This window comes from Stenotrophomonas sp. GD03654 (assembly GCF_029845105.1).
In the GTDB taxonomy this organism is placed as follows: Bacteria; Pseudomonadota; Gammaproteobacteria; order Xanthomonadales; family Xanthomonadaceae; genus Stenotrophomonas; species Stenotrophomonas africana.
This window is the reverse complement of sequence record NZ_JAOCLC010000034.1, coordinates 1-53,921: the sequence shown is the minus strand read 5'-3', so window position 1 is coordinate 53,921 and position 53,921 is coordinate 1. Positions and strand designations below refer to the sequence as shown.

Sequence of the window (53,921 nt, the reverse complement as noted above, 5' to 3'; positions counted from 1 at the left end):
CAGCTGTTTTCACCCAGCGGTTTCACCGCCTGCTTCTGCAGCGACAACAACCCCAGCAGCAACGCCAGTGCCACGTAGGCACCGGCGAACTGCCAGCTGATGATGCGTGCCAGCCCGTCCAGATCCCACGGCAGGTAGATGCCGCCGCGCGGGTCCACCGAGTGGATCAGGCCGAACAGGGTCAGCACCGCCGCCACCAGCAGGAAACCGCAGGCACGCCGCAGGCGGCCGTCGACCATCGCCGCCACCGCCGAAATCCACAGCATCGAGGTGATGATGAAGCCGTTGCCGAGGGTGAAAATCACCGCCAGTTCCGGCAGGCCATGGCCATCGAGCTTGGTCAGCAACTGCGGCAGCTGGTCCGGTGCGATCCAGCCGGGCGCCTTGATCGCCAGCAGGTACGCGACCGACGGCAGGAAGCCGAACACCATTGCACCGGTGTGGTGTCGTGGCGTGGCCTGGAAGGCCTGGGTGGTGATGTCGATGGCCACGTACACGATGATTGGTGCCAGCACCGCCAGCGGCAGCCATTGCACCAGCCCGGAGATGATGCCCAGCATGCCGCCGATGCCGACGAACAGGCCGGTCAGCAGCGTGTAGCCGCTGCGCGCACCCATGTGCTTGTAGGCCGGCTGGCCGATGTACGGCGTGGTCTGTGCAACGCCACCACAGACACCGGCCACCAGCGTGGCTACCGCCTCCACCAGCAGGATGTCGCGGGTGCGGTAGTCATCGCCAGCCGCGCGTGCGCTTTCAGAGACGTTGATGCCGCCGACCACCATCAGCAGGCCGAACGGCAGCAGCAACGGCAGGTAGGTCATCGCCGTAGGCAGGCCCTCGAGGAAGCCCAGCGTCGGCAGCGGCAGCACCACCTGCGGCGGCACCCACTCCGGCACGTGGAAGCCCGGCGCGCCCAACCCGGCCAGGCCGAGGCCGTAATAAAGAACGGTGCCGAACACGAAGGCCAGCAGCACCCCGGGGCCACGCACCGGCAACTTGCCCTTGGCGATCAGCACATACAGCAGCAGGCCCAGCGTGGTGAAGCCGACCAGCGGCGAGCGCAGCGTTTCCAGCAGCGGCAGCAGGCCCATCAGCACCAGCGCGATGCCCGCGATGGAGCCGAGAAGCGCGGCGCGGGGCAGCGCTCGGGTGACCGATTCGCCGAAGAACGACAGCACGAACTTGAGCACGCCCATGATGACCAGCGCGGCCATGCCCAGCTGCCAGGTGGCGATGCCCGCCACATGCGGGTCCATGCCCTGCTGCTTGAAGGCGATGAAGGCCGGGCCGAGCACCAGCAGGGCCATGCCGATGCTGGTCGGTGCATCCAGGCCCAGCGGCATGGCGGTGACATCGTCGCGGCCGGTGCGCGCGGCCAGCCGGCGCGCCATCAGGGTGTACAGCAGGTTGCCGACCAGCACGCCGAAGGCGGTGCCGGGGAACATGCGGCCGAACACTACGTCGGCGGGAAACTGGAAGATCCCCACCAGGGCCATGGCAATGAAGCCGAGGATGGAGAGGTTGTCGACGACCAGGCCGAAGAAGCCGTTGAAGTCGCCGGCGACGAACCAGCGACGCGGTGCGGCGGAAGCGGGAGCGGACATGGAAGGGGCGGTGGGGGTGGGGACCGCCGATGGTAGGCCCAGCGGGGCCGGCGCGCCAATTCCGTCGTGGAATGATGGGTTCCAGCCAACGGCGGAGCCCCTCGTGGCTGGTCGCGGGTAGAGTCGACTGTTAGTCGACTGGCATTGCGAGTTGGGCCGGGCGGGTAGATGGCGTGGGGGTGTCCGCGGCATGGATGCCGCGGCCAAGCCCCCAGGGATGGGTTTACGGCGTCCCCCGCGCCATCTACCCGACCGGCCTCTGACAATTCCCTGCGCGTGCCAGCCACGGAAGAGAATCAAAGATCAAAAGCAAAGGCAGGCTCTCTTTGTAGAGCCGAGCCCATGCTCGGCTGCCGTACGCGAAGCCTCTCAGCCGAGCATGGCTCGGCTCTACAGAAGATCATTCCGATCATTCTTTCGTTCATCCACGCATGCCGTGGATCTACCGTGTCGACCAAGGTCGACACCTACCGAGAGCAGCGGAAAACTGTCGAAGGCGGGGTGAGTCCGGTTGCGGGGGCGTGAGCGCCATGGGCCCGAGGCATGCCTCGGGCGGGTTGGGCAGGACGCCCAACCCCGGTCTTGCCGTGTGCGCAGGACAGCGCACACGAGCAAGGCGCGACCGAGCCTACAGGGACGTATTTACGGCGTCCCCCGCAACCGGACCCACCCCGCCTACCCACGGCAAACCTGCTTTTGACCTTGCTTCGGTGGTTGCCGTGGTTTCGGCGGGTGCAGGGCGCAGCCCTGCATCGACCAACCCCTCACTTCTTCAGGAAATTGTCCACCAGCAGATGCTTCACGTCGTCGAATCGGCCGTTCAACACCGCCTTGGCCGCATACAGCGCCGTTCCGGCCACCTGCTTGGCCTCGATCTGCGGCGGCATCACCAGCTCGGCGCGGCTGGTATGCACGTCCAGCAGCGCCGGGCCACGCTGTGACAGGAAATCCTGCACCGCTTCCTCCAGATCCTCGCTACGCGTCACCGTGCGGCCGTGGAAGCCGATCACTTCGGCAAGGCGGCCGAAATCCGGGTTCTTCAGGTCGGTGTAGTTGTCCAGCAGACCTTCCACCTTCTGCTCCAGCTCGACGAAATTCAGCGAGCCGTTGTTGAACACCACCACCTTGATCGGCAGGTTTTCCTGCACCGCTGTCAGCAGGTCACCCAACAGCATCGCCAGGCCTCCGTCGCCGGAAAGCGAGATCACCTGCCGGCCGGGGAACGCCTTCTGCAGGCCCAGCGCCTGTGGCATCGCGTTGGCCATGGTCCCGTGCAGCAGGCTGGTCAGCGTGCGGCGGCGTCCGTTGACGCGGATGTGCCGCAGCACCCATACCATCGGCGAGCCGCCGTCGGCGGTGAACAGCGCATCGTCGCTGGCGTGCTTCGACAGCAGCGCGGTCAGGTGCTGCGGATGGATCAGCTCGCCCTCGCCCGGCTGTTCCTCCTGCTCGCGCTTCTTCAGCGCCTTGTCGCGACGTTCGATGCACTCGTCCAGGAAACTGCTGTCCTCGCGCGGCGGCAGCAGCGGCAGCAAGGCGTCCAGCGTCGGTGCAATATCACCGACCACGCCCAGGTTCACCGGGTGGCGGCGGCCGAGATGACTGCCATCGCGGTCGACCTGGATGATCGTGGCCTTGTCCGGATAGAACTGGCCCCAGGCGAAATCGGCGCCGAGCAGCAGCAGCGTGTCGCACTCCATCAGCGTGTGGAAGCCGGACTCGATGCCGAAGATGCCGGTCATGCCCATGTTGTACGGGTTGTCCGGCTCGACGAAGTCCTTCGCGCGCGAAGTATGCGCAACCGGTGCCTGCAGGCGTCGGGCCAGCTCCAGCAGTTGCGTGTGCGCGCCCTGGCAACCGGCGCCGGCATAGATGCCGATGCGCTTGCCCTGCCCCAGCAGCTCGGCGATGCGCTGCAGTTCCGCATCGGAAGGGCGCAGCACTGGCTGGGTGTAGTGCACCGAGAACGGCACATCGTGCTTCACTTCGGCCTGGCTGATATCGGCCGGCAGGATCACCACCGCCACGCCGCGGCGGCTGATCGCCGCCTGGCAGGCCAGTGTGACCACGCGACGGGCCTGTTCGGCGCTGTGCACCTGCTCGCAGAACACCGAGCAACTGGCGTACACCGCCTTGAAGTCCACTTCCTGCGGGAATTCCATGCCCAGCTCGCTGGTCACCACCTGGCTGGCGATCAGCACCATCGGCGCGCGGTTACGGTTGCTCTCGAACACGCCGTTGATGAAATGCAGGCTGCCGGGGCCGCAGGAGCCAGCGCAAGCGGTCAGTTCGCCACTCACCAGCGAATCCGCGCCAGCAGCAAAGGCTGCCACTTCTTCATGGCGCACGTGCACCCAGGCGATCTCGCTGCCATGCATCGCATCGGTCACATGGTTGAGCGTATCGCCCACGATGCCGTAGCAACGGCGGACACCGGCCTGCTGCAGGGCGTCCACCACGATTTCGGCCACGCGCTTGCTCATCGGATACATCCTCGAACGGGGGAACGTCCGAGGCTAGACCCGATGAAGTGATGCCTCCGTGGGCAAATTACCCATCGCCTCGATGTGCAAACTGCGGGTAGACGTCTCGTCAATCGTTGACGTTGATCCAGCCCACCACCGCGCCCTGCTTCGGGTTGCGATAGCGCAGCTTCACCCAGCCGTCCTGTTCATCCAGCAGTTCCACGCGATCCCCCTGCACCAGGTAACGCTTGGTGCTGGACGCACCAGGCCGGTCGAACAGGAACAGGCGCGCGGGTAGCACGGTGGCCTGCTGGCCGCGCAGCGGCCCGTCGGGCGGTGCGCCAAGGCCATCGGCAATGGCACTTTCCAGCACACGGCCGGCGGGATCATAGGTGCGCCAGACGCGCCAGCGGACCCTGTTCGTCCGTCTGTTCCCACTGCAGCGCAGTGTTCAACGTATCGCCCAGCATCAGCACGCTCTCGGCGCGGTACAGATAGAGTTTCGCGCCTGCAAACCGGTACTGGTCGGTGTACCACATCGGGCCGCTGCGGCAGCTGCTGGTCAGGGTGCGGCTCGGACGATCGACCGTCAGCCCCATCAGGTCACCGCAACTGTCCTTGCCGTGGGTGTCGGCCTGCAGCGCGCGGAAACCTGTACTGGCCGGATCGAAGCGGTACACCGTCACCGCTTCATTCACCATGCCCACCGAGGCGCGCGCAATCAGTTCCGGGTAGCCATCGAAATCGATGTCCTCCAGACCCCATCTCGAATTGCCGTCGGCATCGGCCGCGCCGGCCAACGTCTGGCGCTTGCCCGACGGTGACAACTGCACCGCGATGCTGCCGTCCTGCTGGGGATCGGCATGTGCCTGCACATGCGCGGCCACCTGGAAGCGCAGCGTTTCGCCGTCGTCCCCACCCGCCTGCGCCGGCGGTGCCAGCACGCCCACCAATACCAGGCCCAGCAGGCATTCCCTGTAATTCATCATCGCTTCCTGCGGCACCTCGGCGGCACCTTCAACTCAGAACGATACCTCGACCGGCTGCCGCGACCACAGCACCGATTGATGCTTGGTCTGCTGCTTCCACGCCAGGCGGATGGCTTCGATATCGGCGCGGCGCTGCGGGGTGTCCTCGTGAAGCACCACCAGCACCTTGGTGCGCAGGCGGTTGGGCGAGGCATCACCGCGGAACAGCCACTGGCCGTAGGCATCGAACACGGTCAGTCCGTCCGGGAAGCGCGGGGTCACTTCCTTGTCCAGGAAAGTGCGCCACTGCGCCTCGCTGATGGTGTCGGCCTGCGGGCGGTTGCCGGCGCCTTGCTCTTCGCCTACGCCGAAGTACAGCTCGCTGCGCACCCAGCCGTGGCCGGCGGACGGGCGTGCGGCATCGCCCTTCAGTTCGGCGGTGGTGGCTGTGGCATAGGCGCTGGGCGCCTGCGAAGAGAGGCTGGCGCAGCCACTGGTGGCCAGCAGCACGGCGAAGACGAGGCCAAGGTGTTTCATCGGTACAGCTCCGGGGAAGGGGGGACAAGGCGAGCCGGCAGCGTACAGCGCCACTGGCCCGGCGTGCTGATGCCAACCGAGCATCAGCTCATGCCGGACTGGCAGGGACTTGCATCGGCACCGGCCATCACGCGAAGATAATATATCGCTTCATCCGGATGGATGTAAGTGAAACTATCTCCCCCTTCCCCGTCGTCGTTGTTGCTGGAGCCCCCATGTCCGTCCGCCTGCCCGCGTCGCCGCTCGGCCTCGCCATCGCCCTCGCGCTTTCCTCCGCCGCCGTCCCGGCCCTGGCCCAGGACGCCACCAACCTGGACACGGTGATCGTCACCGGCACCCGTGCCGCCGACCGCACCGTGCTCGAATCCACCTCGCCGGTAGACGTGCTCACCGCCGAGGACATCCGCAAGGCCGGCGTGGTCAACGGTGAACTGGGCAGCGCGCTGCAGGCGCTGCTGCCGTCGTTCAACTTCCCGCGCCAGTCCAACTCCGGTGGCGCCGACCACGTGCGCGCAGCACAGCTGCGTGGCCTGTCGCCGGACCAGGTACTCGTGCTGGTCAATGGCAAGCGCCGCCACCACACCGCGCTGGTCAACACCGACAGCAAGATCGGCAAGGGCACCACCCCGGTTGATTTCAATTCGATCCCGGTCAGCGCGATCAAGCGCATCGAAGTACTGCGTGATGGCGCTGGTGCGCTGTATGGCTCGGATGCGGTGGCCGGTGTGATCAACGTGATCCTCGACAACGGCGGCGACGGTGGCGAGATCGAGGCCAGCTACGGCGCCAACCACACCGACCTGAAGCCGATCGGGCGTACCCTCACCGACGGCCAGACCGGCAACATCAGCGCCAAGGTCGGCACCTCGCTGGGCGAGGACGGCGGCTTCCTGCGCGTCGGCCTGGAATACAAGCACCGCAACGGCACCAACCGTGCCGGCTTCGACCAGATTCCGCCGTGGGACCAGACCCCGGGCAACCTGGCGCTGCAGGGCAAGCGCAACTATGTGCTGGGCGATGGCAAGAGCAAGGACATCAACCTGTGGCTGAACACCGAGATTCCGGTGGGCCAGACCTCGACGTTCTACGCGTTCGGCACCTTCAACCAGCGCGATACCGAAGGCGCAAACTACTTCCGCTACCCCGATGGCGATGCCAACTGGAAGGAGGTCTATCCGAATGGGTACCGGCCGATCTCCGAGGGCGAGAACCGCGACGTGCAGGCCGTGGCCGGCGTGCGCGGGCAGTGGGGCGAATGGAGCTACGACGGCAGCCTGGATTACGGCCAGAACGACTTCACCTACCGCCTGCGTGATTCGCTCAACGCGTCGCTTGGCCCGACCAGCCCGACCCGCTTCAAGACCGCCGACTACGAGTACGCGCAGACCGTGGGCAACCTCGACCTGAGCCGCGTGTACACCCAGAGCGACAGCATCAGCCACACCCTGGGCCTGGGCGTGGAAGCGCGCCATGAGCGCTACCAGACCCGTCCCGGCGACCCGGCCAGCTATGCCGCCGGCCCGTACACCGACCGACCGACCGGTTCGCAGGCCGGTGGCGGCCTGACCCCGCAGGACGCAGCCACGCTGTCGCGCGATGTGGCCAGCGCCTACGCCAGCCTGTCCAGCCAGTTCGGTGAGAAGTTCTCCACCGATCTGGCCGCGCGCTACGAGCACAACGACGATTTCGGTGGCGAACTGACCGGCAAGCTCGGCCTGCGCTACGAATTCACCCCGGCGTTCGCGTTGCGTGGCGCCATCTCCAACAACTTCCGCGCGCCGTCGCTGGCGCAGATCGGCTACGAGTCCACCTCCACCGGCTACAACGCTGGCGGCCAGCTGGTGCAGGGCCGCCTGCTGTCGGTCAACAATCCAATCGCGCGTGGCTTGGGTGCGCAGAATCTGAAGCCGGAGAAATCGCTGAACACCTCGCTGGGCTTCACCAGCCGCATCGGCGAGCATTTCGACCTGTCACTGGACTTCTTCCAGATCGACATCGACGATCGCATCGCGCTGTCGGAGAGCATCACTGGCGATGCACTGACCGATTACGTGGCGGCCAACTACGGCGTCAGCGGCCTGCAGAGCGCCAGCTTCTTCGTCAATGCCGCCGACACCCGTACCCGAGGCGCCGAGCTGGTAAGCAACTGGCGCCAGTCGCTGGGCGATGGCCAGCTGCTGTTGACCGGCACCTATGCGTATACCAAGACCACGCTGAAGAACGTGCTGGCCACGCCGGCACAGCTGCGTGCGCTGAATCCGGACTACGTGCTGTTTGGCATCGAAGAGACCAACACGCTCACCGATGCCACACCGCGTACGCGCGGCAGTTTCTCGGCGGCATGGAGCAACGACCACTGGTCGCTGAGCACCCGCGTGAACCGCTACGGCAGCGCCACCCGCGTGTTCAACTTCGGTGACGGCTATATCCCGCGCCAGACCTACCAGGCCGAATGGCAGCTGGATGCCGAAGTGGAGTACCGCATCACGCCGCAGTGGAGCGTGGCCATCGGCGGCCAGAACCTGACCGACAACTATCCGGATCGATCCAACAGCGATATCCACTACTTCGGCAACCTGCCGTACGACGTGCTGTCGCCGATCGGCAGCAACGGCGCCTACTACTACGGCCGCGTCCGCTATACGTTCTGATCGCTCTTGTTGGGTGCGGACCGTTGGTCCGCACTACCTGAGCTCGATGCAGGCTGACCTGCCATGCCGACCAACGGTCGGCACCCACCGAAGCAGGGTCGTAGTCTGCCCTCGACCCCACGTACACGCGCACGCTGGCAAGCTGCGCGTCATGGCTGAACCGCTCCCCCTGCGCCCGCCACCGCCATTGCTGGACGACGCGTGCGCGTTGTTCCTCGATGTCGATGGCACCCTGATCGAATTCGCTGCACGCCCGGACGCCGTGCAGCTGCTGCCGGATGTGCGTGAAGCCATAGGCCGCATCAGCGACCGCCTGGAAGGTGCCGTGGCACTGGTCAGTGGTCGCCCGCTTGAACAGCTGGATCAACTGTTCGCGCCTTTGAAGCTGCCCGCCGCCGGCCTGCATGGCCACGAACTGCGTGGCGAGGACGGTCGTGTGCTGCGCGACGAACACGACGACGATACCGCCGAGTGGCTGCACGCGCTGCACCAGCAGGCGATGCGCTTTGCCCACGGGTATCCCGGCGTGCTGGTGGAAGACAAGGGCGTCGGCCTGGCCCTGCACTGGCGCGGCGCGCCGCACGCCGCCAGCGATGTCCGCGCCTTCGCCGACCGCCACGTGCGCGGCCGTGCCAGCTACCGCCTGCAACCTGGCGACCATGTGGTCGAGTTCGTGCCCGTCGGCACCGACAAGGGCCGTGCCGTGCGCCGGATGATGCAGTACCTGCCCTTCCGTGGCCGCCTGCCGGTGTTCCTCGGTGACGACCTCACCGACGAATTCGGCTTCGACGCCGCCAACGGCCAGCATGGCTGGAGCGTGCTGGTGGGCGAACGTGAACCCAGCAAGGCGGTGTTCGCGCTGCCCGACATACGCAGCGTGCACGCCTGGCTGCGTGAGAATGCCTATTGACCCGGCCACCCCACGGCCGCAACCGAGATGTACCGCGTGATGACCCAACCCGATCTTGATCTGGGCGTGGTCGGCAACGGCAGCTTCGGCGCCCTGGTCGACAAACGTGCCCGCGTTGTCTGGAGCTGCCTGCCCACCTTCGACGGCGACCCCACCTTCTGTGCCCTGCTCGGCCCCAACCAACAGACCGGTGGCGACTTCGCCATCGAGCTGGAGGACTTCGCGAGCAGCGAGCAGGAATACCTGACCAACACCGCGATCCTTCGCACCGTCCTGCGCGACGCGCATGGTGGTGAACTGGAAATCCTCGATTTCGCCCCCCGCTGGCGCCAGAACGACCGTTTCTACCGCCCGGTCAGCCTGATCCGCCAGGTGCGTCCGCTGGCCGGCAGCCCCCGCATCACCGTACGCGCACGCCCGCTGGCGGACTGGGGCGCACGCGTGCCCGAGTCCACCTGGGGCAGCAACCACGTGCGCTGGATCCTGCCGGAGCATGTGCTGCGGCTGACCACCGACGTGCCAGTGCGCTTCGTACGCGACGACCTGCCGTTCGTACTCAACCATCCCGTCCACCTGATCCTGGGCGTGGATGAATCCCTCAACCGCTCGATCAGCGGCTATGTGCAGGAAGCCTTCCAGCGTACCCGCGACTACTGGCGCGAATGGGTGCGCTACCTGTCCATTCCGCTGGAATGGCAGGACGCGGTGATCCGCAGTGCGATCACCCTGAAGCTGTGCCAGTACGAGGACAGCGGCGCGATCATCGCGGCGATGACCACCTCCATTCCGGAAGCCCCCGGCAGCGTGCGCAACTGGGACTACCGTTACTGCTGGCTGCGTGATGCCGCGTTCGTGGTGCGCGCACTGAACCGCCTCGGCGCGACGCGCACGATGGAACAGTTCCTCGGCTACATCTTCAACCTGGCCACCACCGACGGCACGTTGCAGCCGCTTTATGGCATCGGCTTCGAGGCCAAGCTGGACGAGGATGAGGTTCCCAGCCTGTCCGGCTACCGTGGCATGGGCCCGGTGCGCCGCGGCAACCTGGCCTGGGTGCAGCGCCAGCACGATGTCTATGGCAGCGTGGTGCTGGCTTCCACCCAGCTGTTCTTCGACCGGCGGCTGCAGGACCCGGGCGATGCGCACACCTTCGCCCGTCTGGAGCCGCTGGGCGAACAGGCATTTGCCCTGCACGACGTACCCGATGCCGGCCTTTGGGAGTTCCGCGGCCGCACTGAAGTGCACACTTACACCAGCGCGATGTGCTGGGCGGCGTGCGACCGCCTGTGCAAGATCGCCGTGCGGCTGAAGCGTGATGACCGCGCACGCTACTGGCGCGAGCGCGCCGACACCATCCACGCCCGCATCATGGCCGAATCCTGGAGCGAGGAGCTGGGCCACTTCACCGATACCTTCGGTGGCCATCGGCTGGATGCCTCGTTGCTGCTGCTGGCCGACATCGGTTTCATCGACGCGATGGATGCGCGCTTCATTGCCACCGTCGATGCCATAGGGCGCGACCTCAAGCATGGCAATTCGCTGTACCGCTATGTCGCACCGGATGACTTCGGCGAGCCTGAAACCAGCTTCACCATCTGCACCTTCTGGTACATCGATGCGCTGGCGGCAATCGGGCGCATGGACGAAGCGCGCGAGATGTTCGAGCTGCTGCTGAAGCAGCGCAACCACCTGGGCCTGCTGTCGGAGGATCTGGCCTTCGACAGTGGCGAAGCCTGGGGCAACTTCCCGCAGACCTATTCGCACGTCGGCCTGATCACAGCCGCGATGCGCCTGTCGCGGTCCTGGCAGGAGGCATCGTGAGTCGTCTGGTGGTGGTTTCAAACCGCGTGGCCGTGCCGGGCGAGAACCGCGCCGGCGGCCTGGCGGTGGGCCTGCTGGCCGCGCTGAAGGAACGCGGTGGCATGTGGTTCGGCTGGAGTGGCAAGAGCGTGCGCGACGGCAGCGGCACGCTGCACACACAGAAAGACGGTGACATTGAATTCGTCACCCTCGACCTGAGCAAGCGCGAGGTGGACGGCTACTACAACGGCTTCGCCAACCGCACCTTGTGGCCGCTGCTGCACTTCCGCCTGGATCTGGTCGACTACGACCGTGGCACGCGCGAGACCTACCACAAGGTCAACGCGCTGTTCGCTGACAAACTGGCGCCGCTGCTGCGCGAGGACGACATCGTCTGGATCCACGATTACCACCTCATCCCGCTCGGCGCACTGCTGCGCGAGCGTGGCATCGGCTGCCGCATCGGCTTCTTCCTGCATATCCCGATGCCCTCGGCCGACCTGCTGCAGGCGATGCCCGACCACCTGCGGCTGTTCTCCGCGCTGTACGCCTATGACCTGGTCGGCTTCCAGACCCAGCGCGATGCAGATCGCTTCCAGACCTACCTGCGCCTGTTCGGTGGTGGTCGCGTGCTCGACAACGGCGAGCTGGAAGCACCGGGCGGGCGCCGCTTCCGTGCCGCTGCCTTCCCGATCGGCATCGACACCGAATTGATCGCACGCCAGGCCGGCACCGCCGCCACCAAGACCGCGGTAAAGAACCTGCGCGCCAGTCTGCGCGATCGCCAGCTGGCGATCGGCGTGGATCGCCTGGACTACTCCAAGGGCCTGCCCGAGCGTTTCCTCGGCTTCGAGCGCTACCTGGAGCGCCACCCCGACCAGCGCGGCTCGCTGACCTACCTGCAGATCGCCCCGGTCTCGCGCGGCGATGTCACCGAGTACCGGCAGCTGCGCAGCCAGCTGGAACAGATCGCCGGGCACATCAACGGTGGCCACGCCGAACCTGACTGGACACCGCTGCGCTACGTCAACCAGAACTTCACCCATGCCACCCTCACCGGCTTCTACCGGGCGGCGGCGGTCGGCCTGGTCACGCCGTTGCGCGATGGCATGAACCTGGTGGCCAAGGAATACGTCGCCTCGCAGGACCCGGAAGATCCCGGCGTGCTGGTGCTGTCGCTGCTGGCCGGCGCCGCCGACGAACTGAAGCAGGCACTGCTGGTGAACCCGCATGATCTGGACGGCGTGGCCGATGCCATCGCCACCGCAGCAACGATGTCGCTGCGCAAGCGCAAGGAACGCTGGCACGCGATGATGGATCACCTGCGGACCTATGACATCAACCACTGGCGCCGCAGCTACCTGGACGCGCTGGAGGGCTGAAGCACGCGTTCCTGTAGAGCCGAGCCATGCTCGACTGCTATTAGCAGGAGAAAAAGCAAGTCGAGCATGGCTCGACTCTACAGAAGACAGGCAATCAATCCAGGAACCGCGCGGCCTGCTCCGGTGCGGGCAGGTAACAGGTGTCGTGCCGCCCGAACCAGCGATAACGGTTGCGCGCCAGCGCGCGATACGCGGCATCTCTCCAGCCGCGCGGCACTGACCGAAGCACGCCGGTCAGGCGCCAGGCGCCGCCTAATCCCGCCAGCACACGCAGGATCGCATCGGTATCGGTCCAGGCGCCCTGCGCATCCAGCAACAGGAATGACATCGGGTCCTGCGGATCCAGCCCGTGCGTGCGCAGCATCGCACTGCCCTGCGCCCCCTGCATCGCCGCAAAGCGGTAGCGCCCCCTGCGGTCGAAACGCAGCAGGAAACGCACCCAGCGGCTGCATAGCGCGCATACGCCATCGAACACGATCACCGCGCTGCCCGCCTCGGCGGCAGCCTCACTGCGGTTCGAGCCAGCCTTCATAGCGGATCAGGGCTCCCACCCAGGGCAGCGTCACATCGACCAGGAAAGTGTAACGCTCACCCTGCCAGGCTTCACGGCAACGCACGCCACCAAACCAGCGCCTCGGCAGCGGCAGCAGCCCGAAGGCCCAGACCCGGCGCACCGACCAGTCGATGCCGCCCGCGTGCGCCTGCAGATCAAATTCGAAGCGCACCGCGCCCAACTGCTCGCGCAGGTATCCCTCGTGGGCCCACAGCCGCGACACCATCGGCCAGCGGCCAAAACGCCGCGCCCATTGCTCGCCCTGCCCGCGTGTATTGAACGCCACCTCGGTCGGCAGCGCATCGCCGTCCTTCGGCAGCCGCGCCAACGCGGCCAGCACGGGTACCAGCCAGTGCGGCCCACGCTTGATCCGTGCCTGCCCTGCGTAGCGGCACGGCAGTGGTGCGGCATGCAGCGCCTGCACCGGCGCCGCCAGGCTGGCGAAGGCCGGCCCCAGCACGCGCGCGAACAGCGGCAGGGTCAGGGCGCGATCCAGGCCAGCGTCGCCATGCGCCCGGTGCGACGGTCGCGCCGGTGCGAATACAGGTCCGGATCGGCCATGGTCGACACCGTACCGCCATGCACCTGGGCCGGGTCCATGCCCGCCGCCTGCAGGCGCTGCCGTGCCAGGGCGAACAGGTCCACCTTCCAGTGGCCCGGCCGGGTCGCCACGAAGGCCGCCTCGGCAGCCGGATCGTGCCCGACGAAGGCGTGGTAGACCTCCTCGCCGATCTCGTAGTCAGCCGGCCCGGCCGCCGGGCCCAGCCAGGCCCGCAGCTGCGCCGGTGGGGTCTGCATGGCGGCCACGGTGGCCTCCAGCATGCCGTCGGCCAGCCCGCGCCAACCGGCATGGGCGGCGCCCACCTCGCTGCCATTGGCAGCGGCGAACACCACCGGCAGGCAGTCCGCGGTCAGGATCGCCAGCACCACACCCGGCACCGAGGTCACCGCGGCATCGGCCACCGGCTCGCTCGCTCCTTCCACAGGTGGTGCGTTGAAGCGCAGCACCGTACTGCTGTGCACCTGACGCAGCCAGTGCGGTGCTGACGGCAGCGCCAGCCCCTGCTGCAGCAGCTGGCGGTTGTGCTCGACGTTGGCCGGGGTATCACCATCGGCCGCGTGCCGGTTGCCCAGGTTGAACTGCGCGAACGGTGCCGGCGAAATGCCTGCGCCGTACCGACGCGTTGTCAGCGCCTGGATGCCCGGAGGCGCCGGCCAGTCCGCCTGCAGCACCGGCAGCGCGGCCGCCATCACCAGCGATCCCGCTCGCGCGCAGCGAAGGCTTCGCTGTCTTCGCGCAGCACCTTCATCAGGTGCAGCATGTCGTCCGGCACCGGCGCAGTGTTGCGCACCGGCTCACCGGTGATCGGATGGGTGAACTCCAGGGTCTCGGCGTGCAGGGCCTGGCGCTTGAAGCCACGCAGCGCGGCCACCAGTTCGTCGCTGGCGCCCTTGGGCAGCTTCAATGCGCCGCCGTACAGCGGGTCGCCGATGATTGGATGGCGCACGTGCGCCATATGCACGCGGATCTGGTGGGTACGGCCGGTTTCCAGGCGGCACTCCAGCGCGGTGTGCGCACGGAAGCGCTCGCGCAGGCGGTAGTGGGTGATCGCTTCCTTGCCGTCTTCGCGCACCGCCATCTTCAGGCGGTCACGCGGGTGGCGGTCGATCGGGGCATCGGCGGTACCGCCGGCCACCAGCGCGCCCATCACAATGGCCAGGTACTGGCGATGCACGTCGCGTGCGGCCAGCTGCTCGACCAGCGCGGTCTGCGCTTCCAGGGTCTTGGCCACCACCATTACGCCGCTGGTGTCCTTGTCCAGGCGGTGCACGATGCCGGCGCGCGGCAGCACCGCCACCGACGGGTCGCGGAACAGCAGGGCGTTGACCAGGGTGCCGCTATGGTTGCCGGCCCCCGGGTGCACCACCAGGCCCACCGGCTTGTTGATCACCAGCAGGTGCTCGTCCTCGAACAGCACGTCCAGCGGGATGTCCTCCGGCTGGGCGTCGGTCTGGGTTTCGAGCACCACGTTGAGGGTCACGACCTCGCCGCCGCGCAGCGGATCGCGCGGGCGCACCTGGGCACCATCCAGCAGGACGTCGCCCGTCTTGATCCACTCGGTCAGGCGCGAACGCGAGTATTCGGGGAACAATTCGGCCACCACGGCGTCGAAACGACGGCCGGCGGCGGTGTCGGGGACGATGGCCTGGCGGGCCGATTCAGAGGGTTGTTCAGACATGGCAGGGGGGATTCTTTGAAATTTTGGGGTCCCGGCGGCCGGTTTCAGTCGCTGGACAGGACACTAGGCTATCATCGACCCCTCGTATTCCAGCCGCGTCCCGCCTCGACCTCATGATCCGACGCTCCGCCATGCTCTCCGCGCCCGTCCGCCTCACCGCCCTGCTGCTGGTGCTGGTCATCGCCGCCACTGGCTGCCACCGTGGTGCCAAGAAGGGCGATCGCCCCGATGAAGGGACGCCGGTCGAACAGTTGTACGAGAAGAGCCACAAGCTGATGCAGGGTGGCAACTGGAGCGGGGCTGAATCCAGCTTCCGCCGCCTGGTGGCCCAGTATCCGTACGGCCCGTACACCGAACAGGCGATGATCGAAACCGCCTACGCACAGTACAAGGCCGGCAAGCACGATGACGCGGTGTCCAGCATCGACCGCTTCATCCGTACCTACCCGACCCACCGCAACATCGCGTACATGTACTACCTGCGCGGCCTGGCCAACTCCAACCGCAGTACGGTTTTCCTGCGCCGCGTATGGTCGCTGGATGCAAGCCGCCGCGACCTGTCCACGCCGCACCAGGCGTATTCGGACTTCAACATCGTGGTCGACCGCTACCCGAACAGCCGCTATGCCGCCGATGCGCGCCAGCGCATGCTGGAGCTGCGTGACGTGTTCGCCCAGCACGAGCTGGACAACGCCCTGTACTACATGCGCCGCGGCGCCTGGGTCTCGGCCGTAGGTCGCGCCAACTACCTGCTGGAAACCTACCCGCAGAGCGCCTTCCAGTACGACGCCGTAGCTGTGCTGGCCGATTCCTACACCCACCTGGGCAACAAGACCCTGGCCGACGACGCCCGCCGCGTCCTGCAGCTGAACCAGCCGGACCACCCGTGGCTGGAAGGCAAGTGGCCGAAGTACCCGTGGATGATCCGCAAGCTGAACCCGTTCGCCGGCGAGAAGTCCGCCAGCACCGGCCAGCGCAACGCGCGACTGGAAAAGAAGTAAGAAAAGGGCCCCGCAAGGGGCCCTTCCCTTTTGTAGAGTCGAGCCATGCTCGACTGCTCTTCGCAAGACGCACCAAGCACGACGCTCCTTCATCGGCGGCATCCCGCATCCCGCCTAGGAATTCTACGAATCCCCGGCGGATGCGACGCCGGTCGCAGCCTGCTCTGGCGAGGCCCTCCACACTGCGGCGCAACGGCCATCCCGGCCGTGAAGGAGCGCCCCATGACCCCACCGCCCCGCCGTATCCGCCCCCTGACCTGCCTCCTCGCCGCCACCCTGCTGGCGCTGTCCTCCGGCCCCTTGGCTGCCGCACCAGTTGCACCGGGCGATCTGTTGTCTGCGGCCCCCTATCGCGCGTCATGGGTACCGTCCAAGGCCGCGCAGGCCTACAAGCTGCACTACCGCACCCCGGACCATCGCGGCCAGCTGGCCGAAGGCACCGGCCTGCTGTACCTGCCCGCCGGCGCGGCTCCTGCAGGTGGCTGGCCGGTGGTGTCGTGGGCACATGGCACCCAGGGCATCGCGGACCGTTGTGCGCCTTCAGTGTCCGGCCCCTACCAACCCGAACGCGACGGACGCTTCCTCGATCAGTTCCTGGCACAGGGCTATGCGGTGGTGGCCGCAGACTACCAGGGCCTCGGCAATCCAGGTGACCATGCCTATCTGCATGTGCGCACTGCCGCGCGCAACGCCATCGACCTGATCAAAGCCAGCCGCCAGTACCTGGGCACCGCAACGCTGTCGCCGCGGTGGGTCTCGGTCGGCCATTCGCAGGGCGGCGCCGCCGCGCTCACGGCAGGCCACATCGCCCCCACCTATGGCGGGCCGGCGTTGCACTACCGCGGCAGCTTCACCACTGGTACGCCCACCGCGGTCGAGCTGACCGCGCTGGTGATGAATCCGGACAACCGCACCGCCAATCCTGGCGCGCTCAATGCGTATCACGCGTATCTGCTCGATGGCCTGCTGCAGGTCGCGCCGCAGATCGACCGCGTCCTCAGCGACACCGGCCGCGCCCGCGTGGCAGTGGCACGCGAGCAGTGCCTGGGCGAACTGGCCGCCACGCTGGACGGTGCGGATACCGGCAGCATGTTCACTGCACCGCTGAGCAGCGTGCCGGGCATCTGGGCGGTGTTGTACGACTATCTCGGCGTACCGCGCCGCGGTTTCAGCCAACCACTGATGCTGGGCCATGGCAGCGCGGACCGCGATGTGCCCTATCTGACCACGCTGCTGTACGCCGCAGGCCTGGCCCTGCGAGGCGAGCCGGTCGCGTTCCGTCGCTATCCGGTCGACCACCGCGGCACGCTGGACGCGGCCGCTGCGGATGGCCTGGCGTTCGTGCGCGCACGGCTGGGGGATGCGCACTTCAATGAAGCGGCCGAGACCGCCCATCTGGAACAGGTACTGGACGAGTCCCCGTAAATCCACGCCATGCGTGGACAGCCCGAAATGTAGAGTCGAGCCACGCTCGACTGTCTCTGAGCCGAGCATGGCTCGGCTCTACAACAGATCCACGCCCACGCGTGGAGGGCCCGGTAGCGGCGGGCCAAGGCCCACCGCCCGCTGCCTCAGCCCTTGTAGCCGTTGCTGATCGGGTAACGACGCTCGCGGCCAAACGCCCGGCGCGACACCTTCGGCCCCGGCGCGGCCTGATGCCGCTTCCACTCGCTGATGCGCACCAGGCGCAGCACGCGGTCGACTACGGCCGCGTCGTAACCGGCGGCCACGATCTCCGTGCGCGACTGCTCCTGGTCGATGTAGCGGTACAGGATGCCGTCCAGCACGTCATAGGCCGGCAGCGAATCCTGGTCCAGCTGGTTCTCGCGCAGCTCGGCCGACGGCGGACGGCTGATCACCGCCGGCGGGATCACCGGCGCGCCGCCCACGGTGTTGCGCCACTTGGACAGCCCGAACACCTCGGTCTTGTAGAGGTCCTTCAGCGGCGCGTAGCCACCACACATGTCGCCGTAGATGGTGGCGTAGCCGACCGCGTACTCGCTCTTGTTGCCGGTGGTCAGCAGCAGGCCGCCGAACTTGTTGGCCAGCGCCATCAGGATCACGCCACGACTGCGCGACTGCAGGTTTTCCTCGGTCACGTCCGGGGTCGTGCCTTCAAACATCGGCGCCAGTGATTCCATCAGGCCCTTGAACGCCGGTTCGATCGACACCGCCTCCAGCTTCACGCCCAGTGCCTGGCACTGTTCTGCAGCCAGGTCATTGGACAGGCCGGCGGTGTAGCGCGACGGCAGACGCACGGCAGTCACGTTCTCCGCGCCCATCGCGTCCACGGCCATGGCCAGCACGATCGCCGAGTCGATGCCGCCGGACAGGCCCAGCCACACCTTCTTGAAGCCGTTCTTGAGGCAGTAGTCCTGGATGCCACGGGTCACCGCGCGCCAGGCCAGCGCGTCCATGCTCTCGTCGCCGTCGTCCATCCACACGTGCGGCATGAACCGGCGGGTTTCACCGTCGTACTCCACCACCAGCCATTGGTCGACGAAGGCGGCGGCGGCCGGGTGCACGGTACCGTCGCCATCGGCCACCACCGAGGCGCCGTCGAACACCAGCGCGTCCTGGCCACCGACCACGTTGAGGTAGGCAATCGCTGCCCCGCTCTCACGGGTGCGCGCCGCCAACACGGCGTCGCGCTGGGCGTGCTTGCCACGCTCGTACGGCGAAGCATTGGGCACCACCACCAGCTGCGCACCGGCGCGCATGGTGTCGGCCAGCGGTTCGGCGAACCACAGGTCCTCGCAGATCAGCAGGCCCACCGGAATGCCGTTGACCTCGAACACGCAGCTGCCGCCATCCGGATCGACATCGAAGTAGCGGCGCTCATCGAACACCGCGTAGTTGGGCAGCTCGCGCTTGCGGTAGGTCTGTTCGACCAGGCCGTCACGCAGCACGCTGGCGGCGTTGTAGACCACCGCGCCAGCCGCCTGCGGCCAGCCGACCACGGCGGTGATGCCACGGCAGGCAGCAGCGATACGGCCCATCGCCTGCTCGCATTCGTACAGGAAGCCGGGACGCAGCAGCAGGTCCTCCGGCGGATAACCGCTCACCGCCAGCTCGGGGAACATCACCAGCTCGGCGCCATACTCGTCGCGCGCCTGGCCGATCATCTCGATGATGCGCTCGGTGTTGCCGGCGACATCGCCGACCGGGAAATCGAACTGCGCCATCGCGATGCGGATCGAAGCCATGGGAATCCAGCCTGTGGTTGCAATTGCACCATTCTAGGCCTTTGGACACGGACCGGTCAGGCCCGATGCATGCGATCGGTCCGCCCCGAGTCGCGCAGACCTGGACCACGTTTCCCTGCCGGCCAGGCACTGCCATCGCCTCCTCGAATGTCCGTCCTGGGGCTATTGATTTTCGCCTTCATCAGTAGCACTCTCCCATTCACGAAAAATTCATGGTGATCACCTTCGACGGCTCAGATCACCGCGCAAGCTGGTTCAAAAAGGAATTTGGACGTTGTGTCCAGATTGGCCGGCCAATTCGGTCCGGCTATTGATCGCTGTATCCAATTGGAATGGAGAATCAGGATGAGTTCTATGGCATTGGATGTCGCAGGCTTTGAAGCTGGGATGCTGCAGAGGGCCGAAGACGCAACGTCGATTGGCACCGCATTTGAAGTGGTGAGGAATGGTGCGGTAGCACTGTTCTGCTCGGACTGTTGCGGCAGCAACGGCAATGACTGCGTGCCGGAAATCGACCCGGGCATCAACTGACGCAGATCGAGGGCGAAGGCGGTTGCCTTCGCCCTCTTCATTATCGAGAGCACATTCCATGGATGGATTCAACGCACCGGAGGAGTTCGAGCGGAGCCTCCATGCCTATGCAGGCAGTGACCACGCTGGCACCAACGCTCTTGCGCTGGTCCTGCCATCCACGCGTGCAGTCTTGACCAGAAGCAGACAGCTCGCAGATGCAGGGCGCCTACGCGTTGTGTGTAACGAGAACAGCCCTGGGTTGAGCGCAAGCGGCATGGTTCGGCTGGCGCAGTCCGGCCAGCGACCAGCACTCGTCATTTTCTCGGACCAGCTTGTCTCAGCACACGAAGCAACCCTGCTGATTCGGACCTCGCGCGAGGACATCTACGTCTCGCCGCTCGAAATGATCCTCAATCAGCGCTACGGCTATGCACTGTCGTTCTGGGGCATACAGGGCTATTCCACGATCGAGGCCCATTCGGCCGACAGCAGCGCGATCCTGCACGGGATCATCGACCATCTTCACCAGTGCAGCAGCCTGGGGGATCAATGGTTGCTGCGCGAACAACAGTCACTGCGCAGGCCGGCGATCAGGACATACAACGCGCGCAGAAAGATCAGGATGTTCCGATCCGCACTGCTGGCACAGTACCAACCCGACAGTATCGATGCCGAACTCGACGCCTTGATGGAAGCGATCGATACGCTTGAAGGCGATGTCGTTGATCGACAGGGAAGGCTTGCATGCTGATTCCGCAATTGTTGACTCAACTTGCCCGTCCCTTGCGCCGCCTTGATCGGCGGATTGCCTGGATCGAGTCGATCATCAAGACCCCTCTGACCGACGACGACGAGCACTACCTGCGTGTTGCCTGCGCCGAATCGGGAAACACGAGATTTGGCGAGTACTACTACTGGTACCTGCAGAAGCTGTTCGTTGCCAACGTTCTGCGGCGCGGGAACCGGACCGAGTTCCTGTCCCTGCTCAGTCGCGCCGACCGAACGGACTACAGCGCATTCGATGAACTGGCACGTACGCCACGCGGGCTTCTGATCGCAGTGCCGCACCATGCCCACTACATTCTGTCGATCATCATGCTGGCGGAGCGTTTACGGCACGAGCGGAAAACCTTCCTGTTCTATGGAAACCCGGAAACCCATCCAGGCAACGAAATCTTCGACAGGCTCAACGGCTGGTTCTGGAACGAGGACAACGGTGTTGGTTTCGTCCATGACACCCGCAAAGGCCTGGCAACAGCCATCCGTGAACTGAGGGCAGGCGCAGCCGTCTTCATCCTGCCGGACGTTTTCAAGGACGAGAACGCCACGTACCCCATCAGCTTCTGCAAGCGCTCGATGAGCATCATGCTGGGCACCGCCGCATTGTCCCGCAGGACCGATGCGCTGATCGTCCCGATGATCTCCACCCCCGTCGCGTCGGGCCTGGGTTTCAGGAGCGTTTTCGCACCGCCGTGCGCTGAGCCGGCACCTGCAGCACAGGGCCAGTCCGAACGCAGGCTGCTTGCAGACGACTACCGCGTCATGCGCGGGCTCTTCGCCTTCTATGAACACCACATGCAGCACCAGCTGATCTACTGGCAGAACGTACGGCAACACATCGCCCAGAACGGCCCTCATCTTGAGGTGCCGAGGTCCGATGTGGCGCGCGTGGCCGGGCTGCTGGCCCGCGACCCCGACATGCTCGCCCCTACCGCAGTAATTGACCTGAGAAGAGACGCAACGGCACCCACATGCTGAAACAGAAATCACGTCTTGTGCTCCTCATTGCATTGGCGCTTTTCGCGGCGGGCATCAACTGTGCCGCCGCAGCAGATGCCACCGAGCCCCCATTGCGCACCCTTGATACCGTCGTGGTGTCTGGGGTTGCACCGGGTCCCGGACTCTGGAGAGTCTCGCGTGGCGAGCACACACTCTGGATCCTAGGCACGCTCAAGCCGGTGCCATCCTCGATCACATGGGATTCGGCAGCGGTGCGAGAGGTGATTGCCGAGGCTCAGGCCGTGCTGTGGGAGCCATCCTTCACCGTAGACGTCGACACCGGCTGGCTCGGCAAGCTGTCGCTTGGCTACAGCTACATGAAGGCACAGAACAATCCTGGCAATGCGCAACTCAAAGACATCCTGGCACCGGATGTATACGCGCGCTGGCAGAATCTGCGCGACACGTACCTCGCTGGCCGCAGCAACCTCGAAGGCAAGCGCCCGCTTGCCGCGGCGGACGAGCTGATGTCGACAGTGATGGCCCAGCGTGGCCTGAGCAGCAAGGGGGTGGTCGCTCCCGTCATCGTCGCCGAAGTGAAGGCGCGCGGCATCGGACTGCACACACCTCGATATACGCTCAAGCTCTCGCGCCAGAACGCCGCGCAGATGCTCAAGGCAGTCAGGTCAACGTCGATCGACGACAGCGCCTGCCTGGTGGCAACCATGGATCTTGTCGAATCCGGCATGGATCGCCTGGTAACCAACGCAAATGCATGGTCTACGGGCGAGACCGCCCGGATCGACGTATCCCTGACCTCGAAACGGGATGAACTATGCACGGACTCGCTCAGCAACGCGCCCGCAGCCCGTGCTTTTGGCATGCCCGACATCCGCACGGTCGTAAGGGAGAAATGGCTTGCGGCCGCAGACAAGGCACTGCAGACCAACACGACGACGCTCGCGGTGCTTCCCATCGCCGACCTGTCCGGCAACGACGGATACATCGATGCGCTGCGCCAGCGCGGATACGAGGTCGAGTCACCTTGAACGCCCTCCCGCAGTGACCGACCGATGTCGCCTCGAGTGGATCGACTATCGGCGCTTTTCCTGGCATCGGCAGCACAACTGACCTTGCTGATCCTGCTGTGCCAGGTCGCCGGCAAGTCACCTGTAAACGTCGGGGATGATGAAACGAGGGTATCGCTCGTGTTCATCGAGCGCCCTCTCGCGCGGGCACCCGTTCCCGCTGCCATGCCCCGGGCATTGGGAGGGCCCGGCAGGACTGCTGGCCCGGCGCTGCCAGTTGCATCTGCGGCGCCCCGCAGGCCCACGCTGGACGTGGTCGATGAAGCACCTGGACCTGCGATGGCTGTTGCCCCCGCACCGCTCGACCTTGCCATTCGTCCAGATGATATCTCGTTCAAGCGCCCCTCCCTGACAAGACCGACCCAGGCCGCCTTTCCGGCGCGCGAGCCCACATTGCAGGTGAGCGTCGAAGACAACTCATGGATGGGAAGGTATGCACGCATGGGGCGGAGGATGGCGTGCGCAGAACTGCGGCAGGCGCTTGCATCAAACCCCGGCAGTGCCGAGGCCATCATCAGGACGATGGAGCAGCGCAAGTGCATGAACTAGCCATCGCCATGGTGCTTGCTCCAGCAACTGGAACTGACAGGAGCGCCGGGTGTGAATAGAGCCCTCGAGAAGGCCATGCCGGTGGCACGTACCCTCCGGCTGCTGGCGAGTCTTTCGCGCAACCGCCTGCCACTCCTGGCGGGTGCACTGACCAGCATCGTGGTTGCAACCACGTTCGCCCTTGCCGTTCCCATCGCCGCAAGGGGCAACCGCGGCCTGGACCTGAACAGCCTGGAGAAGATCGACAACATCTTCCTGACACTTGCCTTGATCTCAGTGGCGATTGGCGTGGCCACGGCAATGCGGGTCTACTTCATCAATCGCCTCGCTGACGAAGTAACCAATGACCTGCGGGGGCAGCTGTTCTCACGATTGCTCGTCCAGCCGCTGGAATTCCATCAGCAGCAGCCATCAACGGAACTGCTTTCACGATTGACCTCGGATATCGAGCACCTGCGGATAGCCATCGGGGTCAGCTTCTCTGTGGCAATACGCAGCGGAATCATGCTGGCCGGTGCGGTCACCATGTTGTTCATTACCGACCCTGGCCTGGCGCTGCTGACGATCGCCGCCATCCCGTTTGCATCGGTTCCCATCGCCGTGGGCTCCAAGCACCTGCGGACCAGCGCGCGCGACTACAATGATCTGCTTGCGCAATCGCGCGTCGTTGCGGCGGAAGCGCTGGGCCATATCAGGGCGGTCAAGGATTTCGCCCGCGAACCCTTCGAGACAGAGCGCCATGCGGCGACGCTCAATGCCAGCGTCAGCGGAGCTCGTCGGCGCACGACCTGGCAGTCTGTGCTGACGGCATTGTCATTGATCGTCATGCTGCTGGGCATCACCGCTGTGTTATGGACAGGCACCCACAAGGTCATGGACCGGACGCTCTCGGCGGGCCAGCTGGGACAGTTCGCCATGTATGCCGTGATGTGCGGCATGGCCGCCGCCGCGCTTCTGGACACATGGGGCGCGCTGCAGCGCTCCGCCGGAGCGACTGATCGCATCACCGCATTTGGTGACCTGCCACACCATGAGGCGCAGGAAACCAGGCTGGTGCAGGCTCTGCAGGGATGCATCCGATTCGAGAATGTCGATTTCTGGTATGCCGCTGCGCCCGACAGGCCCGTCCTGCGACGCTTGAACCTGGACATTGCGAAGGGGGAAAAGGTCGCCATCGTGGGCGCATCCGGCGCGGGCAAGAGTACGCTGCTGTCGCTGCTTCTGCGCCTGCATCCCGTGCGGGCGGGCGCCATCTTCATCGACGGCCACGATATCTCCACGTTCCAGCCTGCAAGCATCCGCAACGCTATCGGCACGATCTCGCAGGCGCCGGCGATTTTCGGCCGATCCGTGCTTGAGAACATCCGATACGGCAAGCTCGACGCTACCGACGAGGATGTCAGGAACGCAGCAGTGTCTTCAGGCGCAGATGCCTTCATCAGTGAATTGCCCGCTGGCTACGATGAGCCCTTGGGCGAACGCGGGGCCCGATTGTCAGGCGGCCAGCAGCAACGGGTAGCCATTGCGCGCGCACTGTTGAAGCGGGCCGATATCCTGCTGCTCGACGAGCCGACATCAGCGCTCGATTCACACGCCGAACAGGCGGTACATGACCATGTTTTCGGAACGGGCACGGGGCCGACCACGCTCATCGTCGCACACCGGTTGCAGACCATTCTTGCCGCCGATCGAATCGTACTCATCGATGAAGGTGCGGTCGCCGCCACCGGGTCGCACGAAGAACTGCTGATCCGCAGCGCTCGATACCGCGACCTGATCAGGCCGCAGATGCAGGCCATGGTCGAGTAATGGCCACCATAGCGTGCCACCCGCAGAACAGGAAAGGCCGCCCGGAGGCGGCCCTTCTGTTTCAAGCAGCCGGCCAGCGGCCGGCTCTACAGAATCGTCTGCCGGAGGCAGTCGATCTTATTTCACCAGCTTGGCGATGGCAGCGCCCAGATCGCCCGGCGAGCGGACGGTGACAACACCGGCCGCTTCCATGGCAGCGAACTTGCCTTCGGCAGTGCCCTTGCCGCCCGAGGCGATCGCACCGGCGTGGCCCATGCGCTTGCCGGCCGGAGCCGAAGCACCCGCGATGAAACCGACGACCGGCTTCTTCACGTGGTTCTTGATGTACTCGGCACCGGCTTCTTCAGCGTCGCCGCCGATTTCGCCGACCATGATGATGCCTTCGGTCTGCGGGTCTTCGTTGAACAGCTTCAGGCAGTCGACGAAGTTCAGGCCGTTGATCGGGTCACCACCGATGCCGATGCAGGTGGACTGGCCCAGACCGACTTCGGTGGTCTGCTTGACCGCTTCATAGGTCAGGGTGCCCGAACGCGACACGATGCCGATCTTGCCCGGCTGGTGGATGTGGCCCGGCATGATGCCGATCTTGCACTCACCCGGGGTGATGACGCCCGGGCAGTTCGGCCCGATCAGCACGGTGTCCGGATGCGAACGGGTCAGCACGTTCTTGACGCGCAGCATGTCCAGCACCGGGATGCCTTCGGTGATGCAGACGATGACCTTGATGCCGGCAGCAGCGGCTTCCAGGATTGCGTCAGCCGCGTACGGCGGCGGCACGTAGATGACCGAAGCGTTGGCGCCGGTGCTCTGCACGGCGTCGGCAACGGTGTTGAAGACCGGCAGGTCGATATGGGTGGTGCCACCCTTGCCCGGGGTCACGCCGCCAACAACCTGGGTGCCGTACTCGATCATCTGAGTGGCGTGGAAGGTGCCCTGCTGGCCGGTGAAGCCCTGCACGATCACCTTGGTGTTCTTGTTAATCAAAACAGACATGGGAATTCCTTGGTGTCGGATCAGGCAGCGTTCTTGACAGCTTCAACGATCTTCTTGGCGCCATCGTTGATGTTGTCAGCCGGGATGATGGCCATGCCGCTGTCACGCAGCAGCTGCTTGCCTTCTTCCACGTTGGTGCCTTCCAGGCGCACCACGACCGGAACCTTGACGCCTACTTCCTTCACGGCGGCGATGATGCCTTCGGCAATCATGTCGCAGCGGACGATGCCGCCGAAGATGTTGACGAAGATGCCTTCAACCTTGTCCGAGGACAGGATCAGCTTGAACGCTTCGATGACGCGCTGCTTGTTGGCACCGCCGCCCACGTCCAGGAAGTTCGCCGGCTCGCCGCCGTTGAGCTTGATGACGTCCATGGTGGCCATGGCCAGGCCGGCGCCGTTGACCATGCAGCCGATGTTGCCGTCCATGGTGACGTAGTTGATGTCCAGCTCCGAAGCGATCACTTCGGTCGGATCTTCCTGGGTCTTGTCGCGCATGGCGACCAGGGCCTTCTGGCGGAACGCGGCGTTGTCATCGCTGTCGAACTTGCCGTCCAGCGCGTACAGGTTGCCGTCGTCCAGGATGGCCAGCGGGTTGATTTCAACCAGGGCCAGGTCCTTTTCGTTGAACAGGCGGTACAGGTTCACCATGATGCTGGCGAACTGGCCGGCCTGCTTGGCGGTCAGGCCCAGCTTGAAGCCGAAATCACGGCCGTGGTAACCCTGCACGCCTTCGACGAAGTCGACGTTCAGCGAGTGGATCAGCTCCGGGGTTTCAGCGGCGACCTGCTCGATCTCCACGCCGCCTTCCGAAGAGGCGATGTAGGTGATGGTCTTGGTGCCACGGTCAACCAGCACCGACAGGTACAGTTCCTTGACGATCTCGCCGGCGGTGGTCACCAGCACCAGGTTGACCGGCAGTTCAACGCCAGCGGTCTGGTAGGTGGCCATCTTGGTGCCGAGCATCTTGGCCGCAGCGGCCTTCACGTCGTCGGTGGTCTTGCAGAACTTGACGCCGCCAGCCTTGCCGCGGCCGCCAGCGTGGATCTGCGCCTTGACCATCCAGGGGCCCTGGCCCAGGGAGTTGGCAGCGGCAACCGCTTCGTCCGGGGTCGCAGCGACCTTGCCGGCCGGGACCGGGATGCCGTACTCGGCAAGCAGTTGTTTTGACTGGTATTCGTGGAAATTCATGCGTCACCGTGGGAATAGGAACGACCGCACGCAATTCCTCAGGGCCCCGGCGGGGCGCCGGCATGGACCGCGGCGGGCCCACTATTGTGGCCGAGCCAGCGCCGGGGCGCAAAGAAGTCTGTACAAAACGCCACAGCCGGGCAGATTTCCGCCGTCATTCAGGCAGTTGCGCCCGGGCCGCGGTTGGCCACCGGTATCCACAGCGGGCCAAATGCGCGATCCAGAGGGCTCCGGCGGCACCTGTCCGTGGGCCCTATACTGGTCAGCCAGGGTGTGTAGAGTCGAGGTTGCTCGACCGCTTCCACCGCAGGCCACATCGAAGCGACGAACCCGCCCGGCTTCAGGGGATGCCAGGCAGGCCCGCCGCAGATTCCAGACCCAGGCAGCCAGAAGGGGAGTTCCGGCGTGTCACCCAGTGCTTCATTGATCGACCGCATCGAATCGATCCCGCGGCGTGAGCTGTACTTCTTTGCGCTGTACCGGGTGCTGATCGCCGCGGTCATCGCCGGCCTGCTCTACAGCCCCTTGTCGGGCATGGTCGGCGAGGCCCATCACCCGCGCCTGGCCGATACCGTCGCGGCCATCTATCTGGTGCTTTCGCTGTTGGCCCTGGTGATTGGCCGCAACGAACGCTGGCTGCGCCCGATCGTGGTCAGCAGCGTGCTGGTGGACATCATCGCCGCCACCCTGCTGGCACACGCCCTGCCCGGCGCCAGCGCCGGCATCTCGATGTCGCTGCTGTTCAACATCGCCGCTGCCGCCACCCTGCTGCCGTTGACCTGGGGCCTGGGCCTGGCGGTCGCTGCCAGCCTGGCCACCGGCACCGAATACCTCTGGAAGGTGCTCGAAGGCGGCGACCCCACCCGCACCCTGGCCGAGCTGGCCATGTTCGCCACCAGCTACCTGGCACTGGCCTTCATCAGCTACCAGGTGGGCAGTCGCGCCCGTCGCAACCAGCAGCTGGCCAACCAGCGCGGCGACGAAGTGGCCAACCTGTTCCAGATCAACGAACTGATCATCCGCCGCATGCGCACCGGCGTGCTGGTGGTGGACGCCGACAACCGCATCACCCTGGCCAATGAAGCGGCCTCGATGCTGCTCGGCGACAACGACGGCATTGGCGAGACAGGACGCCTGGACCTGGCCAGCGCCGCGCCGGAACTGGCGCGCCGCCTGCAGCGCTGGCGCAACGGCTGGGCGCAGGACGAACTGCCGCTGCAGCTCAACCCCGACCAACCCGAAGTACAGCCGCGCTTTGCGCGCCTGCTGGCCGGCAGCGAGCTGGCCCTGGTGTTCCTGGACGACTCCAGCGTGGTCTCGCGCCGCGCCGAATCGCTCACCCTGTCAGCGATGGGCCGCTTCTCGGCCAGCCTCGCCCATGAGATCCGCAACCCGCTGGCGGCAATCAACTACGCCGTGCAGCTGCTCGAGGAAGGCACCGGTTTCAACGAGAGTGACCGCCGCCTGCTGCAGATCATCCGCCAGCAGTGCCAACGCACCAACGGCATCGTCGAGAGCGTCCTTGGCCTCGCCCGCCGTGAACGCGCCACGCCCGAGAACGTGGACCTGGTCGCCTTCGTGCGACGCTTCGTGCTGGAGTACAAGCAGGGCCAGACGCTAGAGACCGACAGCATCGAGCCGATCATCAGTGACACGGCGGTGATGGCGCAGGTCGACACGAAGCACCTCTACCAGGTGCTGACCGTGCTGGTGCACAACGCACTGAAATACGGCCGCATCGGCCAGCAGCCGGCGCGCGTGCGCCTGCGCGTGGCGCAGCACGAGCGCAGCGCGGTGATCGACGTGATGGACCGCGGCCCCGGTATTCCCGAGACCGTGGCGGCGCAGTTGTTCCGCCCGTTCTTCACTACCTCCGAGCATGGCACCGGCCTGGGCCTGTATATCGCCCGCGAGTTGTGCCGCGCCAACCAGGCACGGCTCGACTACATCCCGGTGCCGGCTGGCGGCTCCTGCTTCCGTCTGGTGCTGCCCGGCCCGCACACGCTGTTGCCCACCTGATTCCAGATCTGTGCGTCAAACATTTGTCGCTTCCAGCCCCCTCGTTTATCTTTCACGCCCATGAACGAAACCCGCAGCGCCCTCGTCGTCGACGATGAACGCGACATCCGCGAACTGCTGGTACTGACCCTCGGCCGCATGGGGCTGCGCATCAGTACTGCCGCCAACCTGGCCGAAGCACGCGAGTTGCTCGCCAGCAATCCGTACGATCTGTGCATCACCGACATGCGGCTGCCGGACGGCAACGGCATCGAGCTGGTCAGCGAGATCGCCCAGCACTACCCACGCACGCCGGTGGCGATGATCACCGCGTTCGGCAGCATGGACCTGGCGGTGGAAGCACTGAAGGCCGGCGCCTTCGACTTCGTCAGCAAGCCGGTGGACATCTCGGTGCTGCGCGGCCTGGTCAAGCATGCGCTGGAACTCAACAACACCGAACGTCCCGTGCCCGGCCCTGCAGCCGAACAAGGCGCACGCCTGCTGGGTGCTTCGCCGGCCATGGACGTGCTGCGCACCACCATCGGCAAGGTTGCGCGCAGCCAGGCGCCGGTCTACATCCTCGGTGAATCGGGCGTGGGCAAGGAACTGGTCGCGCGCACCATCCATGCCCAGGGCGCACGTGCGGCCGGACCGTTCATACCGGTCAACTGCGGCGCCATTCCCGGCGAACTGATGGAGAGCGAGTTCTTCGGCCATCGCAAGGGCAGCTTCAGCGGCGCCCATGCCGACAAGCCCGGCCTGTTCCAAGCTGCGCACGGCGGCACCCTGTTCCTGGACGAAGTGGCCGAGCTGCCGTTGCAGATGCAGGTCAAGCTGCTGCGCGCGATCCAGGAGAAGTCGGTGCGCGCGGTCGGTGCGGCCAATGAGGAGCCGGTGGACGTACGCATCCTCTCGGCCACCCACAAGGACCTGGCCGAGCTGGTCGAGGACGGGCGCTTCCGCCACGACCTGTACTACCGCATCAACGTGATCGAACTGAGGGTGCCGCCGCTGCGCGAGCGCCGCCAGGACCTGCCGGAACTGGCCGCCGCGGTACTGGCACGCCTGGCCCGCAGCCACGGCCGTGCTACTCCGCTGCTGGCGCCTTCGGCGCTGGAGGCACTGGCGCAGTACGCCTTCCCCGGCAACGTGCGCGAACTGGAGAACATCCTGGAACGCGCGCTGGCCCTGGCCGAGGAAGACTGCATCGGCGCCGATGACCTGCGCCTGCCGCAACACGCGCCGCGTGCGCCGGGCAGTGCCGCGCCCGCCGAAGCCGTGGCCGACCTGCAGCCCGGCAGCGCCGCCCTGCCCTCGTACATCGAGCAGCTGGAGCGCAGCGCCATCCAGCGCGCGCTGGAAGAGAACCGCTGGAACAAGACCCGCACCGCTGCGCAGCTGGGGATTACCTTCCGCGCACTGCGCTACAAGCTGAAGAAGCTGGGGATGGAGTAAGCGGTCGGGACCGCGCCATCCACGCATGGCGTGGATCTACTGTAGAGCCGAGCCCACGCTCGGCTGCTCTTCGGTCCCTCAGCCGAGCATGGGCTCGGCTCTACCTCAATCCTTGGTAACGCGATTGATCTCGGCCAGGCTGGTCACACCCGCCGCCGCCTTCTTCAACGCCGACTGCCGCAGGTCATTCACCCCGATCTGCTGCGCCGCCTCGGCAATCTGCAGTGCATTGCCACCGGCCAGCACGATCGTAGCGATCTCATCGGTCATCGGCATCACCTGGTAGAGACCGGTACGGCCCTTGTAGCCCTCAGTGCACTCATCGCACCCCACCGCCTCGTACAGCTCAATGCCTGCGTCCAGCTGCGCCTGGGTGAAGCCTTCGGCCAGCAGCGCATGCTCCGGCAGATTCGCCGGGCGCTTGCAGTTGCCGCACAACCGGCGCGCCAGGCGCTGCGCGATCACCAGCGTCACCGAGCTGGTGATGTTGTACGGCGCGATGCCCATGTTCATCAGGCGCGCGATGGTCTGCGGCGCATCATTGGTATGCAGCGTGGACAGCACCATGTGGCCGGTCTGCGCCGCCTTGATCGCAATCTCGGCCGTCTCCAGGTCGCGGATTTCGCCGACCATGATGATGTCCGGATCCTGTCGCAGGAACGAGCGCAGTGCCGCGGCGAAGGTCATGCCGCGCTTGTTGTTCTGCTGTACTTGGTTGACGCCGGGCAGGCGGATTTCCACCGGGTCCTCGGCAGTGGAGATGTTGCGCGTCTCATCATTGAGGATGCCCAGCGCCGTGTACAGCGACACCGTCTTGCCCGAACCGGTGGGGCCGGTCACCAGCACCATGCCGTACGGCTTGTGGATGGCCTCCAGGAACAGCTTCTGCTGGTCCGGCTCGTAGCCCAGCTTGTCGATACCCAGCTTGGCCGCGCTGCCATCGAGGATACGCAGCACCACCTTCTCGCCGAACAGGGTCGGCAGCGTGCTGACGCGGAAGTCGATCTGCTTGGTCTTGGACAGGTTGAGCTTGATGCGACCGTCCTGCGGCACGCGCTTCTCGGCGATGTCCAGCTGCGCCATCACCTTCAGGCGCGCGGCAATGCGCTGGTTCAACTTCACCGGCGCGCGCGCCACCATCTTCAGCAAGCCGTCGATGCGCAGGCGCACGCGGTAATCGTCTTCGTAGGGTTCGAAGTGGATGTCCGATGCGCCCTTGCGGATCGCGTCGACCAGCACCTTGTTGACGAACTTCACCACCGGGGTGTCGTCACCCTTGGCGTCGATGCCGGAGTCGCCGCTGCTACCAAGATCCTCATCACCGGCCGCAACTTCCAGGTTTCCAATACCCTCCTCATCGCCGCCCAGGGAGTTGCCGATGGCATCATGACTGGCGTGCCACTGCTCCAGGGTACGGCGGATCTGGTCTTCATCGACCAGGATCGGTTCCACCACCAGATTGGTGTGGAATTTGATCTCATCCAACGCATGGGTTGGATTGCTGGTACCCACGAACAGCTTGCCGCCGCGTTTGAACAGCGGCAGCACGTTGTGCTTGCGCAGCAGCTCCTCGCTGACCAGGCTCATCGCGTTCTGGCTGGCATCGAAAGTGGACACGTCGAACAGGGGCATGCCGAACTCGACCGCATTGGCGGCGGCAAGCTGCGAAGCGCTGACCAGCTTGTTCTGCGCGAACCACGTAGGCAGCGGCTGGCGAGCGGCGGTGGCCTTGGCCATGGCGTCGCGGGCGGTGGCCTCGTCCAGGGCACCGTCCTGAACCAGGCGGCGGGCTAGACCGGTGATGCCGACGAGGTTGGCGGTAACAATTGTGTTCATCTGTGTACTCCTACTCCCCCGCGCAGCCTACCCCACACGCCACTCCCGCGGAATGCCCAACGGTATCAACCGTGAGGACAGCCCTTGGGAGCTACTTCAGCCGGGGCATCGGTCTTGCAGTCCCATATGCCGGAATTCGCGGCATAGGTAATGGTGACAGTAGCGGACTTCACTTTGTCGTTCACACCTGCGGCCTTCATCGTCGCCGTGATGACACAAGGAACCGCCGCTGTCGCCGCGATACCGCTGACATACTTGCCGGTCACGACTGCGCTGTCCGGCAGGGCGCAGGAAGTAGCGCCGTTGCTATTGGAGAATTGCTCGGCCACCGGCGTCTTCAGACCACCTAAAAGCACAATGGCCTCGGAAAGCTGACTGCGCGCGGTGTAGTTGTTGTACTGCGGGATAGCGATAGCTGCAAGGATGGCGATGATGGCTACAACGACCATCAATTCGATCAGAGTGAAACCGGATTGCTTGTTCATGGAGGCGCTCCCCAACGCGCAGATGGATATTCCCTGCAAAGCAGGGTTGATGCCAAAAAAAAGCCCCGGCTCGGCCGGGGCTCTATCGAGCCAAAGAAGCCTTGACTCTTATTAGCCGCCGCCAGCAGCAGCAGCAGTGCATGCCTTCGGCGTCAATGCAGCATTGACGCTGCTATTGCAGGTCCATTCGCCAGTCGAAGGCTTATAGGTCAGAGTAATTTCGGCATCCTTGACTTTGTCGTTGACGCCAGAGCTCTTCATCTTGGCAACAATTTTGCAGCTATCGGCAGCGCCCGTCGGCGTAATGCTGGTCACATACTTACCCGAGGTAACGGTGCCCGTCGGAACTGCACAGGACGTCGTGGCACTATCCTGAGCATAAGCTTCAGCGACAGGGGTCTTCAGGCCACCAGCCAAGGTGAAAGCCTCGGTCAGCTGGGCGCGCGCGGTGTAATCGTTGTACTGCGGGATGGCAATGGCGGCCAGGATCGCGATGATCGCAACGACGATCATCAATTCGATCAGGGTGAAGCCCTTCTGGTTCTTCATGGTGGTACGTCCCCAAGATAAGTGGTGGTTGATGTCGGGGTGGCGGCCAGCCGGCCAAGTGGCCGGTTGAGCAGGCTACCCGTCCCCGTGGGTGGATCAACGCAGGTTACGTGCCAATCTCCCATGGCAGCGCCTCCCCGATTTCCCCGCCCCCATGATGGCAGCAATTTCGCCGATGGGAACCCCCTCTGGCCGAATCTGCGATGGACGCGGCAATGTGACGCGGTGCGTCACCTTTCGTCTTCGCAGGTCAAAAAACCAGCGCAGCGTCACGTTGGCACACTCCCCGGACGGCCCCGAACCCGCTACCATCGCCGGTCATGATGCCCGCCTGGGGATGGCGGGCCTTGGGGAGCCAACATGTCTGTCAGTCGCAGTGCGATCAAGAAGGAGCCCGTGGCGCGCGCCACCACGGAGCTGCAACCGTTTGTCTGGGAGGGGACCGACAAGCGGGGCGTGAAGATGAAAGGGGAGCAGGTCGCCAAGAACGCGAACCTGCTGCGTGCGGAACTACGGCGCCAGGGCATCAACCCCGGCACGGTAAAGCCCAAGCCTAAACCACTGTTCGGAGCAGCCGGCAGCAAGGTTACGCCGAAGGACATTGCCTTCTTCAGCCGTCAGATGGCGACGATGATGAAATCCGGTGTGCCGATCGTTTCGGCGCTGGACATCATTGCCAGTGGGCACAAGAACCCACGCATGAAGAAGATGGTGGAAGGGATCCGCGCCGATATCGAGGGCGGTTCCTCGCTGTATGAGGCGGTCAGCAAGCATCCCGTGCAGTTCGACGAGCTCTATCGGAATCTGGTCCGGGCCGGTGAGGGCGCGGGCGTACTGGAAACGGTGCTGGACACCGTCGCCACCTACAAAGAGAACATCGAAGCGCTGAAGGGCAAGATCAAGAAGGCGCTGTTCTACCCGGCCATGGTTGTGGTGGTTGCGCTACTGGTCAGCGCCATCATGCTGATCTTCGTCGTACCGCAGTTTGAAGAAGTCTTCCGCGGCTTCGGCGCGGACCTGCCTGCGTTTACCCAGATGATCGTGGACCTGTCACGCTTCATGGTTTCCTGGTGGTGGCTGATGGCGATCGTAGCGATTGGCGCCGTTGTAGGTTTCACCATGGCCTACAAACGATCACCCAACATGCAACACACCATGGATCGCTTGATCCTCAAAGTGCCCGTGATCGGCCAGATCATGCACAACAGTGCCATCGCCCGTTTTGCCCGGACCACGGCGGTGACCTTCAAAGCCGGCGTGCCGCTGGTGGAGGCGCTAGGCATCGTGGCCGGCGCCACCGGCAACAAGGTCTACGAAGAGGCTGTGCTGCGCATGCGCGACGACGTCTCAGTCGGCTACCCGGTCAACATGGCCATGAAGCAGTTGAACCTGTTCCCGCACATGGTCATCCAGATGACCGGCATCGGCGAAGAGGCCGGCGCACTGGATTCGATGCTGTTCAAGGTTGCCGAGTACTATGAGCAGGAGGTCAACAATGCCGTTGACGCCTTGAGCAGCCTGCTCGAACCGATGATCATGATCTTCATCGGCATCGTCGTTGGCGGTATGGTCATCGGCATGTACCTGCCCATCTTCAAACTCGGCGCCGTCGTCGGCTAAAGGTAACAATGGCATTTCTCGACCAGCATCCCGGCCTCGGCTACCCCGCCGCGGCCGCCCTGGGACTGCTGCTGGGCAGTTTCCTGAACGTGGTCATCCTGCGCCTGCCCAAGCGGCTGGAGTGGCAGTGGAAGCGCGATGCGCGCGAAGTCCTGGAGGAACCGGACTTCTATGAACCACCCCCACCGGGGATCGTGGTCGAGCCGTCGCACTGCCCGCACTGCAAGCACAAGCTGAGCTGGTACGAGAACATCCCGCTGTTCAGCTGGATCATCCAGGGCGGCAAGTGCCGCCACTGCAAGGCGCCGATCTCGCTGCAGTACCCGCTGGTGGAGGCGCTGACCTCGGTGTTGGTGCTGGCCTGCGTCTGGCAGTTCGGTTTCGGCTGGCAGGGCTTCGGCGCGATCGTGCTGACCTGTTTCCTGATCGCCCTGTCCGGCATCGACCTGCGCACGCAGCTGCTGCCCGATCAGCTGACCCTGCCACTGATGTGGCTGGGCCTGATAGGCAGCATCGACAATCTGTACATGCCGGCCAAGCCTGCCCTGGTGGGCGCGGCGGTGGGTTACCTGTCGCTGTGGACGGTCTGGTGGCTGTTCAAGCAGCTGACCGGCAAGGAAGGCATGGGCCATGGCGATTTCAAGCTGCTGGCGGCGCTGGGCGCCTGGTGCGGCCTGAAGGGCATCCTGCCGATCATCCTGCTGTCGTCGGTGCTGGGCGCCATCATCGGCTCGATCTGGCTGTACAGCCGGGGCCGTGACCGCGCCACGCCCATCCCGTTCGGCCCCTACCTGGCCGTTGCCGGCTGGCTGTACTTCATGTGGGGTGCGCCGCTGGTGGAGCAGTACATGGTGATGAGCGGGCTGCGCTGAGGGGAGTCCCCATGAGCCGCTATGTGGTTGGCCTGACCGGTGGCATCGCCTCGGGCAAGAGTGAAGTAACCCGGCGCTTCGAGGCGCTGGGCATCGTGGTGGCCGACGCCGATCTGGCCGCCCGCGCCGTGGTGGCCGCCGGCAGCCCGGCGCTGGCCCGCATTGCCGAGCGTTTCGGCGCCGACATGCTGCTGGCCGATGGCGACCTGGACCGGGCCCGCCTGCGCGCCCATGTGTTTGCCGACCCGGCCGAGCGGACGGCGCTGGAAGCCATTACCCACCCGGCCATCCGCCTGCTGATGCAGCAGCAGTGCGAGCAGGCTGAGAGCCCCTATGCGATTGCGGCCATTCCGCTGCTGACCGAGGTGGGGGGACGGAAGGCCTACCCTTGGCTGGACCGGGTGCTGCTGGTGGATGCGCCGGAGGCCGTGCAGCACGCCCGGCTGATGCAGCGCGATGGCATTGATGCCGCACTGGCCGACCGGATGATTGCTGCGCAGGCCAGCCGCGCACAGCGGTTGGCGCTGGCCGACGACGTGGTGGTCAATGATGGGCAGCCGGAGGACCTGCAGGTGCAGGTGGAACAGTTGCATGCGCGGTATCTGGGGTTGGCCAGGGGTTGAGGCCTGGTTGCCGGCCAGCGGCCGGCACTACCGAAGCGAATCCTCGCGTGGATCTGGGGATCTGCTGTAGAGCCGAGCCCATGCTCGGCTGCGACCATCAAGCCCAAGTGCGGCGCGGGCTTGCCAATGCGTGCGCCGGAACACGCGCGGGGCGCGGCAGCGATCACGGTGGTGTCGTGTTGGGCCAGTGATGCGATGCTCGCTTGCGGGGGATTCAGTGGCACAAGCGACACAGGGCGCGATGCAAGGTCGGCAGGGTTCGTGCCGACCAAGGTCGGCACCCACCAAAGCAGGTGCCCTTTACAAGGGCTTCGGCGAGAACGTCAGGGTGGCGATCACGCCACGCTCGCCACCGGGGCGCACGCTCACCTGCCAGCCGTACAGATCGCACAGGCGGCTGACGATCGACAGGCCGATACCGCCGCCCTGCGAGTGCCCGGCATGGGTACCGCGGTACCCGCGCTGGAACAGCTTGGCTGCATCTTCCTCGCTCAGGCCCGGGCCACTGTCGGTTACCGACACCGAATTGGTGCCGACGAACACGCGAACCTCGCCATCCTGCGAGTACTTCACGGCGTTGCCGATCAGGTTGCCCAGTGCCACCGACAGCGCCGCCTCGGGCGCATCGATCACCAGGTTGCGCTCGCCCTCCAGCGCCAGCTCAAGCGGCTTGCCGCCCAGCTGCGCGCGGTGCGCGTCCAGCAGCTGTTCCGCCACGCGGGCGACGTTGCTGGTGCCCTGCCCGCGCTCGTTGCGCGACAGCAGCAGCAGCGCACCGATCAGATCGCTGCACTGCTGCTCGGCACGCTGGATGCGCTGCAGGCGCTGCAGCACCTTTTCGTCCAGACCGGGCCGGGTCAGCAGCAGCTCGGTGGCACCCCGGATCACCGCCAGCGGCGTGCGCAGCTCGTGGCTGACGTCTGCATTGAACTCGCGGTCGCGCTGTACCACCTCGGTCAGCCGCGACGAATAGTCGTCCAGTGCCTGGGCCAGCTGCCCCACTTCGTCGTCGGGGAAACGTGGCGCCAGAGGTTCGGGATCACTGGTGCCGCCGCGGTAGGCGCGCAGCCGCGCGGCCAGATCCGACACAGGCTTCATCACCTTCGATGCCGACCACCAGCCCAGCACCAGCGACAGCACGCTGAACACCAGCACCGACAGCACCAGCGCGCGGTTGAGCTGCTTGCCGCCGCGCACGCTGTCGGTCATGTCATAGGCGAGGAAGAACCAGGCGTCGTCAGCCTTGCGCACCGCCAGCTTGTAAGCGTACGGCTGCCCCTGCTCGTCGGTGCCGCTCAGGTTGTAGTTGCCATTCTGCAGGTCGGCCCACTGCGGCCAGGATTCGCGGGCCTTGTCGAACTTGTCCGCCGAGTAGGCGTACGCCCGGATCTGCTGCACGGGCACCGCCGGATTGCGCCCCGGATGCTCGTAGAAGCGGCGCGCGTACTCTTCGATGTTGTGGTTGATCACGTCTTCCACCAACTGGTTCTCCACCCGCATGCGGGCCCAGTTGGTGGCGAACGCGAACAGTGTTGTCAGGCAGAAGCCCAACAACACGAACGACACGATGATGCGGCTGCGCAGGCGCCGCCGATAGGGCGTGCGCCGGCGCTCCCCCTTGGTTGCCACCGAATCAGGCTTCCGGGGTGGCGATGCGGTATCCGATGCCATGGCGGGTCTGGATCAGCGGCACTTCAAACGGCTTGTCGACCACCGCACGCAGACCATGGATGTGCACGCGCAGCGAGTCCGAGTCGGGCAGTTCTTCGCCCCACACGCGGGTTTCCAGTTCCTGGCGGGTCACCACGGCGGGGGCCGCTTCCATCAGTGCCTGCAGGATCTTCAGCGCGGTCGGGTTGAGCTGCAGCAGCTTGCCCTGGCGGCGCACTTCCAGCGTATCCAGGTTGTATTCCAGATCGCCGGTTTCCAGCACGCGGGTCTGCACGCCCTTGCCGCGACGCGACAGGGCGTTCAGACGCACTTCCACTTCCTGCAGCGCGAACGGCTTGATCAGGTAGTCGTCCGCGCCGGAATCGAAGCCGGCCAGCTTGTTGTCCAGCGAATCGCGGGCGGTCAGCATCAGTACCGGGGTCTGCTTGCGCGCTTCATTGCGCAGCTTGCGGCAGACTTCGATGCCGTCCATGCCGGGCAGGTTGAGATCCAGCACGATCGCGTCGAACTCGTGCACCACGGCCAGATGCAGACCGGTAACCCCGTCAGCCGCGAAGTCTACGGTGTGCCCCCGGTCTTCCAGGTAGTCGCCCAGGTTGGCCGCAATGTCGCTGTTGTCTTCGATTACCAGGATTCTCACTGTCACCTCTAATTGACGAATTTGCCAACGCGCTGGGCCTGGCCCATATCACGCTGTGCCTTGTCCTTCCGCCGGGCGCGCTCGGCAACGGTCATGCACTGCGTCGTAGCCCGGTTTGAACCCGTGGCCTTTTCACGTTGGCATATTAGACGACTATCTTCACGTGCCTGTGTCAAAACCGTGTTCACGATCTGCTGGTCGTTGAAGACATCGGTTCGTACCTGTTCAGGCATCGAATCACGGTTCGGATGCTGCTCGACGGCCGTACGCATGCGCACCAGCGCTTCGCGCACGCGGCTTCGGTCGGTCTGCTTCAGTTCGCTGTAGGTCTCGCCATCGTTGAGTTCGATTTCGATGCGCTCGATCTGCTGCTGCAGCGGCTTGCCCGGGATAAAGACCTCACCGGCCTGGTTCGATGCGGAGGCGGCGGTGGCCAGGGTCAGGCCCGAAATCAGGACCGCCGACATCAGAAGGGACTTCATGACAAACGAATCCTTGTTTGAGTTGAGTGCTGACTGTATTCGCACCACCTTCACGCCAGCAAGTGCCATGCGCAGGGGCGTCGGCCGGCCTAGCGGTTGGTAGCGGGGTTGAAGTTGTTGAAGGTGCGCTGGTCGTTCAGCAGTGCCTTGCCCTTTTCCTCGATCCGACGGCGCTCGGCCACGGTCAGGCAGCGGCTTTTGGGCATGTTGCTGCCGGTGGTGCGGGTGTGCTGGCAGATCTGGCGGCTGTCTTCATGCGCCCGGACAAGAACGGTGTTGATCCGCTCCTGGTCGTTGAAGACCTCCGCCTGGACCTGCGGCGGAAGCTCCTGAAGCGTGCGGTGGTCCCCCATGCGCTGGGTGATGCGCGCCAGGGCCTGCTGCACCTGGGCACGGTCGTCAGCGGAAATCTCGCTGTATTCGCCGTCGTCGAGGGCCTTCTCAACCCGCCGGACCTGCTCGGCCACCGGTGCCTGCCCGTCCATCTGTATGGCGGTCTTCTCCGGCCTGGCAGAGGCAGCACCAGACAACCCCAGCAACAACGCGATCATCGTGATGCGGTACATCGCCAGCCTCCGGATCCATCCAGGAACGATGGGCGCCACTCTACGGTCGTCACGTTGCCTCCACAAGGGGCCTGCAGTGGGCATAAAAAAGACCCAGGCGGTGCCCCCGCCTGGGTCTGAAGTTGTATCCCGATACCGATCCTGCTGAGAGGCAGAGCTGCGGTTCGCTGAAGGCTACGCCGGGGCCGATTAAAGGCGTGTTAAACCAGGCCTCATTCGCCCATGAGAATCGCAAGCGATTGAACGATCAGGGCTTTTTAAGCTTCTCGACGTGCTCGATGATGCGTGTCGCCACGTCCACCCCACAGGCGGCTTCGATCCCTTCCAGCCCCGGCGTGGAGTTGACCTCCAGCACCAGCGGGCCACGGGCGGAGCGGATCAGGTCCACCCCGCATACCGACAGGCCCAGCGCCTTGGCCGAACGCACCGCCACCTGCTGCTCGGCACGGCTGGCCTTGGCGGCCACCGCCGTGCCGCCGGCGTGCAGGTTGGAGCGGAAGTCACCTTCCGGCGCCTGCCGCTGCATCGAGGCCACCACCTGGTCACCGACCACGAAGCAGCGCAGGTCGGCGCCCTTGGCCTCGCCGATGAACTCCTGCATCAGGAAATTGGCATACAGCCCGCGCAGGGCCTCGACGATGCCACGTGAAGCACTGGCCTTCTCGGTGAGGATCACGCCACGCCCCTGGGTACCCTCGTTGAGCTTCACCACGTGCGGCGGCGGGCCCAGCATGGAGAGCAGGTCGACGGTGTCATCGGGGTTGTCGCCAAACACCGTGACCGGCATGTCGATCCCCTTGGCCGCCAGCAACTGGTGCGCGCGCAGCTTGTCGCGCGAACGCAGGATCGCATCGGACGGGTTGGGCGTGCGCGCGCCCATCAATTCGAACTGACGCAGCACCGCGGTGCCATAGCGGGTGATGGAGGCACCGATGCGCGGGATGACCATGTCCACGCCGGTCATCGGCCGCCCCTTGTAGTGCATCGAGAAACCATCGGCGGCGATGCGCATGTAGCAGCGCAGCGGATCCAGGATGCGCACGGTGTGGCCGCGCGCGCGCGCCGCCTCGACCAGCCGGCGGGTGGAATACAGGGAGCTGTTGCGGGACAGGATGGCGAGCTTCATCGCGGCAGGATCGGGCGGCAGGCGCGCAGCATAGCGCGGGCGTGTGGCGCTGCGATGATGGATGTACTCAGAGCCGCTGGCGCAACAGTGCCGGTGTCAGCTGCGTCATCTTCAACGTCAGCTTCCGCAGCGACGTTGCATTGGCATAGCCAACCCGCTCGGCCACATCCTCCACCGAAAGATCTGTCCGCTCCAGAAGCCGCTGAGCCGTCCGCATCCGTACCGTCTGCACCAGCACCCGTGGCGAACTGCCGGTAACCCGATGGACGCGTCGGGCCAGGGTACGCGCCGTCAGGTGCAGGCGCCGCGCCGCTTCTTCCATGCCCAGAGCATGCGGCAGGCTGGTTTCGATCAACGATTCGAAACGGCGCACGGTGTCGTCATCGTGGTCGGCATCCTGCCAGGCCATGTAGCGCGCCTGGGTGGTGCGGCTGTCCACCAGCAGGAAACGCATGACCGCCTCGGCCACGTCACGCCCGGAGTACTGGCGCACCAGGTGCAGCATCAGATCCATCTGTGCCATTGCTGCCCCTGCCGTGGTCAGTCGCCCCTCCTCTGCCACCATGCAGGCCGGATCCAGCCGTGCCTGCGGGAAACGCCTACGCAGCAGGCCCGCCAATGCCCAATGACTGGTGACACGACGGCCGTCGAGCAATCCGGCCTCCCCCAGCACCAGCACCCCCGAACAGCTGGCGCACACCCTGCCCCCGCTCGCGTGGAAGTGGGCAGCCAAGCGTGCCAGATGCTGGGCATCCGGCATGGCCAACCGGCGCAATGCAATACCGTCGGTGTAGCGGGCATCCAGTCCACATGGCTCGTGCCCGTTGGCATCGAGCATGCCGTCCAGCCCCAGGCTGGGGATGACCAGTACGCCGGCAGCCCCATCGCTGATGCTGGACAGCGGATCGGCCTTCAGCGTCATGCCATTGCTCAACCGCAACTGGCGACGGCTGCCTGCTACTCGCCAGCGCAGCGCCGGCTGACCGAGGCGCTCGGCCGAGCGATTGGCGAAATCCAGTACATCGAGTGTCGCGCCCACGCTGGCGGCCAACGTCCCGTCGAGCACCGCGATGATGAACTCAGGTTTGTCCATTCTGGATTGTTTTTTGTCAATCAAGACACCTCACAGTGTAGACCAGCAACGCTTTAATAAGTCACGCGGTCATCACATCGGGGGCTTGAGCAATGCAGACAGAGCCACGCAGCACGGTGTTGATGGGCTCGCCTGCAGTACTGCCATCACTGTGGCCAGCCTTCGCCCTGTGCCTGTCGATGGCGGTTGCCAACGGCCTGGGAAGATTTGCCTACGCACTGTTGCTTCCCGCCATGCGCGAGGATCTGCAATGGACCTATGCGCAGGCGGGTTGGCTCAACACGGCAAATGCGCTCGGCTATGTGCTTGGAGCAGGCACCGCCTATGCGCTTCTGCACCGGGTCAGCGCACGCCGCTTGTTCCAGGCAGGCCTGGGGCTGTGCGTGTTCACTCTCGCCGTGACCGGCGCCAGCGGTGCCCTGCCCTGGCTGAGCACCCAACGCGTGCTCAACGGCGTCGGCGCTGCCTGGGTCTCGGCCTGCGGCAGCACGCTCGTGCTGCTGCACTACCGGCATGCACCCAACCGTCGCGGAGCGGCAACCGGTCTGTTCTTCGGAGGCGCCGGCATCGGGATCATTGCCGCGGGCCTGGCCGTGGCGCCGCTGCTGGCCATCCATGGGGCCGCAACCTGGCCAACGGCGTGGCTGGTGCTGGGAGCCGTTGGGCTTCTCGCCTCGATATGGCCAATGACACTGGCCGGCCGGATACAGGAATCAACCGCCGTCACTGAAGGCCACGACCCTGCGCCGCTGCCACTTCGGCACCTGGGCGCCTGCCTGGCAGCCTACTTCTGCTGGGCCGGTGGCTACATCATCTATCTCACTTTCATTTTTGCGTGGCTGCGCGACCACGGACTGTCCTGGCAGCAGGGCATCGCCGTGTGGACGGTGCTGGGCATCGCAATCCTGTGTTCGGGAATGCTCTGGCGGCGCGCGCTGGGTGCATGGCCTGGCGCGCACGTGCTGTCAGCGTGCTGCGCGGTGTCACTGCTGGGCACGCTGGCACCGTTGCTGGGCGGCACGACGGGCCTGTTTGTTTCCGCTGCGGTGTTCGGCTCAAGCGTCTTCATCGCTGCAGCCGCCATCGCGGTCCTTGTCCGGCAGAACCTGCCTGCGGCGCGCATAGGCCGCGCGATGGCCCTGTTCAACCTTGCCTTCGCCGCCGGCCAGGCCATCGGTCCTGTGGCCGCCGGCGCAGTGGCCGATCGTACCGGTCTGGATGGAGCGCTATGGCTCAGTGCCGCGCTGCATGTCGCCGCCGTCGCCCTGCCGTGGGCGGCACGCGCCCCGCGCGGCGCCGGATGAACCTCACCAGCCTCCAAGGAGCTCCGTGTGCGCATTGTCATCTCCCCGCGATTTTCCGAAGTCGATGTGCTCGGGCATGTCACCAACACCGCGCTGCCGGTGTGGTTCGAGCATGGCCGCCTTCCGATCTTCCTGCATTTCAGCCAAACCGGAAACATGCGCGATCTCAGTCTGATCCTGCGCCGTTACGAGATCGACTTCCTGAAACAGATCCGCGCAGAGCACGACGTCGAGATCGACACCCGCATTGATGCGATCGGCCGGTCGTCCTTGTCCATCGTGCAGAACGCCTTCCAATGCGGCCAGCAGGTCGCCAGCGGACGCTGCGTGATGGTCCATTTCGACTACACCGCCAACGCTGCGCAGGAGATCGACGGCGCGCGACGACGCGCCCTGTCGATCTTCTTCACCGAGGAGTACGCCCAATCACTTGCGATGAAGGAACCATCATGCTGAACAAGACCCACCGCGACACCGAGAGCTTCCTGCGGCAGATCCAGAACGTGCTGCCCGTGTTCGACAGCAATACGCTGCCGCAGGAGCCGCTACCCAAGGAGCGCAGGGCGCAGCTGATGGACGAGGGCATCTGCCTGCCCGCTATTCCGGTGGCGCACGAGGGGCGGCACAACCACCGCGAAATGTGCGAAGTGATTGAAATGATGTCGGAGTACAACCTGCCGCTGGGCATGTACACGATGATCGTAACCGTGCTTTTCCTGCGCAACGTAGCGCTCAGCGGATCGTCCCGGCTGCAGGCAGAGGTCTTCGAGGACTTCCTCGAAAACCCCGTGATCGGCGGCATCGCCTTCACCGAGCCGGAGCATGGCTCGAGCCTGTCGCGCATGAAGACCACCTACGAAGAACAGGATGGCAGCTACTACGTGCGGGGCAGCAAGCATTGGCAGGCCTTCAGCGCACAGGCAGACTGGTGGATCGTGTGCGCCCGCCAGTACGCCGGAAAACAGTTCGGCTACTTCGTGCACCGGCGCTCGGACGGTGGCTTCGTTACCACCGAGGTCTACGACAGCCTTGGCCTGAAGAACCTGGGATACGGGCTGAACGAAATCGATATCCGGGTCGCCCCCCACCGGCGGCTCGACAAGCGTCGCACGGGACTGGGGGATACAGCCGAGATCCTGTGCGCGTCGAGGTTCAGCAAGGCGGCCATGTCCAGCGGCTTTCTGCGCCGTCTCTACCGGGAAGCGCTGTCGCAGACGCAGAACCGACAGATCGGCGAAGGCTCCCTGTATGACATCGGATACGTGCGCTACAAAGTGTCGCGCATCCGCAACCACTACGTGATCTGCAACGCGCTTTACCACCACCTTCTGCTTGAAGAAGACTACACCTGCGATATCTCCGGCAGCATGTTCGCCTCCCTGGCCACCAAGGTGCTGTCGTCGGAACTGATGCTGGATTCCGCCATCGACTACCAACAGCTGTGCGGCGGAGAAGGCTACCGCACCGGCGCGGACAACATCGCTGCACACGCCCTGCTGGATGCACGGGTGTACACGATCTTCGATGGAACCAATGATCTGCTGTGCCAACACCTGGCAGACATCGCCCTGCATGAGATGCATGTTGGCGGGTTCGCGAATCTGCGCGACGTCCTGCAGGCCAACCCCTACAGCCGCTTCGCTGCGGCTCAGGCACCCCAGTTCGACGACATCGATACGCAGCACCTCAGCCAGGCAGGCCGGGTTGTTCTGGGGCGGATGCTGTCGCGGGTCTTCGGGCTGGACTGCCTGGTGCGCTGCGCACAGCGCCTGCACCAGATGCCCGGAGCGGGTCTGGTGGCGCGCGACCACGAGTCACAGGCACGCTACGACCGTCGCGACATCCGACAGGCGTCAAAACTGCTGATGCTCAATCTCAATGCGCTGCGGGAAGAGCTCGATTACGTGCAGAGCGACGCATAGCATGAAACAGCGTCGATCACGGGCAGCTGTGGCAGGACCGCGTGGCGCAGCAACGTGGAAACTACACATTGAACCACAGGCTGTGCGGAACCTCGGAGCGTCTGATACTGGCCCGGACCGCAGGATGGAGCGGGCGAAGGGAATCACCCAAGGCAGCCAACCCATTGATTAATAAAGATTTTTTCTGGTTATTAAAACCAGAAGTGGCCTCTGAATGTACCACATCACCCCTCTTGGCGAAAGGCATAAATCCACCGCCTTCTGCTGGCAGCTACCGACAGCCACTGCGATCAGGAAGGGAGCGCTTTTGCGATCTGCAGTGCCCTGCGCTCGAACCGTTCGGAAACAGGGTTCGCTTGCCCCTGGGGCCTATGCAGGTGCGCCACGATTTCGTAGGGGCCGTCGTCCAGTGGTCGCATGCTGACTCCCCATCCAGGGGCGTGCTTGATACGCGATTGTGCGGATACCCCGACACCGTAGCCGGCAGAAACCCATAGCGCCATCATCTCGAAGGAAGTCACGTACTGAAGGTTCTGCGGGTCAGCAGGCAGACGCGCGAGCAGCCGACGATCCAGCGAAGAACAGGTCTCAGCCTCCCAGCGAAAGATCGGATAGTTCTGGAGGTCGGCGATGGTGAGCGATGCCTGCTCAAGCAAGGGAAGCCTCAGCGGTATCGCAACGGCCATGTGCTCAATCCACAAGGGCTGGGTTTCCAGGGCCGGATCGCTCGCTCCTTGAAGCGACATTCCCACGTCGTAGCGGCCTTCACGAAGCCCATCAAGCAGCTCGTCACCTGCCACTTCAAAGAACGTGATGCTGACCTCGGGTTCTTCCGCTCGTTGCAGCGCGAGCAGCGCCGAGAGCTGAGATGACGATACGCCTGGCGCAATCGCAAGCCTGAGGTGGGCGGGTTGGCTGGTGATGTTGTCCACGGAGAACCTACAGAAGCGACGAAGCAGGTCAAGGGCAAACCAGCATCATAGTAAAGAGAGAAGTTTAACGTCTATATATTTAACGTGGTTAATTTAAGAGGATTGTTTGACGCTTCTGTTGATGCAGAAGCTTACTATTCAGCCAGGTCGTCCACCTGGCACACCCACATATGAATCCGAACCAGCATTAGCTTTCGGGCGGGCCGTGCGTGCCGCTCGCGTCGCGCAGGGGGTCGCTCAAGACGATTTTGCGTATCAGGCGGGAATATCGCGTTCGCACATGGGCAAGATCGAACGCGGGGAGCATGTGCCGACGCTGCCTTTGATACTGAAAATCGCTGCCGCACTCGGGATAAGCGCCAGCGAATTGATGGCCGCGACTGAAAAGAACCTCAGCGCGGGCAGTGAGCCGCAAGATTCGGCATAGCGGTCGTAAGTGTCTTTTCGGATATTGGCAGCGCAAGCTGTCGCAGCCAACGGCGCCGGGCGGGTGCTTAGCCCGACAGCGGAACACTGGAATGCCTCTTACGTATCGACAACCACAACATTAGCCACAGGGATTTTCTGGGAAATAGCAGCGTAAAGATCAACGTCCGTCTGCTGGGTCTGAATGGATACCACCAAGCTATATCGCGCCGGCAGGCCATAACGTTCCAGCGCAGGCCGTGTCCGCCACCACCCAGCCGAAGGATACACAGCAATGAAGCCACGGCTGGCCAAGTCAGCCGCCGTACCTTTCCAGACATCCTGATGCAGCGAACCACGATGCCGCTGCCGTTCGCCCAACAGCCAATTGGGATCTGAGGGGTTCACAGGGTCACCCTCATCCTCGCGCTGCGCTGCCGCATTCACCCGTGCGACAAAATTCTCGGTGGATGCATCAAGCGGACGCTGCACATCAAATCGCAGGCGATGCGAAGGGTAGTGATACTTTGATGCAACACCACGCGCTGATGGATTGGGTTCGATGAAGTAGGAGAGCGTGATGCGCATCTCGACGGGCGTGTCCTGCAACGCCTCCAACTCATCCTTCGGCCAAGGCAAGGAGTGCAGATTCATGTCGCGCGTCACGATGCCCTTGCCCTGAACCTTTGCATAAGGATGCACCACGTCTTCAACCAGTAGGGTCAGCGAGTCTCCCGCACTCCAGAGCGCGCGGTTCAAGTCCGGGGTTCCCCAGCCGCAATGGCGAATCAGGTGAACGTAGTCGTCCTTGTTGGGCGCTGCGGGCAAGAACATCCCCCGCATGGCCTCGCTCCATTGCGCCGAATGTACCAGCAACGCACGCACGGTTTCAGGTCGGAGGTGCGGATAGGCCGCCATGATCTGCGCCGCCATTCCCGCGCACAATGCCGATGCGGCACTGGTGGCATTGCTGGTAGTGAACAAGCGATCCAACGGCTGGTTATGGGTCGTCAACAAGTTCAGGCTGGCCATGCCTACCGCCCCCAGCTCATCCTTGGCTGCATTGCCTCCTTCCAGCACCACTTCGGGTTTCAAGGGCCATGCGCGATCCCACGTCCTGGTTGTTGTCGTGAAAGGGCTGAGGCCGCCGGCTTCGGCAACGGGCTTCAAGGAAGGATGACCTTCCGTGTCGATCTTGTCGGTAAAAGCGCCCACCGTGATCGCGTTCCATGCCTGGCCAGGGTCATGCACGAGATTGGTGGAAAGGCTATCTGGATACCCCGCCCATGCATTGGGGTCGCGCGTGTTGCCGGCGGACAGCACGAACAGACGCGGGCTTTCACCGACCCCATCGGTATCCGCAGCAAGGCTATCGACGGCAGCAGACCACGAGGAAGGACGACCACGATCACGGTAGTCCGAGGCTGTCACCGCCGAAGCGAACACGCGCGACCGATTCGGAGCGGAGATTTCAGGCCGCGCAACGCCTTCCATGAAAAGGTAAGCATGGTGGCGCGCATCGCCTTCATTCGCACCTTCCGCCGGTATCAGCTTGACTGACTCCAGCCGATGAGGGACGTTGATCGAATCCGCAGACGCCAGGGCGTCTGTGAGATCGCCATAGGCAGCCAAGCCCGCCAAGCCAGTGCCATGATTGGCCTCATCATCCACGCCCCAGGCCGGCTCCACGGTATGCAAATCGCTCGCATCCATCAACGGCTCCAAGAGCGGATGCGCGCGCGTCACGCCGGAATCCAATAAGCAGACTCGCGGAGCGGTGTCGCCTGATGGCCTCAACTGGGCGCGATGCAGCAAGTCGTCCGCCCACTCCCGTTGTTCACTGATGCCCATGCCGTCGAAGAACTCGGCCGTCTCCTTGGCGTAGCGAAGTTCAGCGACACAGTTCAGCGTCATCACCGACCGCGAGAACTGCTGCTGCGACCCATACATCAACAACACCGTGCGTTCGGGAAAATTGACCTGCTTGTCACTGACGACACATTCCGCCAATCGAGCAAGCTTCTTGAAGTCCTCTACAACGACTTGCCGCTGCCCCGCCCCTCGAACCGGAAGCCATACCTCCCACCAGAAGGCGGTCGCAAGATCGTCAGGCAGCAGTTCGGGAGCGTCAGTCCACAGAGCCCTGATTTCTGCAGTTCGGATGGATTCGATGGCATCCAACAGCTTCCGGTGATCGCGCGCTTGACCGCGACTGTCCTTCTTCTCCTCCAGATAGTCGGATATGTATTTCTCGAAGTGCGCCAGCTTTCCATCAGGAACGAAGACATTGGCGAAGGTCTGGTTGCCTTCGCGGCGAACACTGAGAAGTTCAATGTTCCTGGTTTCGTTCGCCAAGCTCTCGAATGCCAACTCGACATCAGGTTGGCTGGAAAACTGGATTTGCAAGCCCAACCCGCTTTCCAGTTGCAGGTCTCGCTGACCTTGCACCGCCTCTGCTGCAGCGGGCTTCAAGTTTTCAACCTGGTCGCGAAGGGATGCACCGTGCTGCTGCCGGGGCAACGTCGGCACGCTGCGTGTCGATCCACCGCCAGCAGAGTGCGCTTTGAACTCGACGGCTTGAGATGTGTCTCGAAGAATGAAATGTGGGCGCTTAGCTTGTAGTTGATCCGGCATTGCTCGGTGCGACCTTCTTGTTGTTCATTCTGAGGTTCAATTTGCGGCGCTCATCGAAAGCACGTGTCAGCACATCTGCTTTTACGCGCTCCTCGTCGTGCATCACGGCTTCCTTGATGGATTCATCTACGGCACGTCTGATCTCCGCGTAGCTCAAGCCTTCTGCCTTGGCTGTGATGGCCTTGAGCGGAAAGGGCTTGGGCGCGAACTTCCCAAGCCGCGACTGGATCAGCTTGGTGGCCTGCGGCGCGCTCGGGAGCCGATACTCGATCACGTCATCAAATCGGCGAAAAAGCGCGTAGTCAAGGATCTCAACATGGTTCGTTGCTGCAACGATCAAGCTATGAGATTGGTCGCTCTCGATCATTTGCAGAAAACTGTTCAGTACCCGCCGAATCTCACCCACGTCATTGGCCAGCCCTCTTTGTGAGCCGATGGCGTCGAATTCGTCAAAGAAGTAGACGCCTCGCACATCATTGATGGCATCGAATATTTGACGCAGCTTGGCGGCGGTCTCCCCCATGAACTTGGTGATCAGTGCATCCAGTCGAACGGAGAACAGCGGAATGCCAAGTTCACCGGCCAACACAGAGGCGGTCATCGTCTTGCCGGTGCCCGGAGGCCCGACCAGCAGCAGTTTGCGTCTCGGCGACAGGCCATGCTCGCGGATGCGCAAATGATGCCTCTGCTCTTTCATGATGCGACCAAGTTGTTCGGCCATCTCCGCATCAAGCACCATGTCCGACAGACGATTCTTCGGATAGGAAACCGTCAGCAAGTTTGCCAGCTCACCGCGAGGACGGGCCAACGGCACCAGTTTGCCCTCGGGGCCACCCGGCGAGACACGGGCTTTTGCCGCGTCGATCATGTCGCGGAGATCTTCGGCAAGCTTGCCGTGACCTACCTTCGCTTCACGGGCCGCGACCTGCATGGCAACAGAATAGAAATGCTGGTCATCCCGCTCGATATGGGATTTCACCAACGCCTTGAGTTGTTCGGCATTAGCCATAGTGGCCTCCCACCTGCGCTGTCATGTTGGCCGATGCTCCCAGTGATGCCAGCGCAGACTGCATTAACTGATCGGCGACGTGCTCGTCTATCGCACCCAGTTCGCTTTGGTCGGCAGCCAGAACGAACAGCAGGCCGACAGGCACATGCAATGCCTCGGCAATTCTTGTAACCGTCGAAAGTGTCGGGTCGCGCTTATTGTTCTCAAGCATCGACAAGTACGACACGGAGCAATTGGCTCGGTTCGCAATGGTGCTTTGAGAGACGCCCCGTTGCGTTCGGCACAGTCGAATGGCTTGTCCAACATTCATGGCGCTTGCTTTCTCACGGGTTGCGACGAGCGTAAGTACCCTGGAATTTTACCACCAGTGAACATTATTGACGAGACTTCTCCTCCGGATACCGCACTGGCAGGCTTCAGGCAGCCAGTCCTGGCCGCTGCGGATCAATCGTCCGAGTGCGCGCGCAGGCGCGCGATGAATCGCTCCACCGACACCGGCGAGTCCTCGCCGGCGGGCCGTAGCAAGTAGGTCGTGATGACTGCGGAATCCATGGCCAGAGGGCGGATCACCACGTCGGGGCGCAGGCTCGCCGCGATCCTGGTTTCGGTGATGAAGCCTACCCCGTAGCCGGCACCGACCAGGGTGAGCATCATGTCCAATGACGACACGTGCTCGGCGACGTCGGGTGGACGCTCCAAAGGCCGCAGCAGCCGCGCCAGTTCACGATGGTAGCCTTCGCATGCCTGCGGGTCACATAAGACCAGTGGGTAGATCGCAAGCTGATGCAGCGGAACAGCCTTGTGTGAAAGTAAAGGGTGCCGGGCGGGCACGGCTACCACCAGCGGATCGTGCCAGAGTGGCTCGGTAACGATGTCGTCGCCGACTTCCGCCGTGTGCGCAAACCCGATCGAGAAGTCACCTGAGCGCAAACCACGCAACTGATCGGCCAACGGCACTTCGGACAGGCGAATCTCGATCTCCGGCTCTTCCTCGCGGCAGCGGGCCAGGAGGGCCGACAGCCTGGGATCGATTGCGCCGTCGGACACGGCGATGCGAAGGCTTCCGCTCAAGCCCGCAGCGACCGCCCGGACGTTCTCCTGAGCCTGTTTGAGGACGGCGAACACCCTGCGCACATCTTGCAGGAACGTTGCACCCGCTTCGGTCAGTACCGTGCCTCGGCGGTTGCGCTCGAAGAGCACCACGCCCAGGTCATCCTCAAGCTCTTTGATGGCGCGGGACAAGGGTGGCTGTTCGATATGCAGGCGCTCTGCGGCCCGTGTGAAGTGCAGCTCTTCTGCGAGAGCCACAAAGCAGCGAAGGTGTCGCAGTTCCATGGGCCGTGCTCCTGTTCCGTATCAGCGATCTATTCGCACCAGCTCTCGTCCGCAGTGACCTGCTGGATGCACGTCCAGTCCACGTCACTCCTGGCGCGCTGCGCTGGACTGAAGCGCCTGCCAGTCCACGCAGGATCACTCATTTGCATCTCAAAAATGGTTATCATAATGCAGCTAACTAGTGAATCAACTTAGATTTATAGACGTCTTTCCACGCAGACCATATACTTTTTGCAGAAATTTACACGAGCATTCGCTAACCCGAACGAGCCAGTCAGGATGCCCCACCAACAGCTTGCCGATCTCACCCAGCCACAGCGTGACCGTCTCGCGTTCGTGGAATTGCGTCTGCGCTTCATTGGGGAGATGCGCCGCCAGGACTTGGTCGCGCGTTTTGGTATCCAGTCCGCTGCCGCGTCCAGGGACCTGGCGCTGTACAAGGACTTGGCTCCGGGCAATATCGACTACGACGGCAAAGGCAAGTTCTACGTCCTGGGTTCGAGCTTCCAGCCGATCTTCGATTTCCCACCCGAGCGAGTGTTGTCGTGGCTGACCCAGGGGTTTGGCGACGGTGAACCGATGCACATCAAGGCGTGGGTGGCCAGCGAGAGCCCGTCCCGGCTCACTCACCCTGACCTAACAATCTTGGCGAGCGTCACTCGGGCCATTCATTACGAGTGCCCGCTCGGCATCGAGTACCACTCCATCTCCAGCGGTCGCACCGCGCGGGAGATCGTCCCGTTCGCGCTGATCGACAACGGCCTCCGTTGGCACGTCCGCGCCTTCGACCGGAAGTCGCAGGAGTTCCGGGATTTCGTCATCACCCGGATCAAGCGCCCGGTGGTGCTCAAGGGGCAGCCAGTGGCGCCCCACGAGATGAGCGACCAGGACATTCAGTGGACCCGGATCGTCGAGCTGGAGCTGGTGCCGCACCCGGATCAACCCCGGCCGGAGATCACCGAGATGGACTACAGCATGCAGGGTGGCGTGCTGCGGATGAAGCTGCGGGCAGCCACCGCCGGTTACATCCTGCGCCAATGGAGTGTGGACTGCACGCCCGACCACAGCTTGCGCGGGCACGAGTACCGGTTGTGGCTGAAGGACCACCTGGCCATCTACGGTGTGCGCAATGCCGTGCTGGCGCCGGGCTACCGCTCCCCTGATCAACAGCGGCTCGAAGCCGAGTCGGACTGAGGGAATGAGCATGCTCGCAAAACTCGAACGACTCATCGGCGAAATCGGCGACCTCAACAGCAAGTTGATCCTGCTGGTCGGTCCCAGCCGCAGTGGCAAGACCCAACTGCTGCGCCAACTCAGCGCCAAGCTCAACATCGAGCCGCTCAACGTCGGCCTGGAGTTGGGGCGCCGTTTGGCAGCCACACCGAACAACAAGCGCGGCTTCTCGGCAGGCGAACTGCTGCGGGAGATCGCGCAACTTGAACCATTCGGGGAACGAACTGAAGCCCCGCTGTTGCTCGACAACCTCGAGTTGTTGTTCGAGCCCAGCCTGCAGATCAACCCGCTTGACCTTGTCAGGCGGCTGGCTCACTCCAAGCGCGTCGTGGCCGTCTGGCCTGGCGAGCTGCGCGGCGACCGCTTGGTTTACGCCGACATGAGCCACCAAGAACATCGTGACTACAGCCGTGACGGCGTGGTCGTACTCGAAATTTGACGCTACGGGGAAGAGAGAACCATATGGCCAAGAACATGAAATACGGAGATCTGATCCAGTTCGAGCAGATCGAGTCAGTCATTCAGCTGCTCGATGCCGGGCGCCCGGACGAGGCCAAGAAGCTCGTCGCGACCTATGTCATCTCCGACGACATGGCCGAGCGGATCTCCAAGCTCATGGTTCCCCAGCTCAGTTTTGACGACTCGGTCGATCACAAGGGCGTGCTGATCGTCGGCAACTACGGCACCGGTAAGTCGCACTTGATGTCCGTGCTGTCGTTGGTGGCCGAAGACGCTGCCTACGCACCGATGATCCGCCACCCGAAGGTCGCCGAAGCGGTTGCCCCGATCGCCGGTCGCTTCAAGGTGCTGCGTATCGAGGTGGGTGGCCTGCAGATGCCGCTGCGCCAGATCATCACCCTGCAGCTTGAGCGTTTCCTCGAAAAGCTCGGCGTCGACTACACCTTCCCGACCGCCGGCGTTGTTGCATAAATCAACCTGCCGCAAGCTGTAGG

Annotated in this window: 48 protein-coding genes and 1 pseudogene; 24 read left to right on the top strand and 25 right to left on the bottom strand. The window is 64.3% G+C overall.

Going from position 1 to position 53,921, the window contains the following annotated elements; translation table 11 throughout:
* The 4 genes and pseudogenes from N5J73_RS13695 to N5J73_RS13680 form a co-directional block, all read right to left on the bottom strand.
* On the bottom strand, positions 1-1,604 hold a 1,604-nt coding region (locus tag N5J73_RS13695; RefSeq protein ID WP_049448180.1), incomplete at its 3' end, for a membrane protein.
* Between the two features lie 764 nt (positions 1,605-2,368).
* Positions 2,369-4,087: a thiamine pyrophosphate-dependent enzyme gene (locus N5J73_RS13690; RefSeq protein WP_049447461.1), complete on the bottom strand. Its 1,719-nt coding sequence runs from the start codon at positions 4,085-4,087 to the stop codon at positions 2,369-2,371.
* Between the two features lie 109 nt (positions 4,088-4,196).
* Positions 4,197-5,055 (bottom strand): annotated as a pseudogene (locus N5J73_RS13685) (SH3 domain-containing protein).
* A 36-nt stretch (positions 5,056-5,091) separates the two neighbouring features.
* On the bottom strand, positions 5,092-5,574 hold the full coding sequence (locus tag N5J73_RS13680; protein WP_005410781.1) for a DUF3574 domain-containing protein: 483 nt from the start codon (positions 5,572-5,574) through the stop codon (positions 5,092-5,094).
* Between the two features lie 215 nt (positions 5,575-5,789).
* On the opposite strand from N5J73_RS13680, the gene N5J73_RS13675 reads away from it, so the two are divergent.
* The 4 genes from N5J73_RS13675 to otsA all read left to right on the top strand — a co-directional run bounded on the left by N5J73_RS13675 (position 5,790) and on the right by otsA (position 12,317).
* Positions 5,790-8,225, top strand: coding sequence for a TonB-dependent receptor (locus N5J73_RS13675; protein WP_049447462.1), 2,436 nt, complete (start codon positions 5,790-5,792; stop codon positions 8,223-8,225).
* A 151-nt stretch (positions 8,226-8,376) separates the two neighbouring features.
* The gene (gene otsB, locus N5J73_RS13670; RefSeq protein WP_049447463.1) at positions 8,377-9,135 is read left to right on the top strand and encodes a trehalose-phosphatase; all 759 of its coding nucleotides are present in this window, start codon (positions 8,377-8,379) and stop codon (positions 9,133-9,135) included.
* Between the two features lie 39 nt (positions 9,136-9,174).
* A complete protein-coding gene (locus N5J73_RS13665) occupies positions 9,175-10,956 on the top strand; it encodes a glycoside hydrolase family 15 protein (protein ID WP_049447495.1) in 1,782 nt (593 codons plus the stop codon).
* Positions 10,953-12,317 carry an alpha,alpha-trehalose-phosphate synthase (UDP-forming) gene (otsA, locus tag N5J73_RS13660; protein ID WP_049447464.1) on the top strand — a complete coding sequence of 455 codons (1,365 nt, stop codon included), beginning with the start codon at positions 10,953-10,955 and terminating at the stop codon, positions 12,315-12,317. Before N5J73_RS13665 ends, otsA begins: the two co-directional genes overlap by 4 nt.
* Positions 12,318-12,411: 94 nt before the next feature.
* On the opposite strand, the gene N5J73_RS13655 is transcribed toward otsA, so the two are convergent.
* Genes N5J73_RS13655 through rluD form a run of 4 tightly spaced genes read right to left on the bottom strand, consistent with a single transcriptional unit; the run spans position 12,412 to position 15,110 of the window.
* Complete coding sequence (locus tag N5J73_RS13655) at positions 12,412-12,849, bottom strand: thiol-disulfide oxidoreductase DCC family protein (RefSeq protein WP_049447465.1); 438 nt, start codon at positions 12,847-12,849, stop codon at positions 12,412-12,414.
* Positions 12,824-13,348 carry a DUF4166 domain-containing protein gene (locus tag N5J73_RS13650; RefSeq protein WP_049447466.1) on the bottom strand — a complete coding sequence of 175 codons (525 nt, stop codon included), beginning with the start codon at positions 13,346-13,348 and terminating at the stop codon, positions 12,824-12,826. The genes N5J73_RS13655 and N5J73_RS13650 overlap by 26 nt, the downstream gene beginning before the upstream one ends.
* Positions 13,349-13,350: 2 nt before the next feature.
* Complete coding sequence (gene pgeF / locus N5J73_RS13645; RefSeq protein WP_049447467.1) at positions 13,351-14,121, bottom strand: peptidoglycan editing factor PgeF; 771 nt, start codon at positions 14,119-14,121, stop codon at positions 13,351-13,353.
* Positions 14,121-15,110, bottom strand: a complete 990-nt coding sequence (rluD, locus tag N5J73_RS13640; RefSeq protein WP_049447468.1) for a 23S rRNA pseudouridine(1911/1915/1917) synthase RluD — start codon at positions 15,108-15,110, stop codon at positions 14,121-14,123. The genes pgeF and rluD overlap by 1 nt, the downstream gene beginning before the upstream one ends.
* 113 nt (positions 15,111-15,223) lie before the next feature.
* Between rluD and N5J73_RS13635 the strand changes: the two genes are divergently transcribed.
* A complete protein-coding gene (locus N5J73_RS13635) occupies positions 15,224-16,111 on the top strand; it encodes an outer membrane protein assembly factor BamD (RefSeq protein ID WP_049447469.1) in 888 nt (295 codons plus the stop codon).
* 222 nt (positions 16,112-16,333) lie between these two features.
* A complete protein-coding gene (locus N5J73_RS13630) occupies positions 16,334-17,536 on the top strand; it encodes a lipase family protein (RefSeq protein ID WP_049447470.1) in 1,203 nt (400 codons plus the stop codon).
* Positions 17,537-17,682: 146 nt separating this feature from the next.
* On the opposite strand, the gene N5J73_RS13625 is transcribed toward N5J73_RS13630, so the two are convergent.
* The gene (locus tag N5J73_RS13625) at positions 17,683-19,317 is read right to left on the bottom strand and encodes an NAD+ synthase (RefSeq protein WP_049447471.1); all 1,635 of its coding nucleotides are present in this window, start codon (positions 19,315-19,317) and stop codon (positions 17,683-17,685) included.
* Positions 19,318-19,671: 354 nt separating this feature from the next.
* On the opposite strand from N5J73_RS13625, the gene N5J73_RS13620 reads away from it, so the two are divergent.
* The 6 genes from N5J73_RS13620 to N5J73_RS13595 all read left to right on the top strand — a co-directional run bounded on the left by N5J73_RS13620 (position 19,672) and on the right by N5J73_RS13595 (position 24,995).
* On the top strand, positions 19,672-19,848 hold the full coding sequence (locus N5J73_RS13620; protein WP_154349552.1) for a hypothetical protein: 177 nt from the start codon (positions 19,672-19,674) through the stop codon (positions 19,846-19,848).
* 58 nt (positions 19,849-19,906) lie between these two features.
* Positions 19,907-20,581 carry a hypothetical protein gene (locus N5J73_RS13615; protein ID WP_141097651.1) on the top strand — a complete coding sequence of 225 codons (675 nt, stop codon included), beginning with the start codon at positions 19,907-19,909 and terminating at the stop codon, positions 20,579-20,581.
* A complete protein-coding gene (locus tag N5J73_RS13610) occupies positions 20,575-21,588 on the top strand; it encodes a hypothetical protein (RefSeq protein WP_049447473.1) in 1,014 nt (337 codons plus the stop codon). The genes N5J73_RS13615 and N5J73_RS13610 overlap by 7 nt, the downstream gene beginning before the upstream one ends.
* Complete coding sequence (locus tag N5J73_RS13605; protein WP_065428135.1) at positions 21,582-22,598, top strand: TraB/GumN family protein; 1,017 nt, start codon at positions 21,582-21,584, stop codon at positions 22,596-22,598. The genes N5J73_RS13610 and N5J73_RS13605 overlap by 7 nt, the downstream gene beginning before the upstream one ends.
* Before the next feature lie 318 nt (positions 22,599-22,916).
* Positions 22,917-23,186, top strand: a complete 270-nt coding sequence (locus tag N5J73_RS13600; RefSeq protein ID WP_049447475.1) for a hypothetical protein — start codon at positions 22,917-22,919, stop codon at positions 23,184-23,186.
* Between the two features lie 51 nt (positions 23,187-23,237).
* Positions 23,238-24,995, top strand: a complete 1,758-nt coding sequence (locus N5J73_RS13595) for an ABC transporter transmembrane domain-containing protein (RefSeq protein ID WP_152906699.1) — start codon at positions 23,238-23,240, stop codon at positions 24,993-24,995.
* A 117-nt stretch (positions 24,996-25,112) separates the two neighbouring features.
* Here the strand turns inward: N5J73_RS13595 and sucD are convergent, their stop codons facing one another.
* Positions 25,113-25,988: a succinate--CoA ligase subunit alpha gene (gene sucD / locus N5J73_RS13590; protein ID WP_005410793.1), complete on the bottom strand. Its 876-nt coding sequence runs from the start codon at positions 25,986-25,988 to the stop codon at positions 25,113-25,115.
* A gap of 20 nt (positions 25,989-26,008) precedes the next feature.
* Positions 26,009-27,178, bottom strand: coding sequence for an ADP-forming succinate--CoA ligase subunit beta (sucC, locus tag N5J73_RS13585; protein WP_004154430.1), 1,170 nt, complete (start codon positions 27,176-27,178; stop codon positions 26,009-26,011).
* Positions 27,179-27,583: 405 nt separating this feature from the next.
* Here sucC and N5J73_RS13580 point away from each other — a divergent pair, with 405 nt between their 5' ends.
* Positions 27,584-29,197, top strand: a complete 1,614-nt coding sequence (locus tag N5J73_RS13580; protein ID WP_049447477.1) for an ATP-binding protein — start codon at positions 27,584-27,586, stop codon at positions 29,195-29,197.
* A 60-nt stretch (positions 29,198-29,257) separates the two neighbouring features.
* Complete coding sequence (locus N5J73_RS13575; RefSeq protein ID WP_049447478.1) at positions 29,258-30,631, top strand: sigma-54 dependent transcriptional regulator; 1,374 nt, start codon at positions 29,258-29,260, stop codon at positions 30,629-30,631.
* A gap of 105 nt (positions 30,632-30,736) precedes the next feature.
* Here the strand turns inward: N5J73_RS13575 and pilB are convergent, their stop codons facing one another.
* The 3 genes from pilB to N5J73_RS13560 form a co-directional block, all read right to left on the bottom strand.
* Entirely contained in the window at positions 30,737-32,467 is a 1,731-nt protein-coding gene (gene pilB / locus N5J73_RS13570) for a type IV-A pilus assembly ATPase PilB (RefSeq protein ID WP_049447479.1), read from the bottom strand.
* A gap of 65 nt (positions 32,468-32,532) precedes the next feature.
* Positions 32,533-32,952: a pilin gene (locus N5J73_RS13565; RefSeq protein WP_049447496.1), complete on the bottom strand. Its 420-nt coding sequence runs from the start codon at positions 32,950-32,952 to the stop codon at positions 32,533-32,535.
* Between the two features lie 111 nt (positions 32,953-33,063).
* A complete protein-coding gene (locus N5J73_RS13560; RefSeq protein WP_049447480.1) occupies positions 33,064-33,501 on the bottom strand; it encodes a pilin in 438 nt (145 codons plus the stop codon).
* 360 nt (positions 33,502-33,861) lie between these two features.
* Between N5J73_RS13560 and N5J73_RS13555 the strand changes: the two genes are divergently transcribed.
* From N5J73_RS13555 to coaE, 3 genes are read left to right on the top strand one after another with little or no spacing between them, the layout of a single operon-like run.
* Positions 33,862-35,121 carry a type II secretion system F family protein gene (locus tag N5J73_RS13555; RefSeq protein WP_049447481.1) on the top strand — a complete coding sequence of 420 codons (1,260 nt, stop codon included), beginning with the start codon at positions 33,862-33,864 and terminating at the stop codon, positions 35,119-35,121.
* A gap of 8 nt (positions 35,122-35,129) precedes the next feature.
* The gene (locus N5J73_RS13550) at positions 35,130-35,993 is read left to right on the top strand and encodes an A24 family peptidase (protein WP_049447482.1); all 864 of its coding nucleotides are present in this window, start codon (positions 35,130-35,132) and stop codon (positions 35,991-35,993) included.
* Between the two features lie 11 nt (positions 35,994-36,004).
* Positions 36,005-36,616 carry a dephospho-CoA kinase gene (gene coaE, locus N5J73_RS13545; RefSeq protein ID WP_049447483.1) on the top strand — a complete coding sequence of 204 codons (612 nt, stop codon included), beginning with the start codon at positions 36,005-36,007 and terminating at the stop codon, positions 36,614-36,616.
* A gap of 300 nt (positions 36,617-36,916) precedes the next feature.
* Here coaE and N5J73_RS13540 read toward each other — a convergent pair whose 3' ends face one another.
* From N5J73_RS13540 to N5J73_RS13515, 6 genes are all read right to left on the bottom strand, one after another.
* Complete coding sequence (locus tag N5J73_RS13540) at positions 36,917-38,245, bottom strand: HAMP domain-containing sensor histidine kinase (RefSeq protein ID WP_080354893.1); 1,329 nt, start codon at positions 38,243-38,245, stop codon at positions 36,917-36,919.
* Positions 38,246-38,249: 4 nt separating this feature from the next.
* Positions 38,250-38,927, bottom strand: a complete 678-nt coding sequence (locus tag N5J73_RS13535) for a response regulator transcription factor (RefSeq protein WP_005410804.1) — start codon at positions 38,925-38,927, stop codon at positions 38,250-38,252.
* 8 nt (positions 38,928-38,935) lie between these two features.
* Positions 38,936-39,409, bottom strand: coding sequence for a hypothetical protein (locus N5J73_RS13530; protein WP_049447485.1), 474 nt, complete (start codon positions 39,407-39,409; stop codon positions 38,936-38,938).
* Between the two features lie 89 nt (positions 39,410-39,498).
* Positions 39,499-39,975: a hypothetical protein gene (locus tag N5J73_RS13525; RefSeq protein ID WP_049447486.1), complete on the bottom strand. Its 477-nt coding sequence runs from the start codon at positions 39,973-39,975 to the stop codon at positions 39,499-39,501.
* A gap of 247 nt (positions 39,976-40,222) precedes the next feature.
* On the bottom strand, positions 40,223-41,101 hold the full coding sequence (gene rimK / locus N5J73_RS13520) for a 30S ribosomal protein S6--L-glutamate ligase (RefSeq protein WP_005410807.1): 879 nt from the start codon (positions 41,099-41,101) through the stop codon (positions 40,223-40,225).
* Positions 41,102-41,168: 67 nt separating this feature from the next.
* Positions 41,169-42,194 carry a helix-turn-helix domain-containing protein gene (locus N5J73_RS13515; protein ID WP_049447487.1) on the bottom strand — a complete coding sequence of 342 codons (1,026 nt, stop codon included), beginning with the start codon at positions 42,192-42,194 and terminating at the stop codon, positions 41,169-41,171.
* Positions 42,195-42,316: 122 nt separating this feature from the next.
* Here N5J73_RS13515 and N5J73_RS13510 point away from each other — a divergent pair, with 122 nt between their 5' ends.
* The 3 genes from N5J73_RS13510 to N5J73_RS13500 are packed head-to-tail and all read left to right on the top strand — an operon-like array spanning position 42,317 to position 45,420.
* Positions 42,317-43,498 carry a YbfB/YjiJ family MFS transporter gene (locus N5J73_RS13510; RefSeq protein ID WP_049447488.1) on the top strand — a complete coding sequence of 394 codons (1,182 nt, stop codon included), beginning with the start codon at positions 42,317-42,319 and terminating at the stop codon, positions 43,496-43,498.
* Between the two features lie 27 nt (positions 43,499-43,525).
* Entirely contained in the window at positions 43,526-43,954 is a 429-nt protein-coding gene (locus tag N5J73_RS13505; RefSeq protein WP_049447489.1) for a thioesterase family protein, read from the top strand.
* Positions 43,948-45,420 (top strand): acyl-CoA dehydrogenase family protein, encoded by a 1,473-nt coding sequence (locus N5J73_RS13500; protein WP_049447490.1) that lies wholly within the window; start codon positions 43,948-43,950, stop codon positions 45,418-45,420. Before N5J73_RS13505 ends, N5J73_RS13500 begins: the two co-directional genes overlap by 7 nt.
* A gap of 290 nt (positions 45,421-45,710) precedes the next feature.
* Here the strand turns inward: N5J73_RS13500 and N5J73_RS13495 are convergent, their stop codons facing one another.
* Positions 45,711-46,352, bottom strand: coding sequence for a substrate-binding domain-containing protein (locus N5J73_RS13495; protein ID WP_003158902.1), 642 nt, complete (start codon positions 46,350-46,352; stop codon positions 45,711-45,713).
* 121 nt (positions 46,353-46,473) lie between these two features.
* Here N5J73_RS13495 and N5J73_RS13490 point away from each other — a divergent pair, with 121 nt between their 5' ends.
* Positions 46,474-46,779: a helix-turn-helix transcriptional regulator gene (locus N5J73_RS13490; RefSeq protein WP_003158903.1), complete on the top strand. Its 306-nt coding sequence runs from the start codon at positions 46,474-46,476 to the stop codon at positions 46,777-46,779.
* Positions 46,780-46,877: 98 nt separating this feature from the next.
* Here the strand turns inward: N5J73_RS13490 and N5J73_RS13485 are convergent, their stop codons facing one another.
* The 4 genes from N5J73_RS13485 to N5J73_RS13470 all read right to left on the bottom strand — a co-directional run bounded on the left by N5J73_RS13485 (position 46,878) and on the right by N5J73_RS13470 (position 51,735).
* On the bottom strand, positions 46,878-49,286 hold the full coding sequence (locus N5J73_RS13485) for a S8 family peptidase (protein ID WP_279941073.1): 2,409 nt from the start codon (positions 49,284-49,286) through the stop codon (positions 46,878-46,880).
* Between the two features lie 82 nt (positions 49,287-49,368).
* Positions 49,369-50,400, bottom strand: coding sequence for an AAA family ATPase (locus tag N5J73_RS13480; protein WP_279941072.1), 1,032 nt, complete (start codon positions 50,398-50,400; stop codon positions 49,369-49,371).
* A complete protein-coding gene (locus N5J73_RS13475) occupies positions 50,393-50,710 on the bottom strand; it encodes a helix-turn-helix transcriptional regulator (protein ID WP_023464296.1) in 318 nt (105 codons plus the stop codon). Before N5J73_RS13475 ends, N5J73_RS13480 begins: the two co-directional genes overlap by 8 nt.
* A gap of 134 nt (positions 50,711-50,844) precedes the next feature.
* Positions 50,845-51,735 carry a LysR family transcriptional regulator gene (locus N5J73_RS13470; RefSeq protein ID WP_023112390.1) on the bottom strand — a complete coding sequence of 297 codons (891 nt, stop codon included), beginning with the start codon at positions 51,733-51,735 and terminating at the stop codon, positions 50,845-50,847.
* A 279-nt stretch (positions 51,736-52,014) separates the two neighbouring features.
* On the opposite strand from N5J73_RS13470, the gene N5J73_RS13465 reads away from it, so the two are divergent.
* Genes N5J73_RS13465 through N5J73_RS13455 form a run of 3 tightly spaced genes read left to right on the top strand, consistent with a single transcriptional unit; the run spans position 52,015 to position 53,898 of the window.
* A complete protein-coding gene (locus N5J73_RS13465) occupies positions 52,015-52,929 on the top strand; it encodes a WYL domain-containing protein (protein WP_114249778.1) in 915 nt (304 codons plus the stop codon).
* Positions 52,930-52,933: 4 nt separating this feature from the next.
* A complete protein-coding gene (gene brxF / locus N5J73_RS13460) occupies positions 52,934-53,407 on the top strand; it encodes a BREX-3 system P-loop-containing protein BrxF (RefSeq protein ID WP_114249777.1) in 474 nt (157 codons plus the stop codon).
* A gap of 23 nt (positions 53,408-53,430) precedes the next feature.
* Positions 53,431-53,898 carry a DUF6079 family protein gene (locus N5J73_RS13455; RefSeq protein WP_235924374.1) on the top strand — a complete coding sequence of 156 codons (468 nt, stop codon included), beginning with the start codon at positions 53,431-53,433 and terminating at the stop codon, positions 53,896-53,898.
* Positions 53,899-53,921 lie beyond the last annotated feature (23 nt).

What these genes read in the sequence shown, in the direction of transcription:
- N5J73_RS13680 (WP_005410781.1), bottom strand. Translation starts at nt 5,574, where the DNA reads ATGAAACACCTTGGCCTCGTCTTCGCCGTGCTGCTGGCCACCAGTGGC.
- N5J73_RS13465 (WP_114249778.1), top strand. Translation starts at nt 52,015, where the DNA reads ATGCCCCACCAACAGCTTGCCGATCTCACCCAGCCACAGCGTGACCGT.
- N5J73_RS13610 (WP_049447473.1), top strand. Translation starts at nt 20,575, where the DNA reads ATGCTGATTCCGCAATTGTTGACTCAACTTGCCCGTCCCTTGCGCCGC.
- sucD (WP_005410793.1), bottom strand. Translation starts at nt 25,988, where the DNA reads ATGTCTGTTTTGATTAACAAGAACACCAAGGTGATCGTGCAGGGCTTC.
- N5J73_RS13655 (WP_049447465.1), bottom strand. Translation starts at nt 12,849, where the DNA reads ATGAAGGCTGGCTCGAACCGCAGTGAGGCTGCCGCCGAGGCGGGCAGC.
- N5J73_RS13515 (WP_049447487.1), bottom strand. Translation starts at nt 42,194, where the DNA reads ATGGACAAACCTGAGTTCATCATCGCGGTGCTCGACGGGACGTTGGCC.
- N5J73_RS13560 (WP_049447480.1), bottom strand. Translation starts at nt 33,501, where the DNA reads ATGAAGAACCAGAAGGGCTTCACCCTGATCGAATTGATGATCGTCGTT.
- N5J73_RS13480 (WP_279941072.1), bottom strand. Translation starts at nt 50,400, where the DNA reads ATGGCTAATGCCGAACAACTCAAGGCGTTGGTGAAATCCCATATCGAG.
- N5J73_RS13625 (WP_049447471.1), bottom strand. Translation starts at nt 19,317, where the DNA reads ATGGCTTCGATCCGCATCGCGATGGCGCAGTTCGATTTCCCGGTCGGC.
- N5J73_RS13500 (WP_049447490.1), top strand. Translation starts at nt 43,948, where the DNA reads ATGCTGAACAAGACCCACCGCGACACCGAGAGCTTCCTGCGGCAGATC.
- N5J73_RS13475 (WP_023464296.1), bottom strand. Translation starts at nt 50,710, where the DNA reads ATGAATGTTGGACAAGCCATTCGACTGTGCCGAACGCAACGGGGCGTC.
- pilB (WP_049447479.1), bottom strand. Translation starts at nt 32,467, where the DNA reads ATGAACACAATTGTTACCGCCAACCTCGTCGGCATCACCGGTCTAGCC.
- sucC (WP_004154430.1), bottom strand. Translation starts at nt 27,178, where the DNA reads ATGAATTTCCACGAATACCAGTCAAAACAACTGCTTGCCGAGTACGGC.
- rluD (WP_049447468.1), bottom strand. Translation starts at nt 15,110, where the DNA reads ATGTCTGAACAACCCTCTGAATCGGCCCGCCAGGCCATCGTCCCCGAC.
- N5J73_RS13635 (WP_049447469.1), top strand. Translation starts at nt 15,224, where the DNA reads ATGATCCGACGCTCCGCCATGCTCTCCGCGCCCGTCCGCCTCACCGCC.
- N5J73_RS13565 (WP_049447496.1), bottom strand. Translation starts at nt 32,952, where the DNA reads ATGAACAAGCAATCCGGTTTCACTCTGATCGAATTGATGGTCGTTGTA.
- coaE (WP_049447483.1), top strand. Translation starts at nt 36,005, where the DNA reads ATGAGCCGCTATGTGGTTGGCCTGACCGGTGGCATCGCCTCGGGCAAG.
- N5J73_RS13555 (WP_049447481.1), top strand. Translation starts at nt 33,862, where the DNA reads ATGTCTGTCAGTCGCAGTGCGATCAAGAAGGAGCCCGTGGCGCGCGCC.
- otsB (WP_049447463.1), top strand. Translation starts at nt 8,377, where the DNA reads ATGGCTGAACCGCTCCCCCTGCGCCCGCCACCGCCATTGCTGGACGAC.
- N5J73_RS13630 (WP_049447470.1), top strand. Translation starts at nt 16,334, where the DNA reads ATGACCCCACCGCCCCGCCGTATCCGCCCCCTGACCTGCCTCCTCGCC.
- N5J73_RS13510 (WP_049447488.1), top strand. Translation starts at nt 42,317, where the DNA reads ATGGGCTCGCCTGCAGTACTGCCATCACTGTGGCCAGCCTTCGCCCTG.
- N5J73_RS13455 (WP_235924374.1), top strand. Translation starts at nt 53,431, where the DNA reads ATGGCCAAGAACATGAAATACGGAGATCTGATCCAGTTCGAGCAGATC.
- rimK (WP_005410807.1), bottom strand. Translation starts at nt 41,101, where the DNA reads ATGAAGCTCGCCATCCTGTCCCGCAACAGCTCCCTGTATTCCACCCGC.
- N5J73_RS13530 (WP_049447485.1), bottom strand. Translation starts at nt 39,409, where the DNA reads ATGAAGTCCCTTCTGATGTCGGCGGTCCTGATTTCGGGCCTGACCCTG.
- N5J73_RS13490 (WP_003158903.1), top strand. Translation starts at nt 46,474, where the DNA reads ATGCAGAAGCTTACTATTCAGCCAGGTCGTCCACCTGGCACACCCACA.
- N5J73_RS13470 (WP_023112390.1), bottom strand. Translation starts at nt 51,735, where the DNA reads ATGGAACTGCGACACCTTCGCTGCTTTGTGGCTCTCGCAGAAGAGCTG.
- N5J73_RS13575 (WP_049447478.1), top strand. Translation starts at nt 29,258, where the DNA reads ATGAACGAAACCCGCAGCGCCCTCGTCGTCGACGATGAACGCGACATC.
- N5J73_RS13525 (WP_049447486.1), bottom strand. Translation starts at nt 39,975, where the DNA reads ATGTACCGCATCACGATGATCGCGTTGTTGCTGGGGTTGTCTGGTGCT.
- N5J73_RS13615 (WP_141097651.1), top strand. Translation starts at nt 19,907, where the DNA reads ATGGATGGATTCAACGCACCGGAGGAGTTCGAGCGGAGCCTCCATGCC.
- N5J73_RS13620 (WP_154349552.1), top strand. Translation starts at nt 19,672, where the DNA reads ATGGCATTGGATGTCGCAGGCTTTGAAGCTGGGATGCTGCAGAGGGCC.
- N5J73_RS13550 (WP_049447482.1), top strand. Translation starts at nt 35,130, where the DNA reads ATGGCATTTCTCGACCAGCATCCCGGCCTCGGCTACCCCGCCGCGGCC.
- N5J73_RS13600 (WP_049447475.1), top strand. Translation starts at nt 22,917, where the DNA reads ATGGCTGTTGCCCCCGCACCGCTCGACCTTGCCATTCGTCCAGATGAT.
- pgeF (WP_049447467.1), bottom strand. Translation starts at nt 14,121, where the DNA reads ATGGCGGCCGCGCTGCCGGTGCTGCAGGCGGACTGGCCGGCGCCTCCG.
- N5J73_RS13690 (WP_049447461.1), bottom strand. Translation starts at nt 4,087, where the DNA reads ATGAGCAAGCGCGTGGCCGAAATCGTGGTGGACGCCCTGCAGCAGGCC.
- N5J73_RS13665 (WP_049447495.1), top strand. Translation starts at nt 9,175, where the DNA reads ATGACCCAACCCGATCTTGATCTGGGCGTGGTCGGCAACGGCAGCTTC.
- N5J73_RS13605 (WP_065428135.1), top strand. Translation starts at nt 21,582, where the DNA reads ATGCTGAAACAGAAATCACGTCTTGTGCTCCTCATTGCATTGGCGCTT.
- brxF (WP_114249777.1), top strand. Translation starts at nt 52,934, where the DNA reads ATGAGCATGCTCGCAAAACTCGAACGACTCATCGGCGAAATCGGCGAC.
- N5J73_RS13675 (WP_049447462.1), top strand. Translation starts at nt 5,790, where the DNA reads ATGTCCGTCCGCCTGCCCGCGTCGCCGCTCGGCCTCGCCATCGCCCTC.